Source organism: Stenotrophomonas sp. 86156_Sma (assembly GCF_056481625.1).
In genome coordinates this window covers 3,392,958-3,449,715 of the sequence record NZ_CM151157.1, presented here as the reverse complement: position 1 = coordinate 3,449,715, position 56,758 = coordinate 3,392,958, and the positions used below count along the sequence as shown (strand labels likewise).

The 56,758-nt window shown below is 67.3% G+C and carries 50 protein-coding genes and 2 tRNA genes (2 of these 52 only partly in view); 30 read left to right on the top strand and 22 right to left on the bottom strand.

The window, feature by feature from the left end; genetic code table 11:
* Both ACZK33_RS16000 and ACZK33_RS15995 read left to right on the top strand, forming a co-directional pair.
* Positions 1-1,055 carry the 3' portion of a formylglycine-generating enzyme family protein gene (locus tag ACZK33_RS16000; RefSeq protein ID WP_032130291.1) on the top strand. The gene continues 832 nt to the left of window position 1, outside the view, so 1,055 of the gene's 1,887 nt are visible here — the last part of the coding sequence; its start codon lies off the left edge, out of view; it ends in the stop codon at positions 1,053-1,055.
* An 89-nt stretch (positions 1,056-1,144) separates the two neighbouring features.
* The gene (locus ACZK33_RS15995; RefSeq protein ID WP_423173862.1) at positions 1,145-2,041 is read left to right on the top strand and encodes a M48 family metallopeptidase; all 897 of its coding nucleotides are present in this window, start codon (positions 1,145-1,147) and stop codon (positions 2,039-2,041) included.
* 790 nt (positions 2,042-2,831) lie between these two features.
* On the opposite strand, the gene xseA is transcribed toward ACZK33_RS15995, so the two are convergent.
* Both xseA and queG read right to left on the bottom strand, forming a co-directional pair.
* A complete protein-coding gene (gene xseA / locus ACZK33_RS15990; RefSeq protein ID WP_423173863.1) occupies positions 2,832-4,163 on the bottom strand; it encodes an exodeoxyribonuclease VII large subunit in 1,332 nt (443 codons plus the stop codon).
* Positions 4,164-4,207: 44 nt separating this feature from the next.
* Positions 4,208-5,278 carry a tRNA epoxyqueuosine(34) reductase QueG gene (queG, locus tag ACZK33_RS15985; RefSeq protein WP_107431255.1) on the bottom strand — a complete coding sequence of 357 codons (1,071 nt, stop codon included), beginning with the start codon at positions 5,276-5,278 and terminating at the stop codon, positions 4,208-4,210.
* 23 nt (positions 5,279-5,301) lie between these two features.
* On the opposite strand from queG, the gene ACZK33_RS15980 reads away from it, so the two are divergent.
* From ACZK33_RS15980 to ACZK33_RS15955, 6 genes are all read left to right on the top strand, one after another.
* The gene (locus ACZK33_RS15980; protein WP_423173864.1) at positions 5,302-6,786 is read left to right on the top strand and encodes an NAD(P)H-hydrate dehydratase; all 1,485 of its coding nucleotides are present in this window, start codon (positions 5,302-5,304) and stop codon (positions 6,784-6,786) included.
* A complete protein-coding gene (tsaE, locus tag ACZK33_RS15975; RefSeq protein WP_423173865.1) occupies positions 6,783-7,265 on the top strand; it encodes a tRNA (adenosine(37)-N6)-threonylcarbamoyltransferase complex ATPase subunit type 1 TsaE in 483 nt (160 codons plus the stop codon). Before ACZK33_RS15980 ends, tsaE begins: the two co-directional genes overlap by 4 nt.
* A gap of 82 nt (positions 7,266-7,347) precedes the next feature.
* Complete coding sequence (locus ACZK33_RS15970; RefSeq protein ID WP_032130507.1) at positions 7,348-8,910, top strand: N-acetylmuramoyl-L-alanine amidase; 1,563 nt, start codon at positions 7,348-7,350, stop codon at positions 8,908-8,910.
* 121 nt (positions 8,911-9,031) lie between these two features.
* The gene (gene mutL, locus ACZK33_RS15965; RefSeq protein WP_032130257.1) at positions 9,032-10,939 is read left to right on the top strand and encodes a DNA mismatch repair endonuclease MutL; all 1,908 of its coding nucleotides are present in this window, start codon (positions 9,032-9,034) and stop codon (positions 10,937-10,939) included.
* An 11-nt stretch (positions 10,940-10,950) separates the two neighbouring features.
* Positions 10,951-11,883: a DUF1684 domain-containing protein gene (locus ACZK33_RS15960; protein WP_071229702.1), complete on the top strand. Its 933-nt coding sequence runs from the start codon at positions 10,951-10,953 to the stop codon at positions 11,881-11,883.
* 1 nt (position 11,884) lies between these two features.
* Positions 11,885-12,838 carry a TraB/GumN family protein gene (locus tag ACZK33_RS15955; RefSeq protein WP_125895514.1) on the top strand — a complete coding sequence of 318 codons (954 nt, stop codon included), beginning with the start codon at positions 11,885-11,887 and terminating at the stop codon, positions 12,836-12,838.
* A 73-nt stretch (positions 12,839-12,911) separates the two neighbouring features.
* Here ACZK33_RS15955 and phaR read toward each other — a convergent pair whose 3' ends face one another.
* From phaR to gluQRS, 3 genes are all read right to left on the bottom strand, one after another.
* The gene (phaR, locus tag ACZK33_RS15950; protein WP_032130258.1) at positions 12,912-13,451 is read right to left on the bottom strand and encodes a polyhydroxyalkanoate synthesis repressor PhaR; all 540 of its coding nucleotides are present in this window, start codon (positions 13,449-13,451) and stop codon (positions 12,912-12,914) included.
* A gap of 183 nt (positions 13,452-13,634) precedes the next feature.
* A complete protein-coding gene (gene phbB, locus ACZK33_RS15945; RefSeq protein ID WP_049423910.1) occupies positions 13,635-14,375 on the bottom strand; it encodes an acetoacetyl-CoA reductase in 741 nt (246 codons plus the stop codon).
* Between the two features lie 17 nt (positions 14,376-14,392).
* On the bottom strand, positions 14,393-15,313 hold the full coding sequence (gluQRS, locus tag ACZK33_RS15940; protein ID WP_423173867.1) for a tRNA glutamyl-Q(34) synthetase GluQRS: 921 nt from the start codon (positions 15,311-15,313) through the stop codon (positions 14,393-14,395).
* Between the two features lie 93 nt (positions 15,314-15,406).
* On the opposite strand from gluQRS, the gene htpX reads away from it, so the two are divergent.
* On the top strand, positions 15,407-16,273 hold the full coding sequence (gene htpX / locus ACZK33_RS15935) for a protease HtpX (RefSeq protein ID WP_019336842.1): 867 nt from the start codon (positions 15,407-15,409) through the stop codon (positions 16,271-16,273).
* A 752-nt stretch (positions 16,274-17,025) separates the two neighbouring features.
* Here the strand turns inward: htpX and ACZK33_RS15930 are convergent.
* Entirely contained in the window at positions 17,026-17,853 is an 828-nt protein-coding gene (locus ACZK33_RS15930; protein WP_049401244.1) for an inositol monophosphatase family protein, read from the bottom strand.
* 120 nt (positions 17,854-17,973) lie between these two features.
* Between ACZK33_RS15930 and ACZK33_RS15925 the strand changes: the two genes are divergently transcribed.
* The 3 genes from ACZK33_RS15925 (at position 17,974) to ACZK33_RS15915 (ending at position 21,846) form a co-directional block, all read left to right on the top strand.
* On the top strand, positions 17,974-18,744 hold the full coding sequence (locus tag ACZK33_RS15925; RefSeq protein WP_423173868.1) for an RNA methyltransferase: 771 nt from the start codon (positions 17,974-17,976) through the stop codon (positions 18,742-18,744).
* A gap of 76 nt (positions 18,745-18,820) precedes the next feature.
* On the top strand, positions 18,821-19,723 hold the full coding sequence (locus tag ACZK33_RS15920) for a phosphate/phosphite/phosphonate ABC transporter substrate-binding protein (RefSeq protein WP_032952775.1): 903 nt from the start codon (positions 18,821-18,823) through the stop codon (positions 19,721-19,723).
* Positions 19,720-21,846, top strand: coding sequence for a putative bifunctional diguanylate cyclase/phosphodiesterase (locus tag ACZK33_RS15915; RefSeq protein ID WP_049460742.1), 2,127 nt, complete (start codon positions 19,720-19,722; stop codon positions 21,844-21,846). The genes ACZK33_RS15920 and ACZK33_RS15915 overlap by 4 nt, the downstream gene beginning before the upstream one ends.
* A gap of 73 nt (positions 21,847-21,919) precedes the next feature.
* Here ACZK33_RS15915 and epmB read toward each other — a convergent pair whose 3' ends face one another.
* Entirely contained in the window at positions 21,920-22,936 is a 1,017-nt protein-coding gene (epmB, locus tag ACZK33_RS15910) for an EF-P beta-lysylation protein EpmB (RefSeq protein ID WP_423173870.1), read from the bottom strand.
* 120 nt (positions 22,937-23,056) lie between these two features.
* Between epmB and efp the strand changes: the two genes are divergently transcribed.
* From efp to ACZK33_RS15885, 5 genes are all read left to right on the top strand, one after another.
* Entirely contained in the window at positions 23,057-23,623 is a 567-nt protein-coding gene (gene efp / locus ACZK33_RS15905) for an elongation factor P (RefSeq protein ID WP_005410381.1), read from the top strand.
* Positions 23,624-23,820: 197 nt separating this feature from the next.
* Complete coding sequence (locus ACZK33_RS15900) at positions 23,821-25,164, top strand: TRZ/ATZ family hydrolase (protein ID WP_014037873.1); 1,344 nt, start codon at positions 23,821-23,823, stop codon at positions 25,162-25,164.
* 24 nt (positions 25,165-25,188) lie between these two features.
* Positions 25,189-25,905, top strand: coding sequence for a bifunctional 2-polyprenyl-6-hydroxyphenol methylase/3-demethylubiquinol 3-O-methyltransferase UbiG (gene ubiG / locus ACZK33_RS15895; protein ID WP_014037872.1), 717 nt, complete (start codon positions 25,189-25,191; stop codon positions 25,903-25,905).
* Complete coding sequence (locus ACZK33_RS15890) at positions 25,902-26,597, top strand: phosphoglycolate phosphatase (RefSeq protein ID WP_110712927.1); 696 nt, start codon at positions 25,902-25,904, stop codon at positions 26,595-26,597. Before ubiG ends, ACZK33_RS15890 begins: the two co-directional genes overlap by 4 nt.
* Before the next feature lie 11 nt (positions 26,598-26,608).
* A complete protein-coding gene (locus tag ACZK33_RS15885; RefSeq protein WP_049460737.1) occupies positions 26,609-27,313 on the top strand; it encodes a squalene/phytoene synthase family protein in 705 nt (234 codons plus the stop codon).
* Between the two features lie 89 nt (positions 27,314-27,402).
* On the opposite strand, the gene ACZK33_RS15880 is transcribed toward ACZK33_RS15885, so the two are convergent.
* Genes ACZK33_RS15880 through yidD form a run of 3 tightly spaced genes read right to left on the bottom strand, consistent with a single transcriptional unit; the run spans position 27,403 to position 29,853 of the window.
* Positions 27,403-28,251 (bottom strand): M23 family metallopeptidase, encoded by an 849-nt coding sequence (locus ACZK33_RS15880; protein WP_180836676.1) that lies wholly within the window; start codon positions 28,249-28,251, stop codon positions 27,403-27,405.
* Positions 28,251-29,597, bottom strand: a complete 1,347-nt coding sequence (locus tag ACZK33_RS15875) for a dihydroorotase (RefSeq protein ID WP_423173871.1) — start codon at positions 29,595-29,597, stop codon at positions 28,251-28,253. The genes ACZK33_RS15880 and ACZK33_RS15875 overlap by 1 nt, the downstream gene beginning before the upstream one ends.
* Before the next feature lies 1 nt (position 29,598).
* Positions 29,599-29,853, bottom strand: coding sequence for a membrane protein insertion efficiency factor YidD (gene yidD, locus ACZK33_RS15870; RefSeq protein WP_014037867.1), 255 nt, complete (start codon positions 29,851-29,853; stop codon positions 29,599-29,601).
* 272 nt (positions 29,854-30,125) lie between these two features.
* On the opposite strand from yidD, the gene dksA reads away from it, so the two are divergent.
* Positions 30,126-31,355, top strand: a complete 1,230-nt coding sequence (gene dksA, locus ACZK33_RS15865) for an RNA polymerase-binding protein DksA (RefSeq protein ID WP_049401259.1) — start codon at positions 30,126-30,128, stop codon at positions 31,353-31,355.
* Between the two features lie 526 nt (positions 31,356-31,881).
* Entirely contained in the window at positions 31,882-32,826 is a 945-nt protein-coding gene (locus tag ACZK33_RS15860; RefSeq protein WP_478453434.1) for an IS481-like element ISStma3 family transposase, read from the top strand.
* A 203-nt stretch (positions 32,827-33,029) separates the two neighbouring features.
* Here ACZK33_RS15860 and ACZK33_RS15855 read toward each other — a convergent pair whose 3' ends face one another.
* Genes ACZK33_RS15855 through cysS form a run of 3 tightly spaced genes read right to left on the bottom strand, consistent with a single transcriptional unit; the run spans position 33,030 to position 36,195 of the window.
* Positions 33,030-34,277: an MFS transporter gene (locus ACZK33_RS15855; RefSeq protein WP_423175449.1), complete on the bottom strand. Its 1,248-nt coding sequence runs from the start codon at positions 34,275-34,277 to the stop codon at positions 33,030-33,032.
* Positions 34,274-34,726, bottom strand: a complete 453-nt coding sequence (locus ACZK33_RS15850) for a SufE family protein (protein WP_005410372.1) — start codon at positions 34,724-34,726, stop codon at positions 34,274-34,276. The genes ACZK33_RS15855 and ACZK33_RS15850 overlap by 4 nt, the downstream gene beginning before the upstream one ends.
* A 53-nt stretch (positions 34,727-34,779) precedes the next feature.
* Positions 34,780-36,195 carry a cysteine--tRNA ligase gene (cysS, locus tag ACZK33_RS15845; protein WP_277779338.1) on the bottom strand — a complete coding sequence of 472 codons (1,416 nt, stop codon included), beginning with the start codon at positions 36,193-36,195 and terminating at the stop codon, positions 34,780-34,782.
* A gap of 188 nt (positions 36,196-36,383) precedes the next feature.
* On the opposite strand from cysS, the gene ACZK33_RS15840 reads away from it, so the two are divergent.
* The 11 genes from ACZK33_RS15840 to ACZK33_RS15790 all read left to right on the top strand — a co-directional run bounded on the left by ACZK33_RS15840 (position 36,384) and on the right by ACZK33_RS15790 (position 47,814).
* Entirely contained in the window at positions 36,384-36,953 is a 570-nt protein-coding gene (locus ACZK33_RS15840) for a glycine zipper 2TM domain-containing protein (protein WP_032129397.1), read from the top strand.
* Positions 36,954-37,271: 318 nt separating this feature from the next.
* Positions 37,272-38,282, top strand: coding sequence for an N-acetylornithine carbamoyltransferase (locus tag ACZK33_RS15835; protein WP_423175451.1), 1,011 nt, complete (start codon positions 37,272-37,274; stop codon positions 38,280-38,282).
* A gap of 119 nt (positions 38,283-38,401) precedes the next feature.
* Entirely contained in the window at positions 38,402-39,598 is a 1,197-nt protein-coding gene (locus tag ACZK33_RS15830) for an argininosuccinate synthase (protein ID WP_049401153.1), read from the top strand.
* A gap of 151 nt (positions 39,599-39,749) precedes the next feature.
* The gene (locus ACZK33_RS15825) at positions 39,750-40,838 is read left to right on the top strand and encodes an acetylornithine deacetylase (RefSeq protein WP_032129400.1); all 1,089 of its coding nucleotides are present in this window, start codon (positions 39,750-39,752) and stop codon (positions 40,836-40,838) included.
* Between the two features lie 75 nt (positions 40,839-40,913).
* Positions 40,914-42,242: an acetylglutamate kinase gene (locus tag ACZK33_RS15820; RefSeq protein WP_423175453.1), complete on the top strand. Its 1,329-nt coding sequence runs from the start codon at positions 40,914-40,916 to the stop codon at positions 42,240-42,242.
* 3 nt (positions 42,243-42,245) lie between these two features.
* The gene (locus ACZK33_RS15815; protein ID WP_423175471.1) at positions 42,246-42,848 is read left to right on the top strand and encodes a GNAT family N-acetyltransferase; all 603 of its coding nucleotides are present in this window, start codon (positions 42,246-42,248) and stop codon (positions 42,846-42,848) included.
* The gene (gene argC, locus ACZK33_RS15810) at positions 42,845-43,798 is read left to right on the top strand and encodes an N-acetyl-gamma-glutamyl-phosphate reductase (RefSeq protein WP_032129402.1); all 954 of its coding nucleotides are present in this window, start codon (positions 42,845-42,847) and stop codon (positions 43,796-43,798) included. The genes ACZK33_RS15815 and argC overlap by 4 nt, the downstream gene beginning before the upstream one ends.
* Positions 43,799-43,818: 20 nt before the next feature.
* On the top strand, positions 43,819-45,114 hold the full coding sequence (gene argH / locus ACZK33_RS15805) for an argininosuccinate lyase (RefSeq protein ID WP_423175455.1): 1,296 nt from the start codon (positions 43,819-43,821) through the stop codon (positions 45,112-45,114).
* Positions 45,114-45,377, top strand: a complete 264-nt coding sequence (locus ACZK33_RS15800; protein ID WP_423175457.1) for a YciI family protein — start codon at positions 45,114-45,116, stop codon at positions 45,375-45,377. Before argH ends, ACZK33_RS15800 begins: the two co-directional genes overlap by 1 nt.
* Before the next feature lie 11 nt (positions 45,378-45,388).
* On the top strand, positions 45,389-46,546 hold the full coding sequence (gene proB, locus ACZK33_RS15795) for a glutamate 5-kinase (protein ID WP_423175459.1): 1,158 nt from the start codon (positions 45,389-45,391) through the stop codon (positions 46,544-46,546).
* Positions 46,543-47,814 (top strand): glutamate-5-semialdehyde dehydrogenase, encoded by a 1,272-nt coding sequence (locus ACZK33_RS15790; RefSeq protein ID WP_423175461.1) that lies wholly within the window; start codon positions 46,543-46,545, stop codon positions 47,812-47,814. Before proB ends, ACZK33_RS15790 begins: the two co-directional genes overlap by 4 nt.
* Positions 47,815-47,951: 137 nt before the next feature.
* Here the strand turns inward: ACZK33_RS15790 and pgaD are convergent, their stop codons facing one another.
* The 9 genes from pgaD to cydB all read right to left on the bottom strand — a co-directional run.
* Positions 47,952-48,422 (bottom strand): poly-beta-1,6-N-acetyl-D-glucosamine biosynthesis protein PgaD, encoded by a 471-nt coding sequence (gene pgaD / locus ACZK33_RS15785; RefSeq protein ID WP_032129407.1) that lies wholly within the window; start codon positions 48,420-48,422, stop codon positions 47,952-47,954.
* Positions 48,419-49,675, bottom strand: a complete 1,257-nt coding sequence (gene pgaC / locus ACZK33_RS15780) for a poly-beta-1,6-N-acetyl-D-glucosamine synthase (RefSeq protein ID WP_010486660.1) — start codon at positions 49,673-49,675, stop codon at positions 48,419-48,421. Before pgaC ends, pgaD begins: the two co-directional genes overlap by 4 nt.
* A gap of 1 nt (position 49,676) precedes the next feature.
* The gene (gene pgaB / locus ACZK33_RS15775) at positions 49,677-51,563 is read right to left on the bottom strand and encodes a poly-beta-1,6-N-acetyl-D-glucosamine N-deacetylase PgaB (RefSeq protein ID WP_032129408.1); all 1,887 of its coding nucleotides are present in this window, start codon (positions 51,561-51,563) and stop codon (positions 49,677-49,679) included.
* Between the two features lies 1 nt (position 51,564).
* Positions 51,565-53,592, bottom strand: coding sequence for a poly-beta-1,6 N-acetyl-D-glucosamine export porin PgaA (pgaA, locus tag ACZK33_RS15770; RefSeq protein ID WP_121505065.1), 2,028 nt, complete (start codon positions 53,590-53,592; stop codon positions 51,565-51,567).
* Between the two features lie 343 nt (positions 53,593-53,935).
* Positions 53,936-55,141, bottom strand: coding sequence for a CynX/NimT family MFS transporter (locus tag ACZK33_RS15765; protein WP_032129410.1), 1,206 nt, complete (start codon positions 55,139-55,141; stop codon positions 53,936-53,938).
* A 222-nt stretch (positions 55,142-55,363) separates the two neighbouring features.
* Positions 55,364-55,440: transfer RNA gene (locus ACZK33_RS15760), tRNA-Pro, on the bottom strand.
* A gap of 140 nt (positions 55,441-55,580) precedes the next feature.
* Positions 55,581-55,657: transfer RNA gene (locus ACZK33_RS15755), tRNA-Pro, on the bottom strand.
* A gap of 55 nt (positions 55,658-55,712) precedes the next feature.
* Positions 55,713-55,829 carry a cytochrome bd-I oxidase subunit CydX gene (gene cydX, locus ACZK33_RS15750; protein ID WP_005410354.1) on the bottom strand — a complete coding sequence of 39 codons (117 nt, stop codon included), beginning with the start codon at positions 55,827-55,829 and terminating at the stop codon, positions 55,713-55,715.
* 58 nt (positions 55,830-55,887) lie between these two features.
* Positions 55,888-56,758: the 3' portion of a cytochrome d ubiquinol oxidase subunit II gene (gene cydB, locus ACZK33_RS15745; protein WP_014037846.1), read on the bottom strand. The gene runs 281 nt beyond the window's last position; 871 of the gene's 1,152 nt are visible here — the last part of the coding sequence; the start codon falls outside the window, past its right edge; its stop codon occupies positions 55,888-55,890.

Genomic DNA, 56,758 nt, shown 5'->3' with positions numbered 1-56,758 from the left:
GTGCGGCGGCATTGCTGCAGCTGCGCGATGACGGCCTGCGCGACCTGTCCACGCCGCAGGGCCTGAAGCCGGCGCGCGAGAAACTGGCCGAGGCCCTGCGCATCGCCCTGCCGGGAGACGCGGTGGTGGCCCAGCTGCGTGAGCGTATCGACCTGGCCACCCACTACGGCAGCTTCCGCCCTGGACAGGTGTTCAGCGACGCCATGCGCGATGGCGGACGCGGGCCGCAGATGGTGGTGGTGCCGCATGGCGGTTTCCAGATGGGCGCCGGCGATGCCGAGCCGGGCTCGAGCGATGCCGAGCGACCATCGCACTATGTGCGCTTTGATCGAGGCTTTGCGATGGCGATCACCGAGGTCACGGTCAGCGATTTCCAGCGCTACGTGAAGGCGACCAATGCGCGCCCACGGGCGACGCGGCGCGGCCATTCGGTGGTCTATGACGAACGCAGCGGCAACTTCATCCGCCGCAGCGGCGTGGACTGGCGCTCGGATTACGACGGTGGCCGCGCGATGGCCAATTCGCCGGTGATGCACGTCAGCATCCGCGATGCCGAAAACTATGCGGCGTGGTTGTCCGAGCAGACCGGGCGCAGCTACCGGTTGCCCAGTGAAGCAGAGTTCGAGTACGCGCTGCGCGGTGGCAGCAGTGGTCGCTACCCCTGGGGGGATGCCGGCACGCCGCCGCCGGGCAGCGGCAATTTCACCGGCAGCAAGGACGTGTCGCCGTCCGGGCGGCATTGGCACAACGCCTTCATCGGCTATGGCGATGGCTGGTGGGGGCCGGCACCGGTAGGGAGTTTCCAGGCCAATGCCTTCGGCCTGCACGACATGGGCGGCAATCTCAGCGAATGGGTGGCCGATTGCTGGCATGCCAGCTACCGGCGCGCGCCCTCCGATGGCGCCGCCTGGTTCAACCCGGGCTGCCGCGCACGGGTGATCCGGGGCGGCAACTGGGCCAATGCGCCGGAGCAGACCCGTGCCGCCTGGCGGCAATCCCAGGACTCGGATACCACCAACGCGCGCATCGGCTTCCGCCTGGTACGCGGCATCTGATCGGCGGCCGGCTTCACCCGTTGCTGGCATCGGCGCACTAAGATTGCGCCGTGCCCGCCGGCCGGCGGGGCCCGCTGGAAGCCGACCCGATGCGCAATGATCCCTTCTCCCGCTCGCCGCAAGGCCCACAACGGCGCGGCCTGTTCGGCAACATCCGCTGGTGGGTGCTGTTGCTGGCCGCTGGCTATGCGGCCTTCTACTGGTTTTCCAACCGTACGGTGGATCCGTATACCGGCGAGAAGGTGATGATTGACAGCAGCCTGGATGCGCGGCAGGAGACCGCTTTGGGGCTGCAGGCCTACCAGCAGATCCTGTCGCAGGAACGGCCGATGGATCCCAATGCGCCGATCGCGCGCGATGTGCGTGACATCGCCCAGCGGCTGATTGCCAAGGTCGATGTGGTGGAGACCGCGCTGGCCCAGGAGCACGGCGTGCAGCCGGCGCATTTCGCGCGTGATTTCCAGTGGGAAGTGAACGTGATCCCGTCCGAGCAGGCCAATGCGTTCTGCCTGCCTGGCGGCAAGATGGCGGTCTACACCGGCCTGGTGCCGGTGGCACGAACCCGCGATGCGATGGCAGTGGTGATGGGCCATGAAATCGCCCATGCGCTGCTGCGCCACGGTGCACAGCGGATGGCCCAGCAGAAGCTGACCCAGATCGGGCAGGTGGCCGGCGCCGCCAGCGGCATGGATGCGCAGCAGCAACAGATGATGATGTCGGCGATGGGCTACGGTTACCTGCTGCCCTACGCGCGCAGCCACGAGACCCAGGCGGACGAGGTGGGGCTGATGCTGGCGGCGGCGGCCTGCTTCGATCCACGCGAGGCGGTGCCGCTGTGGCAGCGCATGGGCCAGGCCAGCGGTGGCCAGGCACCACCGGAGTTCTCCTCGACCCATCCCAACCCGGGTACCCGCATCCAGAACCTGCAGGCGCTGATGCCGAAGGCACTCGAGTACCGGCAGAAGTTCTGCGAGCAGGCAAAGTAAGGGGATGTTCGGCAGGGCTGCGCCCTGCACCTGCTACAAGCCAGAGCAACAGCAACAGCAACAGCGTGCATTCCGTGGGATGGCGGGGTGGGTCCGGTTGCGGGGGCCGCTGCAAGTCCCCCTCCGGGGCCCGGCCCAGCCGCTGGCGGCTGGGCGTTCGGGCGCTTGCGAAGCAGTGCTTCGCAAGCAGAGCGCCCTCACCCATGTAAGCTCGGTCGCCGCTTGCTCGTGTGCGCAGTCCTGCGCACACGGCAAGACCGGGGTTGGGCGTTGTGCCCAACCCGCCCGAGGCATGCCTCGGGCCCATGCGGCTCACGCCCCCGCAACCGGACCCACCCCGCCTTCGACAGATTCTCGCAATCTGTTCGCTCTTCTGTAGAGCCGAGCCATGCTCGGCTCAAATCGTTCCGATATCGAAATATTCGATTCCGATGGAGATTCATCCACGCATGCGTGGATCTACCGTGTCGACCAAGGTCGACAACTACCAACAGCCTCCGGAATCTGTCAGAGGCGGGGCGGTGTGGTTGTGCAGGACCGTTGGCGCCATGGATGGCGCCATCGAGCCCCCATGGGTGAGGGCGCTTCGTTTGCGAAGCACTGCTTCGCAAGCGCCCGAACGCACAGCCGCCAGCGGCTGGGCCGGACCGCGGAGCGGGGTTTACGGCGTGTCCTGCACAGCCACACCGCCCCGCCATCCCACGGAATACCAGCTTTGGCTGTTGCTTCGGCTGTTGCTGTTGCTTGAACGCTTCTGCAGGTGCAGGGCGCAGCCCTGCCGAACACCCCTTTACTTGACCTGCACCTCGATCACGCCGTCGCCAACACGGGCCTGCAGGGCGTCACCAGGCTGCACCTGGTCGACGTGCCGCACCAGGGCACCATCATCGCTGCGGGTCAGGATGCTGTAGCCACGCGCCACGGTTGCCAGCGGGCTGACCGCTTCCAGCGAACGCGCCAGCCCGCGCAGGCGCAGTGCATCGCGTTCCAGCAGGCGCTGCATCGCAATCTGCGGGCGCCCGCGCAGGGCTGCCAGGCGGCGCTGCATCGCGTCGAGCTGGCGTTGCGGATGGTGCCCGCGCAGCACCGCCGCCGCATGGCGCAGGCGTGTGGCACGGCGTTCCTGCTGCTGGTTGAACGCGGTATGCAGGCGCCGACCCAGATCGAGCTGGCGACGGCGCAGCAGGTCCAGCCGCGCCTGCGGGCTCTGTGCGTTCAGGCGCAGCAGGGCGCGGTCGGCGCGCTGCATCGCCTGCTGCATCGCATGCCGTTGCAGCTGCACCATGCGCGCCGCCGTGCGGCGCAGGCGCAGGGCCAGTTCGCGCTGGTCGGGTACCAGCAGTTCGGCCGCCACCGACGGCGTCGGTGCGCGCAGGTCGGCGGCAAAATCGCTGAGGCTGAAGTCGGTTTCGTGTCCCACCGCCGACACCACCGGGGTGCGGCTGGCGGCGATCGCTCGGGCCAGGGCTTCATCGTTGAAGGCCCACAGGTCTTCCAGCGAGCCGCCGCCGCGGGTCAGCAGGATCACGTCGTAGCGGCCACTGGCGTCGGCGGCCTGCAGCAGGCGGGTGATCTGCGCGGCGGCACTGCTGCCCTGGACCAGGGTCGGCAGCAGGTCCACTTCCAGCAGCGGGAAGCGGCGGCCGAGCACGCTCAGCACGTCGCGTACGGCGGCACCGGTGGGCGAGGTGATCACTGCCAGGCGCTGCACGTGCGCCGGCAGCGGCCGCTTGCGTGCGGGGTCGAACAGGCCCTCGGCCTCCAGGCGTGCCTTCAGCTCCTCGAAGGCGCGGCGCAGCGCGCCTTCGCCGGCTTCTTCCATGTGGTCCAGCACCATCTGGTACTCGCCACGAGCGTCGTACAGGGTCACCTTGCCGCGCACCAGCACGCGCATGCCTTCGCGCGGCACGAACTTCAGGTACTGCGCCTTCATCCGGAACATCGCTGCGCGCAGCTGCGCACGTGCGTCCTTCAGGGTGAAATACAGGTGCCCGGAGGCAGGGCGCGCCACGCTGCCCAGTTCGGCCTCGACCCAGATCGCCGGGAAGCTGCCTTCCAGCAGGTCGCGGGCCAGGGTATTGAGCTGGCTGGGGGTGAGGATGTCGTTGTTGCGTGGCTGCATGGGAACGGCGTGCTGCGGGCGGAACGGGGGCTCAGGATCGCACGTCAGCGCACCGTGTGCTGGCCCAGCGCCCACTGCACGTGTTCACGCACCAGCGGCGAGGGATCATCGATGCGGGTATGCAATGCGGCGAGCGCTTCGGCAGAGGACGGTGCGTTGCCCAGTGCCACGGCGATGTTGCGCAGCCAGCGTTCATGGCCACTGCGCCGGATCGGGCTGCCTTCGGTACGGCGCAGGAACTCGGCTTCATCCCAGGCGAACAGCTGGTCCAGCCGCGCGGTATCGAGGTTGTTGCGCGCGCGGAAATCGGCTTCGTCGGTACGCTTGGCGAACTTGTTCCAGGGGCAGACCAGCTGGCAGTCATCACAGCCGTAGATGCGGTTGCCGATCAACGGCCGCATCTCTTCGGGAATGGCGCCGTCGTGCTCGATGGTCAGGTAGGAGATACAGCGCCGCGCGTCCAGCCGCTGCGGGCCGGTGATGGCCTGGGTCGGGCAGACATCGATGCAGCGCGTGCAGGTACCGCAGTGTGCTGTGGCCGCTGCATCGATCGGCAGCGGGATATCGATGTAGATCTCGCCGATGAAGAACCAGGAGCCGCCATGGCGGTCGATCAGGCAGGTGTGCTTGCCGATCCAGCCCAGGCCGGCATTGCGCGCCAGTGCGCGTTCCAGCACGGGGGCGGAATCGACGAATACGCGGTAGCCCAGCGGTGCCACTTCATCGTTGATCTGCGTGGCCAGCTTCTGCAGGCGGTTACGCATCAGCTTGTGGTAGTCGCGACCCAAAGCGTAACGGGCCACGTAGGCGCGGCCCGGGTCGGCCAGGGTTGCCCAGGCTTCGGTGTCGTCCTTGTGGCTGTAGTCCATGCCCACCGAGATCACCCGCACGGTGCCGGGCAGCAGTTCGGCCGGGCGCGCGCGCAGGGTGCCGTGGCGTGCCATCCAGTCCATCGTGCCGTACAGGCCCTGGCCCAGCCAGTCGGCCAGGTGCGCTTCATCCTCGCCCAGCTCGATGCCGGCGATGCCACAGCGCTGGAAGCCATGCGCACGGGCGAGTTCGCGGATGCGCTGCACGGCCTGGGCCGGATCGACAGGGGCGGGGACGGGGGACATGTGCACCAGTATAAAATCCCCGCATGGCCAACCTTGCCGATCTGTTCGATTCCGCTGCCGCGCGTGCGCTTGATGCGCAGGCCTCGGCGCTGGCCGCCGAGGGCGGTTGGGGCCTGATGGCACAGGCCGGCCAGGCCGCCTGGCAGTGCCTGCTGCAGCATTGGCCGCAGGCGCAGCGGATCGGCGTGGTGGTTGGTGCGGGCAACAACGGCGGCGACGGCCATGTGCTGGCCCGCCATGCGCTGCAGGCCGGACGTGAGGTGAAGGTGATCGCCTTGCCGGGGAAGCCACCGTCAACCGCGCTGGCACAGCGTGCAGCATCGGAATTCACATCCGACGGCGGCACCCTCACCGATTTCGACGGCGCGCTTCCCGAGGCCGATATCTGGGTCGATGCACTGTTCGGGCTGGGCTTCGATCGCGTGCCGGAGGGCGTGGCGCGGGCGCTGATTGCCGCGCTCAACGCGCAGGCGGCACCGGTTCTGGCGCTGGACGTCCCCAGTGGCGTGGATGCCGACCGCGGCGCCGTACCGGGCGAGGCGGTGAGGGCGGCGCTGACCCTGCAGTTCATCGTGCCGCATCGCGGGCTGTACACCGGCGATGCGCTGGACCATTGCGGGCGGAAGGCGCTGGCGCCGCTGCAGCTACCCACGGCCGCATGGCAGGGCGTGTCACCCGCTGCGCAGCTCTGGACGCAGGTGCGCCTGCCAGCCCTGCTGCCGCCGCGCCGCACCAATACCCACAAGGGCGAATCCGGGCACGTGCTGTGCGTCGGCGGCAACCATGGCAGCGGCGGCGCCATCGCCATGGCGGCTGAAGCGGCGTTGCGCGCGGGTGCTGGATTGCTAAGCCTGGGCACCCGCCGCGACCACGTTGGCCCGTTGCTGGCTCGGCTGCCCGAGGCCATGACCCATGCACTGGAAGATGGTGACGCGCTGCCGGCACTGCTGGACAAGGCCAGGGTGGTGGCGATCGGCCCCGGTCTGGGCCAGGACGAATGGGCGCGTGCACTGTTTGCGCGGGTGCTGGCCAGCGCCAGGCCGCTGGTGGTCGATGCCGATGCACTGAACCTGCTGGCGCAGGATCCGCGCGCGCTGCCCGACGCCATCCTTACGCCACACCCGGGCGAGGCCGCGCGCCTGCTGGGTTGCAGCACGTCTGACATCCAGGCCGATCGCTTCACCTGCGCACAGGCACTGGCCGAGCGCTTCCACGCCGTGGTGGTGCTGAAGGGCGCCGGCAGCATCGTCGCAGCGCCGGGGCAACGGCCACGACTGATCGCGGCTGGCAATCCCGGCATGGCCGTGGGTGGCATGGGAGACCTGCTGACAGGCATCATCGCCAGCCTGCGTGGGCAAGGCCTGGCCGCCTTCGATGCCGCCGCCGCTGGTTCGCTGTTGCATGCGCTTGCCGGCGACGTTGCTGCCGCCGACGGCGCGCGCGGCCTGCTTCCAACTGATCTGCTGTCGCCGCTGCGGCGACTGGCCAACCCGGAACTCTCCCGATGATCGATTTCTTCCTTGCCGACAGCGATGCCACTGAACTGCTCGGGCAGTGGCTGGCCGCCACCCGACCGCCGCAGGCGCTGGTCGAACTGCGCGGCGACCTGGGCGCCGGCAAATCCACCACCGCCCGCGCACTGCTGCGCGCACTGGGCGTGCGGGGGGCGATCCGCAGCCCGACCTACACCCTGGTCGAGCGCTATCCGCTGGCCAGCGGTGGCGAGGCCTGGCATCTGGATCTGTACCGGATCGGCCAGGCCGGCGAGCTCGATTTTCTCGGACTGGACGAGGGCAGCGCGGTGTTGTGGCTGGTGGAATGGCCGGAACGCGGCGCTGGCGCGTTGCCGCCGACCGACCTGGTGGTGGCGCTGGAGATCGAGGGGCAGGGGCGTCGCGTCCGTCTCACTGGAGCCAGCGACGTCGGACATGAATGGCTGGAACGGCTCCCCCAAGGGGGCGACTTGCAGGCCATTTCTGTCGGCTGACGAGAACAAACACCGGCAGGTTACGGATTATTAAGGAAAAAGGTGTTGCATTCCGTTCAGCGCGGTGATTGAATCCTGAGCCATGCGCCCGGGGAACCGTCTCATTGCCATCTGTGCCGCCGTCGGACTGAGTCTGGCGAGCGTCAGTGCGTGGGCCGGTGAAGTCCGTCAGGTCCTGCTGAATACCGGCGCCACCGGCACCCGTGCCGAGATCTCGCTGGTCGGCAGTGGCGGTTACAAGACCTTGTCGCTGGCCGGACCGAACCGCCTGGTGGTCGATTTCCCGGACTCCAGCGCCATACGCAACCTGAAAATGCCGGCCGCGCAGGGCGTGGTCACGGCGGTGCGTACCGGACAGCCGGTGCCGGGGACCTTCCGTGTCGTTTTCGACCTTGCTGAATCGGTGGCGCCGTTCCGCCCACAGATGCAGCGCGAAGGCAATGAATCCAAGCTGGTGATCGAATGGCCGGGCGATGGCCCGGCCGTGGCCGCCAGCCGCCCGCCAGCGACGCCGGCGGTGCAGCCGCAGGCACCGGTCAACACGCCCGCACCGACGCCGGCCGAGAGCGCGCAGTCGCGCAACGACGCCGCGCGCGCCACCGCGCTGTTGACCGCGCAGGTACAGCAGCAGGCCAGCGCCGCCGCTGCCACACCGGCTACTCCGACCCCGGCCCCGTCCACTGCACCGGCCCAGGTCGCGGCAGCGGGCACGGCTGCCAGCAGCACGCCGTCCGCATCGCCGGCTGCCATCCTTGCCGGCCAGCGTACCGCTGCCGTGGTAACCACGCCGCCGGCCACAGCGCCTGCACCGGTTCCAACCACGGTGGTGCCACCGCGTCCGGCAATGCCCAGCGATGCCTCGCGCATCCGCATGCAGGCTGGCATGCGCCACCTGGTGGTGGCCATCGATCCAGGCCACGGCGGCCAGGACCCCGGTGCGATCGGCCCGACCGGCAAGCGCGAGAAGGATGTGACCCTGGCCGTAGCGCGTGAGCTGGCCCGTCAGGTCAACGCGACGCCGGGCCTGAAGGCCTACCTGACCCGCGACAGCGACGTGTTCATTCCGCTGCCGATGCGCGCGCAGAAGGCGCGTGCGAACAAGGCCGACATCTTCATTTCGATCCATGCCGATGCGGCGGAAAACCGTTCGGCCACGGGCTCATCGGTGTACGTGCTGTCGACCAAGGGCGCTTCTTCGCAGCGCGCCCGCTGGCTGGCGGACAAGGAAAACGCGGCCGACCTGGTCGGTGGCGTGCGCCTGCAGCAGACCGAAGGCACGCTCGCCAACGTGCTGCTGGATCTGGCCCAGAGCGGCTACATGAAGGCGTCCGAGGACGCGGCCGGCCATGTGCTGGGCGGCCTGAAGCGGATCGGCAACAACCACAAGCCGAACATCGAGCGCGCCAACTTCGCGGTGCTGCGTACTTCGGACATGCCGGCGATGCTGGTGGAAACCGCGTTCATTTCCAATCCGGATGAAGAGCGCCGCCTGATCGACCCGGCCTACCAGCGCAAGATCGCCGGTGCGGTGCTGGACGGCGTGCACACGTTCTTCAGCCGTCAGCCGCCGCCGGGCACGTTGTATGCCGCCCGGGCCCAGGCCGAGATCGACGCCGCCGGCACCATGGCCGGCGGCAGCAAGTAACCCGCCGAAGGCGGGTTACTGCTTTCTGTAGAGTCGAGCGGCGCTCGACCGGGCCTTCCCGGTAGCCCGTCAGTCGAGCATGGCTCGACTCTACCCTCGGCCGCTCCGTTATCATCCCCGCATGACGTCTGCTACCCATCCGCGCCCGATCCGGCCGTTGCCGGAGATCCTCATCAACCAGATCGCCGCTGGCGAAGTGGTCGAACGTCCCGCGTCGGTGGTCAAGGAGCTGGTCGAGAACGCGATCGATGCCGGCGCCAGCCGCGTTGATATCGATCTTGAGGAGGGCGGTGTCCGCCTGATCCGCATCCGTGACAACGGCAGTGGCATCGCACCGGAACAGTTGCCGCTGGCGGTGTCGCGCCACGCCACCAGCAAGATTGCCGATCTGGACGATCTTGAATCGGTGGCCACGCTCGGTTTCCGGGGTGAAGCGCTGCCGTCGATCGCCTCGGTCAGCCGCTTCACCCTGTCCTCGCGTCGCGCACATGACGAACACGGTTCGGCGCTGCAGATCGAAGGCGGCAAGATCGGCGAAGTGACGCCGCGCGCGCATGCGCCGGGCACCACGGTGGAAGTGCGCGAGCTGTTCTACAACGTACCGGCGCGGCGCAAGTTCCTGCGCGCCGAGCGCACCGAGCTGGGCCATATCGAAGAATGGCTGCGTTCGCTGGCGCTGGCGCGGCCGGATGTCGAACTGCGCGTCTCGCACAACGGCAAGGCCTCGCGTCGCTACAAGCCGGGCGATCTGTATTCCGATGCGCGATTGGCCGAAACGCTGGGCGAGGATTTCGCCAACCAGGCCGTTCGCGTCGACCACAGCGGTGCCGGCCTGCGCCTGCACGGCTGGATCGCGCAGCCGCATTATTCGCGCGCCAGCGCCGACCAGCAGTACCTGTACGTCAACGGCCGCTCGGTACGCGACCGCAGCGTCGCCCATGCGGTGAAGATGGCCTATGGCGATGTGCTGTATCACGGCCGCCAACCGGCCTACGTGCTGTTCCTGGAGCTTGACCCGACCCGCGTCGACGTCAACGTGCACCCGGCCAAGCACGAGGTGCGCTTCCGCGACTCGCGGCTGGTGCATGATTTTGTCTACCGCACGCTGAAGGATGCGCTGGCCGATACCCGCGCCGGCATGTCGGTGCAGGACATCGGCGCCGGCTCCGCGCATCCGGTGGATGCAGGCGCGGCACCGATGGTCTCCAGTGCGGGTGCCTCCGGTTTCGGTCTGGTACGCGGTGCCGCACCGGGTGCCGGTTCGAGTGGTGGCGGTGGTGGATTCTCGGGTTGGCGCCCGCAGCAACCGCTGGGATTGCAGGTGGCCGATGCACCGGCGGCTTATGCCGCGCTGTATGCCGCACCGGCCGGCGCCGAACGCGGTGCTGCGCTGCCGCCGATGCCGACCGAGAACGGGCTGCCGGTCACCAGTGCCGACGCTGGCGTGCCACCGCTGGGCTACGCGATCGCGCAGCTGCATGGCATCTACATCCTGGCCGAGAACGCCGAAGGCCTGATCGTGGTCGACATGCATGCGGCACACGAACGCATCGGTTACGAGCGGCTGAAGAACGCGCACGATGGCATCGGCCTGCAGTCGCAGCCGTTGCTGGTGCCGATCACGCTGGCGGTGGGCGAGCGCGAAGCCGACACCGCCGAGAATGAAAGTGAAACCCTGGCCGCACTCGGCTTCGAAGTGACCCGTGCCGGCCCCGGTGCGCTGCACGTGCGCAGTATTCCGGCGCTGCTGGCGCATGCCGAACCGGAAGGCCTGCTGCGCGACGTGCTGACCGACCTGCGCGAACACGGCCAGAGCCGGCGCGTGGCCAGTGCACGCGACGAACTGCTGTCGACCATGGCCTGCCATGGCGCGGTGCGCGCCAACCGGCGCCTGACCGTGCCGGAAATGAACGCGCTGCTGCGCGACATGGAAATCACCGAGCGGTCCGGCCAGTGCAACCACGGCCGGCCGACCTGGGCCCGTTTTTCGCTGGCGGAGATCGACCGCTGGTTCCTGCGCGGACGTTGAGGGGAGCATCGATGCGTTATCGGGGAATGGGCGGCCTGCTGGCCGCTTTGGTGTTGGCCGCCTGCAGCCCGGCGACGCCGCCGGCACCGGCCTCGGCCGCGGAGGATCCGTCCTATGCCGCCGAGCAGCAGCAGTGGCGGGTGGCACGCTATCAGGACCTGACCCGGCCCGATGGCTGGACCGCGCTGGTCGGCCTGCACTGGCTGCAGAACAAATCCCACTTCGTCGGCAGCGGCGCGACCAATGGCATCCGCCTGGCGGTTGGGCCGGACAAGCTGGGCCTGCTGCGCCGTGAAGGCAGCCAATGGTGGTTCACGCCCGAAGCCGGCGTGGATGTCAGCCATGATGGCCAGCCGGTGCGCGGCCGCATCCGCATCGACACCGACAAGGATCCCCAGCCGACGCTGCTGGCGTTCGATGGCGGCAAAGGCCAGCTCAGCATCATCCGCCGCGGTCCGCGCGATGCGCTGCGGGTCAAGCACGCCGATGCGCCGGCACGTCGCGATTTCGGTGGGCTGGAGTACTGGCCGGGCGGCCCGGACTGGCAGGTGCAGGCGCGCTTCATCGCGCACCCGCCGGGCAAGACCCTGCCCATCGTCGACATCACCGGCCTGACCACCGAAATGCCCAATGCCGGCGCGGTCGAGTTCCAGCGCGATGGCCGCAGCTGGCGGCTGGAGGCGATCGGTGCGCCGGGGCAGCCGCTGTTCCTGATCTTTGCCGATCGCACCAGTGGCCGCGGCAGCTATCCGGCCGGTCGCTACCTGGATACCGATGCCCCCGCTGCCGATGGCACCGTGCGCATCGATTTCAACCATGCCTACAACCCACCGTGTGCGTTCACCGCCTACGCGACCTGCCCGTTGGCGCCACCGGAAAACCGGTTGGACCTGCGTGTGGAAGCGGGCGAGAAGGCGTACCACCTGCCTGAAGGAGAAGGCTGATATGCCGATCAGATCCCTGTTGCGTGCCACCGTTCTGTTGGCGGCCTGTGCGCTGGCACCGCTGGTTGCAGCGCGTACCGTGCAAGCCGATACCGCTGGCGCAGCGGCGGCCAAGCCGCCGGTGCCGTTGCTGTGGAAAGTGACCGGCCCGGGTGACTCGCGCCTCTACCTGCTCGGTTCCTTCCACCTGCTGAAGCCGCAGGATTACCCGTTGTCGCCCGATGTTGAACAGGCGTTCGAGGCTTCGCAGCGGGTCGTGTTCGAACTGTCGCCGGAAGACATGCAGTCACCACAGCTGGCCAGCCGCATGGTGCAGGCGGCGGTGCGCACCGATGGCAGCGAGCTCAAGCGTGATCTGGATGCCGCGACCTGGCAGAAGCTGCAGGTGTTCGCCACCGAAAACAAGCTGCCGCTGGCGCAGATGCAGGGGATGAAGCCGTGGTTTGTCGGCCTGAGCATTTCGGTCGGGCAGATGCAGAAGCTGGGCCTGGACCCGGCACTGGGCCTGGACCGTCACTTCATGGAGCGTGCGCAGAAGACCGGGCGCAAGACTGCGGGACTGGAAGACATCGACACCCAGATCGGCATGCTCGACGGAATGACGCTGCAGGAACAGCGGCAGATGCTGGCCGAAGCGCTGGACCAGGCCGGCAAGGCCGACGAGCAGGCACGCCAGCTGCACGACGCCTGGCGCCGCGGTGACGAGCGCGTGCTGTGGACCCGGATGGCGGCGGAAATGCGCCAGCAGTATCCGCAGCTGTATCAGCGCATCAACACCGGCCGCAATGACGCCTGGGTGCCGAAACTGCTGCCGTACCTGCAGGCCGGGCAGGGCGGTACGCTGGTGGTGGTCGGCACGCTGCACCTGCTGGGCAGTGATGGCGTGGTCGAGAAGCTGAAGGCGAAGGGTTACAAGGTCGAGCGCGTATGCACGGGGTGCAAGGCGAAACGCTGACGTATCGTGGCGCGATGCCAAACAAAACGGCGCGCCAGGGGCGCGCCGCTTTCGTATCAGCCGATGCTGCAGCTCAGCGGCGGGTCTTGCCGCCGGTGCCGGTGCCCGGTTCGTTCGGCTTGTTGCCGGTACCTGCGCCGGTTCCCGTTCCGGTGCCGCCCGGACGCGGGCCACCGAAGCCGGTGCCCATGTTGCGCTGGAATTCCTGCCACAACTCCAGGTTGCGCTCGGTCAGCTGGTTCATCATCGCCCACGGGGTCTGCCCCAGCAGGTTGCCCATCTGCTGGCGGAACTGTTGCTGCTGGTCGAGGAAGACCTGCATGCTGCGCTCCAGGTAGTTGCCCATGAAGCCCTGCAGGGAATCGCCGTAGAAGCGGATCAGCTGGCTCAGCAGCTGGGTGGACAGCATCGGTTCGCCGTCCTGTTCCTGGTCGGCGATGATCTGCAGCAGGACCGATCGCGTGAGGTCGTCGCCGCTCTTGGCGTCGCGGACTTCGAAGTCTTCACCGTCCAGGATCAGCTGGCGCACGTCCTCGATGGTGATGTAGCTGGAGATCTCGGTGTCGTAGAGACGGCGGTTCGGATACTTCTTGATGATGCGGGTCGCAGCCATGAAGCGGTACTCGTCACAGTAGACGCGCAGCATGGCGCAGTGCAGCAGCCGTTGCAACCGCCTCAGCCCCCGCCAGGCTTGGCTTTCGGCGGCGATCATGTTGCGCAACAAGGGTTTGCGTGCTGCGCAGCATGACCATCGGCAGGGGCCGGCGGCGTTCGCCGCGATGGCCCGCTGCGCGGCTTACCAACCCATATGGTGGCCGCCGTTGATGTCCAGGTTGCTACCGGTGATCCACGAGGCTTCATCGGCGACCAGGAACGAGACGCCGTAGGCGATTTCCTCCGGCTTGCCCAGGCGTCCGGTGGGGATGTCGGCGATGATCTTGGCACGCACCTCCTCCGGCACCGCCATCACCATGTCGGTAGCGACGTAGCCGGGCGAAATGGTGTTGACGGTGATGCCAAAACCGGCGTTCTCGCGGGCCAGCGAGATGGTGAAGCCGTGCATGCCGGCCTTGGCCGCCGCGTAGTTGGCCTGACCGTACTGGCCCTTCAGGCCGTTGATCGAGCTGATCTGGATGACCCGGCCCCAGCCGCGGCGGCGCATGCCCTCGATGACCGGCCGGGTGACGTTGAACACCGAATTGAGATTGGTATTGATCACATCGTGCCACTGGTCCGCGCGCATGCGGTGGAAGGTGGTGTCGCGGGTGATGCCGGCGTTGTTGACCAGGATCTCGACCGGACCCAGTTCGGCCTCGACGGCGCGCACCAGCGCTTCGGCGCTGTCCGGATCGGAGACATCGCCCGGGAAGATCGACACGCTGTAGCCGCGTTCGGTCATCGCCTGCTGCCAGGCGCGGGCCTTGGCCTCGTCGCGGTAGTTGGTGGCGACCCGGTGGCCCTGGTCGGCCAGGCGTTGGCAGATGGCGGTACCGATGCCGCCGGTTCCGCCGGTGACCAGTGCGACGCGAGATGTCATGGAGTGCTGTCCGGGTATCAGGTGGGGGAAGGGTGATTCTGCAACATCGGCGCGCAAAGTGCGCCGGCCGGCAACAGGATGTCGCTACGCGGCAACCGCGCCGGGTCGAAGGCCTGTCGAGCGGTGGCCAGCAGCGCGTCCAGATCGTGTGCCTGCGCCAGCGCCTCAGGGGCTTGGCCGAGCAGCTGCCAGAGCTGGCGCAGCACCGGCAGCGGGCGTGCGCTGTCCACCGGCAGCGCCGCCAGTGACTTGGACAGCTTGTGGCCCGGCGTATCCAGCAGCAGCGGCAGGTGCCAGTAGCGCGGCACCGCCAGACCCAGCGCCTGCTGCAGCAGGATCTGCCGTGCGGTGGAGTCGAGCAGGTCGGCACCGCGCACCACTTCGGTCACCCCCTGCGCGGCGTCATCGACCACCACCGCCAGCTGGTAGGCCCAGCAGCCATCGGCGCGGCGCAGCACGAAGTCGCCGACCTCGGCATGCACGTCCTGCTGCTGCGGGCCGCGCAGGCCATCGTCGAAGTGCACAAGGCTGCCGGGCGGCACGCGGAAGCGGACGGCCGGGTCCGGTCGTGGTTGCCGGGCGACGCAGCGGTGATGGATGCCGCCGCTGGCGGCAAGGTCGCTGCGGCTGCAGTGGCAGACAAAGGCCTGGTCGCTGGCGAGCAGTTCATCCAGCGCGGCCTGGTAGGCCTCGCCGCGCGTGCTCTGCCAGAGTACCGGGCCATCGTGGACCAGGCCGAACGCGGCCAGCGCCTGCAGCTGTGATTCCGCTGCACCGGGCACGGTGCGCGGCGGGTCGACGTCTTCGACGCGCAGCCGCCACAGGCCGCCGTGATGGCGGGCAAGCAGCCAGCTGCCGAAGGCGGCGAGCAGGGATCCGGGGTGGAGCAGGCCGGTCGGCGAAGGGGCGAAGCGGCCGCAGGGAATGGGGGAGGTCATGCTGGCTGAATCGTCGGTCAGGTTGGCGCTTGAATTCAAGCTGACCGCACCGCAAATTGATCGATATCAACCCCTTCCGAGCCGGAATTTCCCATGTTCACCCGTATAGCCCTCTTCCTGGCCACGAACTTTGCCGTGCTGATCCTGGCCAGCATCGTGATGTCGCTGACGGGAACCGACCCCAGCAAGATGAGCGGCCTGCTGATCATGGCCGGCATCTTCGGTTTCGGTGGCTCCTTCATCTCGCTGCTGCTGTCCAAGTGGATGGCCAAGCGCTCCACCGGTGCGGTGGTCATCACCGAGCCGCGCAACCAGACCGAGCGCTGGCTGCTGGCCACCGTCGAGCGTCAGGCCAAGGCGGCCGGCATCGGCATGCCGGAAGTGGCCGTGTACGAAGGTCCGGAGATCAATGCCTTCGCCACCGGTGCCAACCGCAACAACGCGCTGGTGGCGGTGTCCACGGGCCTGCTGCACAACATGAGCGAAGACGAGGCCGAAGCGGTGCTGGGCCATGAAATCGCCCACGTCGCCAACGGTGACATGATCACCATGGCGCTGCTGCAGGGTGTGCTGAACACCTTCGTGATCGTGCTGGCCCGCGTGGTCGGCGGCATCATCGACAGCGCGCTGTCGGGCAACCGCGAAGGCGGCGGCCGCGGCTTCGCCTACTACATCATCGTGTTCGTGCTGGAGATGGTGTTCGGCCTGTTCGCCACCATGATCGCGATGTGGTTCTCGCGCCATCGCGAGTTCCGCGCCGACGCAGGCGGTGCCTCGCTGGCCGGCCGCCAGAAGATGATCGCCGCGCTGGAGCGCCTGCAGCTCAACCACGGCCAGAGCACGCTGCCGACGCAGATCGCGGCGTTCGGTATTGCCGGTTCGACGGCGAAGAAGCTGTTCATGAGCCACCCGCCGCTGGAAGAGCGCATCGCCGCGCTGCGGGCGTCGACGGTGGCGTAAGCTTCCGTACTTCCACGGTAGTGCAGGAACGCCTGGCCTCGCGCCGGGCGTTTTTGTTTGCGCGCCGACGCATTGGCGGCGCCGTCCATGACCCGGCGAGAGTCATTTCCGCGACCGCGGAGGGGTGTCACTTTCTTTGCTCGTGCAAAGAAAGTAACCAAAGAAACACGCCGCCGGGGCGCGAGCCGATGCTGCGCATCGGTTCCCTGCGCTTCTCGGCGAATCAGGGGGCGGCGCCGAACTCGCTTCGCTCAAACATCGGCGCCTCTTCGCCCCTGATTCCCCTGCGATGCTCGGCTCGCTCAAGGCGGACTCAAGGTCAAATGCCACAGCTGCACCCGGTAGATCCACGCCATGCATGGATGCTGTTGCCCTTGCCCTTGCCCTTGCCCTTGCCCTTGCCCTTGATCTTGACCTTCCAGTCCGCCTTCAAGCGAGCCGAGCACCGCAGGTCCGGCGAGGGCGAAGAGGTGCGGGTGTCTGAGCGCAGCGAGTTCCCGCACCGTCCCTCGACGGACCGAGGAGCGCAGGGTACCGATGCGCAGCGTCGGCTCGCGCCCCGGCGGCGTGTTTCTTTGGTTACTTTCTTGATGGCGCACGTCCATGTGCGCCACCCTACGGGCCGGCTACGCCGTTCCGGGCTGCTCCTGCAACTCGGTGCACGAGCAAAGAAAGTGACAAGCACGATCACCGCGGATACAAAAACGGCACCTTCGCAGGTGCCGTCTCCATGAACCGCGTTACGCGGAACCTCAGAACTTCGCGTCGAACTCCGCCGCGTAGCCGGTGTTCACCAGCACCTTCTGCAGCGACTCGGCCACCTTCAGGTTGCCGGCCACGATCTGGTGGGTCTCCGGACCGCGGTTGTCCATGCGGCCCAGGGTCGCGCCCTTGAAGTCGCAGACCTTGCCACCGGCCTCGCGGACCAGCAGCAGGCCAGCGGCGATGTCCCACGCCTTCACACCGGCTTCGAAGTAGGCGTCGGCGCGACCGCAGGCCACGTAGGCCAGGTCCAGTGCAGCCGAGCCGGTGCGGCGGATGTCTTCGCCGTGCACCAGCAGGGCGTCGACCGCCTTCAGCTGGGCGCTGGCACGGTTGCGCTCACGCGGCGCGAAGCCGGTGTGGATCATCGTGCCTTCCAGATCCTTGCGTTCGGCCACGCGGATGCGGCGGTCGTTCAGCACGGCGCCGGCGCCACGGCTGGCGGTGAACAGTTCATTGCGCAGCGGGTCGAAGATGACCGCATCGGTCGGCTCGCCGTTCTCGACCAGGGCGATCGACACGCAGTAGTGCGGCACGCCGCGCAGGTAGTTGCTGGTGCCGTCCAGCGGGTCGATGACCCACATGTGGCGACGCTCGCCCTGCACGCCACCTTCTTCGCCGAATACACCGTATTCGGGGTAGGCGCGCTTGAGTTCCTTGACGATGACCTTTTCCGCGTCCGCATCCACTTCGCTGGCGTAGTCCATCCGGCCCTTCTGCACCACGTTCAGTGCCTCGAGCTTGTTGATGTTGCGCAACAGGACGTTGCCGGCGAGGCGGGCGGCCTTGACCATGACGGTTACGGCGGGTTTCTGCATGGCGTGGGCTCCCGGAAAGGCAGAAGAGATGGACTGGCGGGGGAAAAGAGCGGGTCCGGCGCAGTGGCCGGCCGCACAGTTTACCATTGGTCATCGTCCAGCTCGACCTTTTCCCTGTTCATGTCCCAGTTTCCTGCCGCCACCCGCCTCCGATTCGTCCTGGTCGGTACCCAGCACCCCGGCAACATGGGCGCTGCCGCCCGCGCCCTGAAGACCATGGGCCTGGCTCGCCTGGTGCTGGTTGCCCCCGAAAAGCCGCTGGACGAGGAGGCCTTCCGCCGCTCGGCCGGTGCCGAAGACGTGCTGGGGGATGCCCCGGTGGTGGCCACCCTGGCCGAGGCGGTGGCCGATTGCCGCCTGGTGCTGGGCTGCACCGCCCGCGCACGCCGCGTCCAGCTGGAGGAGTACCTGCCGGCCGATGCCGCTGCCCGCGCGGTGGCCAAGGCCGGCGAGGGCGCCGAGGTGGCGCTGGTGTTCGGCCGTGAGCGCACCGGCCTGACCAACGAGGAACTGCAGCTCTGCCATGCAGCGGTGCACATCCCGTCCGACCCGGAGTTCAGCTCGCTCAACCTGGCTGCCGCCGTGCAGGTGCTGGCCTATGAAACGCGCATGCAGCTGCTGGGCGCGCAGCCGGCCACCGATGCCGAGCCCGGCTTCCGCGAACAGGCGGCCAGCCACGAGCAGATGGAGAGCTTCTTCGCCCAGCTTGGCGACACGCTGGAAGAGATCGATTTCCACAAGGGCCGCGCCCCGGAATCGGCGATGCGCAAGCTGCGCCGCCTGTTCCTGCGCAGTGAGCCGAGCGAGCAGGAAGTGCGCCTGCTGCGCGGCATCCTCGCCGACACCCAGCGCATGGCGCGACTGGCCCAGGCAGGCGGCAAGGACAGCTGACGACGTTCTCATTTTTTCGGGTAGTCTGTCCGGATACCCAGGGGGGATGAAGCCTGTGTCGGGTCTGCGAAAGGCAATGCAGGGGGGACTGCTGAGCCTGGCCATGGTCCTGCTGGCCGGGACGGTGCGTGCAGCACCGGACCCGGTGCTGGTGCTGGGCCGGATCAGCGATGATCCCAAGGCCCATTACGAGCAGCTGCAACCATTGCTGGACTACGTGGTGGCGCGCATGCACGACGTTGGCATCAAGGAGGGGAGGATCCTGATGGCACGCGACCCGCAGCAGATGGCCAGCTATCTGCGGCGGGGCAGGGTCGACTGGGTCACGGAAACCTCCGGTACGGCAGTGGCGCTGGGCCAGCGCAGTGGCGCCCGTCCACTGCTGCTGACCGAGCGCAACGGCGTGCGTGATTACCAGACGGTGTTCTTCGTGCGCCGCGACAGCCCGATCCAGCGCGTGCAGGATCTGCGGGGCCATCGCCTGGCCCTGCAGAACACGGCGTCCACCAGTGCCTATCTGGTGCCGGTGATGACGTTGCTGCAGGAGGGCCTGTCGCCCCAGATCCTGGCCGGTGCATGGGACATGCCGGGCCGGGACAGTGTGGGTTACGTATTTGCACGCAGCGAGCTGAACATCGCGACGTTCGTGCACAAGGGGGTGGTTGACGTGGGGGCGGTGAGCAGCGTGGACTGGAACGACGAGCGGCGGATGCCGGCAGCGTTCCGGCGCGACTTCCGCGAGCTGCTGCGCACCGAGCCCTACCCGCGTGCGGTGGAGATGGTCCGCGCCGACCTTGATCCACGCGTGCGCGATCGCCTGCAGGAAGTACTGCTGCAGGCAGCCAGCGACCCGCAGGCACAGGGGGCGCTGCATCGGTTTTTTGGCACTTCCGGGTTCCACCGCGTCGATGCGCATGCGCAGCAGCGGTTGGATGAATTGAAACAAGGATTGACGCGCGTGCGGATGGAAGTGGAATGAAGTGGCTTGGCTCTGGGATGCAGGCCCGGTTCCTGCTCGCGATGGGCGGGGCGATGGTCGTGGTGATCGCGATCCTTGCGGTGTTGTTGGGGCGGCAGGCCGCGATGCAGGGCGAGGTGCGCAACCTCAGCGGCGGCGTCATCCACGAATTGTTCGACCGCAGCGTGCGCAGTCGCGGCGAGGCGATGGCGCGTGAGCTGTCCGACGCGCTGGCCAACCCGTTGTACTACCGTGACCTGGACCAGGTGGGCGTACTGGTGCGCAGTACCGCGCGCCAGCCCGTGGTGCGCTATGTACTGGTGTTCGATGAACGCGGCCGGCTGGTACACGATGGCTCGGTCGAGGTGTCTGGATTCGGTCAGCCGATGGCCGATCCACTGGCACCCAAGGCCGCGGCCGCGCAGATGCTGGTCGTGCAGGAATCGCCGAAGGTGCTCGACAACGCCATGCCGATCATGATCGGCAACCAGCGCATTGGCGGCGTCCGGGTCGGCATGGCGCTGGATGAGGTGCAGCAGCGCGAGCAGGCGGCCAACGCCACCCTGGGCGAGCGCCTGCAGCAGGTTGGCAGCCGTCACCTGGGCTGGCTGCTGCTGATGCTGGGCCTGCTGGTGGTGATCGGCGTGGTGGTGATCCTGTACGTGCAGCGCACCCTGGTCGCGCCGATCCGTGATCTTGCCGTCGCCGCCCGCCGCATCGAGGCCGGTGACTACCAGACACCCCTGGCCGAGAACACCCGCGACGACGAGGTCGGCGAACTGGTCCGCGGTTTCGCCCGGATGCGCGATGCGATCGCACGCCATGACCGCGAAGTGCGGCGCATGGCCTATACCGACGCGCTGACCGGGCTGACCAACCGGCTGGCATTCCGCGAGGCGCTTGATCATCGGTTGATGGCGGCCCGTGCCGCCAATCACCGGCTGGGCCTGCTGTTCGCCGATATCGACGATTTCAAGCGGGTCAATGACACCCTTGGCCACGAGGCCGGCGATGAGGCATTGCTGCAGTTCGCCCAGCGTATCGGCCGTGCGGTCACCGAGGCCGGGGGCGATGAAGCCCTGCTGGCCCGCTTCGGCGGCGACGAGTTCGTGATCCTGGTCGGCGATGGTGATGTGGCCGCCAACGCGCGGTTGCTGGCCGAAGTGCTGGTGCGCGAGCTGGGCAAGCCGCTGGTGGTGCAGGGCAGGGAACTGTTCCTGGGCACCTCGATCGGCGTGACCCTGTTCCCCGACGATGCTGCCGATGCGACCACGCTGCTGAAGAACGGCGACATCGCCATGTACCAGGCGAAGATGGCCGGCAAGAACTGCTATCGCTATTACAGCCGGGCGATGGACCATGCGGTCGAGCGTCGCGTGCATATGGAACAGGAGCTGCGCGGCGCCTGGGAGCGCGGTGAGCTGCGCCTGGCCTACCAGCCGATCTTCCGCATGCGCGACCGCCGCATGGTCGGCGTTGAAGTACTGCTGCGCTGGCAGCATCCGACCCTGGGCACGATCCCGCCCTCGGTGTTCATCGAGGTGGCCGAGCAGAGTGGCCTGATCGAGATCATTGGCCCGAAGGTGCTGCGTGCGGCCTGCATGGAGGCCTCGCAGTGGCCGCGCGGGGCAGCGGGCGATGATCTGTTCGTGTCGGTCAACGTGTCACCGCGGCAGCTGCGTGGCGGCGAACTGCCGGCACTGGTCGCGCAGTGCCTGCATGAGTCCGGGCTGCCGGCGTCGCGCCTGCACCTGGAGCTGACCGAAACCGCCGTGATCGGCGACGAGATGGTTGCCGCGCAGCTGCTGGACAAGCTGCACCGCACCGGCGTGAAGGTGTGGCTGGACGATTTCGGTACGGGCTTCTCCGGGCTCAGTCATCTGCGCCAGGTGCCCGTGGACGGCGTGAAGATCGACAAGAGCTTCGTTGCCGACATGCAGCGCGATCCCGACGACCTTGCGCTGACCACGGCGATCATCGCCATGGCCCACGCGCTGGGCATCACCGTGGTGGCCGAGGGCATCGAGCAGCAGGCACAGTTCGAGCTGCTGGCGCAGCGCGGCTGCGACCTTGGCCAGGGCTACTGGCTGAGCCACCCGGTGACCGCCACCGAAGTGGTGCGGATGATCGAATCGGGCGTCTGACCCCCAAAAAGGGGACGGAGGGAATTAAGTCGCAAATGCATAAGCGACTTAATTCCCTCCGTCCCCTTTTTTGTTACACCGGGCGCTTGCTCGGGTCGCCGGGCAGTTCGCGCACCAGCTTGGGGATCAGGTAGCCGGACAGGCGTGCGGTCAGGCCGGCAATCAGCGCCTTGGCCTGGGTGTCGTCCACTTCGAAGTGGGCCACGCCCTCGACCCGGTCCAGCTGGTGCAGGTAATAGGGCAGCACGCCAGCAGCAAAGCTGCGCTCGCTCAGGTCCTGCAGGGCCTGCACGCTGTCGTTGACCCCGCGCAGCAACACCGCCTGGTTCAGCAGTTGCGCACCGGTGCCACGCAGGCGCGCCATGGCCGCGTCCACGCTGGCGTCGAATTCATTGGCATGGTTGGCGTGGACCACGATTGCCAGTGGCCAGGGCAGGCTGCCCAGCCAGGAGACCAGTTCATCGTCCACGCGTTCCGGCAGCACGATCGGCAGCCGGGTATGGATGCGCAGGCGGCGGATGTGCGGTATCTGGCGCAGGGCGTCGGTCAGTTCCACCAGTTTGTGCGTGGCCAGCGACAGCGGGTCACCGCCGGACAGGATCACCTCGTCGATGTCCGGATCGGCCGCGATGGCGGCTACGGCCTCCTGCCAGCCGCCCTTGGCGGCGTTCTCCGCGCCATAGTCGAAGTGGCGGCGGAAGCAGTAGCGGCAGTTGATCGCGCAGCTGCCGGTGGCGACCAGCAGGGCGCGGCCACGGTACTTCTGGATGACGCCGGTGGCCTTCTTGGCGGCGCCATCGCCCACCGCATCGAAGCTGAACCCGGGCGCCGGGCGCATTTCCTCGTCGATCGGCAGCACCTGGCGCAGCAACGGGTCGGCCGCATCGCCGGGGCGCATGCGGGCCACGAAGCCCTCCGGCACGCGCAGCGCGAACTGGGCCATGGCCGCCTCCGAGACACCCAGCGCGGCCGGGTCCAGCTGCAGCCGGGCCAGCAGGGCGTGCGGGTCGCGCAGCGCCTGGCGCCAGAGCTGCTGCCAGCGCGCGGGCGCACCTGGCGACTGGGGCCGTGGGAAGGCGGAAAGCTGCATGGAGAGGGGGCCTGCGGTTATCATGGGGGCAGAAAAACAGTCGCCCACCGGCATCCGGTGGGCTTTCCATTCTAACGGCTCGCCGCACCCGCGGCGTTTTTGCCACTCAGGAGTTTACGCATGGCCAGCTACGGCATGAACGACGTCAAGAACGGGATGAAGATCCTGGTCAACAACCAACCGGCCGTCATCATCGACACCGAATACGTCAAGCCGGGCAAGGGCCAGGCCTTCACCCGCGTGAAGTACCGCCTGATCAAGGACGGCCGTACCCAGGAAGTCACCATGAAGTCGACCGACTCGCTGGATGCAGCCGACGTCGTCGATACCGACATGAACTTCATGTACAGCGACGGCGAGTACTGGCACTTCATGGACCCGGAATCCTTCGAGCAGGTCCAGGCCACCAAGGCAGGCATGGGCGGCGCCGAGAAGTGGCTGAAGGGCGAAGAGTCCTGCGTGGTCACCCTGTGGAACGGTGAGCCGATCTTCGTGCAGCCGCCGAACTTCGTTGAACTGAAGATCACCGAAACCGATCCGGGCGTCCGTGGCGACACCTCGGGCGGCGGCGGCAAGCCGGCCACCCTGGAAACCGGCGCCGTGGTCCGCGTGCCGCTGTTCGTGAACCAGGACGAAGTGATCCGCGTCGACACCCGTTCGGGCGAATACTCCGCACGCGTCAAGTAATCCGGCGCAGCCGGATTACGGTAGTGCCGGCCGCTGGCCGGGTACGCGCCATCGCATCCGCGCTGGCGCTCCCATGATCTGCTTCGGCAGATCATGGGCCCCGCTTCACGAGTCTCCAGACCCCGCCGCTTCGCGGCAGCCCCTGACTCAGGGGCGTGTCCCCCAGAAGTATCTCGCCCCACAGCCAGTGAGCCCGCATGAGCGATAGCCCGCACCTCCCCGAAGCCTGCGACCTGCTCATCGAAGCCGGTTACGTCGTTCCGATCGAGCCGCACGCGGTGGTGCTGGAAGACCATGCCGTTGCCGTGCGTGGCAGTGAAATCGTGGCCATCCTGCCGCGTGCCGAGGCGCGCGCGCGGTTCCGCGCCACCCAGGTGGTGAGCCGCCCCGAGGCTGCCCTGATGCCGGGCCTGGTCAATGCGCACACGCACAACCCGATGACGCTGCTGCGCGGCGTCGCCGACGACCTGCCGCTGATGACCTGGCTGCAGCAGCACATCTGGCCGGTGGAAGCGGCGGTGATCGGCCCCGAATTCGTTGCCGACGGCACCACTCTGGCCATCGCCGAGATGCTGCGCGGCGGTACCACCTGTGCCAACGAGAACTACTTCTTCGGCGACGTGCAGGCCGCGGTCTACAAGAAGCACGGTTTCCGCGCGCTGGTGGGCGCGGTCATCATCGATTTCCCCACCGCCTGGGCCAAGACCGATGACGAATACTTCGCCAAGGCCGGTGAACTGCACGACCAGTGGCGCACCGATCCGCTGATCGGCACCGCGTTCGCGCCGCATGCGCCCTACACGGTCAACGATGCCAACTTCGAGCGGGTGCGGATGCTGTCCGACCAGCTCGACATGCAGGTGCACCTGCACACCCACGAGACCGCGCAGGAGATCAACGATTCGATCAAGCTGCACGGCCAGCGCCCGCTGGCGCGGCTGGATCGGCTCGGCCTGGTCAACGACCGCCTGATCGCGGTGCACATGACCCAGCTGACCGATGCGGAAATCCACCTGTGCGCCGAACGTGGCGTCAGCGTGGTGCACTGCCCGGAATCGAACCTGAAGCTGGCCTCCGGTTTCTGCCCGGCCTGCGCCCTGCAGCGCGCCGGCGTGAACCTGGCGATCGGCACCGATGGCTGCGCCAGCAACAACGACCTGGACATGTTCAGCGAGAACCGCACCGCGGCGATCCTGGCCAAGGCCGTGGCCGACGATGCGACCGCGCTCGATGCGGCGACCACGCTGCGCGCCTCCACCCTGGGTGGCGCCCGCGCACTGGGCTTCGGCGACCGCATCGGTTCCATCGAAGTCGGCAAGCAGGCCGATCTGGTCTGCGTCGACCTGTCCGCGCTGGAAACCCAGCCGCTGCACAACGTCCTGTCGCAGCTGGTGTACGCCACCGGCCGCCAGCAGGTCAGCGACGTCTGGATTGCCGGCAAGCCGAAGCTGGTGCAGCGCGAGCTGGTCGGCATGGACCTGCCGGGCATCATCGCCAACGCGCGCCAGTGGCGCGAGCGCATCCGTCATATCCGCGCCTGAACCCCGGCGCCGCAAGGACCCCTCATGACTGCCCCCCACGCTTCCTCCAATTTCGATCAGGCCGAGCTGGACAAGTTCGCCGCGCTGGCCAACCGCTGGTGGGACGCTGACGGCCCGCAGAAGCCGCTGCATGCGCTGAACCCGGTGCGCCTGCAGTACGTGGCCGATCGCGTGCCGCTGCGCGGTGCGCGCGTGCTCGACATCGGTTGTGGTGGCGGCCTGTTGAGTGAAGCGCTGGCCCAGGCCGGTGCTGACGTCACCGCCATCGACCTGGCCCCGGAGCTGGTCAAGGTCGCGCGCCTGCATGCGCTGGAAAGCGGCGCCAAGGTCGATTACCGGGTGCAGGCTGCCGAAGATCTGGCCGCCGAGCAGCCGGGCAGCTTCGATGTGGTCACCTGCATGGAAATGCTCGAGCACGTGCCCGACCCGGGCGCGATCATCGAGGCCTGCAAGCGCCTGCTGAAGCCGGGCGGCCACCTGTTCCTGTCGACCATCAACCGCACCGCCGCCGCCTTCGCGGTGGCGATCGTCGGCGCCGAGTACGTGGCGCGGCTGCTGCCCAAGGGCACGCACCACTACCAGGAATTCATCAAGCCTGCCGAGCTGGCGCGCTGGCTGCGCGAGGCCGACATGCAGCTGGTGGATGTCAGCGGCATGGCCTACGAGCCGTGGCGCAACCATGCCCGCCTGAGCAGCCGTACCGACATCAACTACCTGGCCTACGCGGTCAAGCCGGCATGACCGCGGCCCGCTTCCCGCGCGCGGTGCTGTTCGACCTGGATGGCACGCTGCTGGACAGCGCACCGGACTTTGTCGCCACCTGCGACGCCATGCTGGCCGAGCGTGGACGCGCACCCATCGATCCGGCCGCGCTGCGCCCGGTGGTGTCGAAGGGCTCGCGGGCGATGGTCTCGGCTGCGTTCCCGGAACTGGACGTTGCCGCACGTGACGCGCTGATCCCGGAATTCCTGCAGCGCTACGAAGCATTGATCGGCCAGCACGCAGTGCTGTTCGATGGCGTGGCCGGCATGCTCGCCGCGTTGGACGATGCCGGTACGGTGTGGGGCATTGTCACCAACAAGCCTGAATACCTGGCGCGCTTGATCCTGCCGCAGCACGGCTGGCAGCAGCGCTGTGCGGTACTGGTCGGTGGTGACAGCCTGGCCGAACGCAAGCCGCATCCGCTGCCGTTGCTGCACGCCGCGCAGGCCATCGGCATTGCCGCCGAAGACTGCGTGTACGTGGGTGACGACGAGCGCGACATCATCGCCGCGCGTGCCGCGGCCATGCCGTCGGTGGCGGCGTTGTGGGGCTACCGCCTGCACAGCGACGATCCGCTGGCCTGGCAGGCCGACGTGCTGGTCGAGAACGCCGAACTTCTGCAACTGGCCAGCCTCTGGCCGACCCGGCCGGCAGCCCCGGCCCAGCCGTAAGGAATCACGTAGTGAGCAGTACCGCGCTGGACAGTTTCCTCGACAAGTGGCGCAGCCGTTGGCCGGAATGGTCGGTGGCCGCCCCGTTCGTGGCCGAATCGCAACGCGAGCTTGCGGTGGCGTGGTTCGCGCTGCTGCAGGAATTCGACGACATGCTCAACACCAGCGGCGACCCGTTGCCGGCCGACGCCAAGCTGGCATGGTGGGGCGAGGAGCTGCGCAGCTGGGCCGCGCATCGTTCGCGCCATCCGCTGGGCCGCCTGCTGGAGCCGGTGCGTGCGCCGTGGGCGCAGCTGGCCGAAGCACTTCCGGATCTGGTTGAAGCGCGCACGGTCGCGCTGGATGCGGCCGGCGCCGAGCGCGCGCTGGCGAACTACGCAGAGGCCGTGGCCGCGGTGGAGGCAGCCCTGTTCGCGGACAAGCCGCGAACTGGCGCCGGTCGTGCGGTGCAGCTGCAGACCCTGGCCCAGCGCCTGCAGGATGCCGGCGTAGCCGGTGTGCCGCGCAGCCTGCTGGACGGTGATGCCAGCACGGCCGCACAGCGCTGGGCGCAGCATCTGTTGAAGGGCTGGGGCAGCCGCGTGCCCGGCCCGCGCCCGCGCCGCGTGTGGTCCAGCCTGGCGCGTGCACGCGTTGCCGCGCAGGCGGCAGGCAAGCCGATCGAAGCCACGCCGGTACGCACGCTGCTGCGCGTGTGGTGGGCCGCGCGCGGCTGATGCCGCTGCGCTCGCCGGGCATGGCCCGGCGCTACCGGGCGCGGTAATCGGGTAGCGCCGGGCCATGCCCGGCGGCCGTTCGTCGCGCGTTACTTCCGTTCCAGCACCAGTAACGGATCGATACGGGTATCGAACCAGTTCATGCCCCAGTGCAGGTGCGGGCCGGTGGCACGACCGGTGGCGCCGACCGCAGCGATCACCTGGCCCTGTTCCACACGGTCGCCAACTTTTACGTCGATGCGCGACAGGTGCAGGAAGTTGGAGCTGACACCGAAACCGTGGTCGAGCAGCAGCGTGCCGCCGGTCAGGTAGAGGTCGGGGCCGGCGAAGGTGACGATGCCGGCCGCCGGCGCTTTCACCGGCGTGCCGGTCGGTACCGCGATGTCCATGCCGGAATGACCTGCGCCGGGCTGTCCGTTGTACACGCGTGCGTTGCCGAAGCGGCCGCTGATGCGGCCCTGCACCGGCCAGATGAAGGTCTGGGTGAAGTCGGTACGGTCGTCATCACGGGCACGCGCGGCGGTCACCTGTGCTTGTTCGCGCTTGATCCGCTCGGCAATCGCCGGCGGCGGGTTGACCGTCTTCGGCGGCACGCCGTTGACCCGCTCGGTGGGCCAGTCGCGCGGGGTCACCGCAATGGTCGCGGTCTCGCTGCCACCATCAGGGCGTTGCACCTGCACGTGCAGCGGACCCTTCTCGTCGCGGCCGATGCCGAACACCACGCTGCCATAGCCGCTCACCCGCAGTTGGCGGCCGGCGTACTGCGCGCGGCTGCCGGCAGGTACCTTGCCGATCACCAGTGCGCCCTGCGATGCGCTGGCCGGGAACACCACCCGGCTGTCGATCAGGCTGCCGATGCCGTCCTGTGCCTGCGCCGACGGTGCGGTGAACAGGGGTGCGGCCAGCAGCAGCGCCCCGATCAGAAGTGCGGAGCGCATCAGCGGTCGTAGGTCATGCGCTGGCCGGCCGGCTCGCCCACCAGTTTGCTGCCGTCCCACACCAGTTGGCCATTGACCCAGGTGGAGGCCACGCGCGAACGGAAGGTCGTGCCTTCAAACGGCGACCAGCCGCACTTGGACAGCACGTCCTCGCGCTTGACCGTGAACGGCACGTCCTCGACCAGCACCAGGTCGGCGAAGTAACCCTCGCGCAGGAAGCCACGTTCTTCCACGTCGAACAGCTGTGCCGGCGCATGCGCGAACTTCTGCACCACCTGCTCGCGGGTCAGCTTGCCTTCGTGCACCCGTTCCAGCGCGGCCACCAGCGCGTACTGCACCAGCGGCAGGCCCGACGGCGCCTGTGCGTAGGGCTTCTGCTTCTCTTCCCAGGTGTGCGGCGCGTGGTCGGTGGCCAGCACGTCCAGCACGTCGTCGGCCAGCGCGGCGGTGATCGCCTCGCGGTCGGACACTTCCTTGATCGCCGGGTTGCACTTGATCAGGTTGCCCTTGGTCGCATAGTCCGGGCGCGCGAAGTGCAGGAAGTGCACGCAGGTTTCGGCGGTGATCTGCTTGCGGCTGCCGTCGGCGCGGATCAGCGGGCCCTTCTCGAACAGCGCCAACTCGTCGGCGGTGGAGATATGCAGCACATGCAGGCGGGTGCCGTGCTTGCGCGCCAGCGACATCGCCAGGCGGGTCGACTTGATGCAGGCCTCGCGCGAGCGGATGTCCGGGTGCATGTCCGGGGGCAGCGCATCGCCGTACTTCTCCTGGAAGGCCTTCAGGTTGGCATCGATCATCGGCGTGTCTTCGCAGTGCGTGATGATCGGGGTCGGGCATTCGCGGAAGATCGCGTCCAGCGTTTCCGGGTTGTCGACCAGCATGTTGCCGGTCGAAGCACCCATGAACACCTTCACGCCCGGGGCCTTCTTCGGGTCCAGGGCACGGATGGCGTCCAGGTTGTCATTGCTGGCGCCGTGGTAGAAGCCGTAGTTGGCCCAGGCGCGGCCGCGCGCCAGTTGGTACTTGGCTTCCAGGATGGTCGAATCCAGTGTCGGCGGATTGGTGTTGGGCATGTCCATGAAGCTGGTCAGGCCACCGGCCACCGCAGCCGCCGATTCGCTGGCGATGTCGCCCTTGTGGGTCAGGCCCGGTTCGCGGAAGTGCACCTGGTCGTCGATCATGCCCGGAAGCAACCAGCGTCCGGCTGCGTCCACCACCTGCTCGCCGTCGCGCGGCGCCAACCCGTTGCCGATCTGCGCGATGCGGCCGTTCTCGATGCGCAGGTCGCCGTCGAAGGTGCGGCCTTCATTGACCATGCGGGCGTTGGTGATGAGGGTGGAGGACATGTCAGTGTTTTCCTGTGCAACGGCAAGAGGGGGCGTTGGGGGACTCGGGCACGGGGTCGAAGCCGCCGGGATGGAACGGGTGGCAGCGGCCCAGCCGGCGCGCAGCCAGCCAGCTTCCGCGCAGCGGGCCGTGCCGCGAGATGGCGTCCATCGCGTATTCAGAACAGCTCGGCACGAAACGGCAGCGAGGCCCCAGCAGGGGGCTGATGAAGCGCTTGTAGAAGCGCAGCAGGGCAATGAGCAGGCGCGAGATCACCCAGTCATCTTATGCCAGTTGGCATGAAGGCCGCATTTGTGCAGGATGGGCCGTTGGTCGCATGTCGCCGATGGCCTGCGACCGGTACCAGTACCTTCGGGTGCTGGCCAGGTTCCGTACCGCGCAAGGCGGTCCGTGTTCGTCGGACTGCCTCCAAGGGCGCCTTGACTCCAGGACTGAATGGAGCAGGGGGTCGAGGTTGCTGCTGCGGGTCGGGTAGGCTATAAAGGCCCGCTTTCCCGGGCCCCGGGGAATCCAAGGAAGAGCGTTTCGTGGCTGCTAAAAAAACTGCAAAGAAGGCCGCAACGGCCGCCAAGAAAACCGCCAAGCCTGTTGTGAAGAAGTTGGCGGCAAAGCCCGTTGCCAAGAAACCGGCCAGCAAGCCGGCGACCAAGGCAGCGTCCTCGCAACCGGCGGCCAGGAAGGCCACCGCAAAGAAAACGCCGGTCAAGGCAACCAAGCCGGTGGCGAAGAAGGCTGCTGCGCCCGCCAAGGCCAAGCCTGCCGCTGCCAGCAAGAAGGCGCCGGTGGTGAAGAAAGCCGCCAGCAAGGCCGCGCCGGTGAAGAAGGCCGCCGCCAAGCCGGTGGCGAAGAAGGCAGCAGCCAAGCCGGCGCCGAAGGCGGTGGTGAAGAAGGCTGCGGCCAAGCCGGTCGCCAAACCTGCAGCGAAGAAGGTTGCTGCGGCTAAACCGGTGGCCACGCCTGCCGCTGTAAAGAAAGTCACCAAGAATGTTGCCGCGCCGGCCGCAAAGCCGACCCCGGCCCCCGTAGTGAAGTCCGCACCGAAGCCTGCCCCCAAGCCGGCTCCGGCCAAGCCTGTCCCGGCCAAGACCGTGGCAGTGGCAGCAGCCCAACCGGCCCCCAAGCCGGCCCCGGCCGCCGCTCCTGCTGCTTCGAAGGCCCCGCAATCCAAGAATCCCGTGCCCGTTTCGAAATCGCCTGCCAAAACCGCCGTGAAATCCGATTCCGCCCCGAAGACCGTGTCGCGCCCTGTCGGCAAGGTTGCCGTGGCCGTCGCCGCCCGCTCGGCGGCACCGGCCCCGCGCAGCAAGTACAAGGTGGTCGAGTACAAGACCGACGAGGCCACCGGCCGCCCGATCCTGCCGGCTGGCTACAAGCCGTCCTCGGAAGAGGAATACATGAGCCCGCTGCAGCAGGAGTATTTCCGTCAGCGCCTGCAGAACTGGCGCGCGGACCTGGTGGAAGAGTCCAAGCAGACCATCGAGAACCTGCGCGAGGAAGTGCGTGACATCGGCGACGAAGCCGAGCGCGCGACCCGCGAGACCGAGAACTCGCTGGAACTGCGTACCCGTGATCGCTACCGCAAGCTGATCGGCAAGATCGACAGCACCCTGAAGCGCCTGGAAGCCGGCGACTACGGTTACTGCGTCGACACCGGCGAAGAAATCGGCCTGGAGCGCCTGGAAGCGCGCCTCACCGCCGAACGCACCATCGACGCCCAGGAGCGCTGGGAGCACCTGCAGAAGCAGCAGGGCGACTGATTCCTGATCGTTGTCTGGTCATGCGAAAAACCCGGCCTCGGCCGGGTTTTTTGTTGGGTGTGGTTGGCTGTGTAGAACGGCGCCTTCCGGGTATCGTAGGGAGCCTGCGGGTGGGGCCGGGCAGGACACGCTGCAAGTACATCCCTGTAAGCTCGGCCGCGGCATCCATGCCGCGGACGGTCCTGCCCGGCCCCACCCGCAGGCTCTCTACGGTTTCCTGCGTGCGCGGTTGCTGTAAAGCCGAGCTCATGCCCGGCTCGGGCCGAAGGCGGAGGGCAAGGAAGAGCAAAAGCAAAAGCAAAAGCAGCCAAGCATGGCTTGGCTCTACCAAGGGCGGTCATGCGTGCGCTCGCGGCTGTTGGGGTCCGCCTTGTAGCGAGCCGAGCACCGCAGGGGAATCAGGGGCGAAGAGGCGGCTCTATCCTGTAGAGCCGACTGCTAGTTGTGATCTCTCTGTAGGTTGTTCATCCGGGACATCTTTGGAAAATGGTGGTTACCACACCGTTCCAGCCCCCAAAGAGCCCGGATGAACAATCATAAAAATGCCCGTTTGACGCCGTTTAGTCGAGCGCTTCTGGTCCGCCGTATCCTCCACGAGGGCCTACGCCCGGAAGAAGCAGCTCAAGCGTGTGGCGTAAGTGTGCGTACGGCCTACAAGTGGCTGGCCCGATTCCGCCAGTTCGGGGCACCGGGCCTGGAAAACCGCAGCTCACGGCCTCACCAGACGCCGCATGCCACACCTGCTCCGGTAGTCGAGCAAATCAAGGAGCACCGCCGTAAGCGGCAGACCTACCTGACCATCTCCAAGGCGCTGGGGGTCGGCCACAGTACGATTTCAAGGCTGATGCGCGCCCACGGCCTCAATCGGTTGTGTCGGCTTGATCCGCCCAAGGAGGTCATCCGATACGAATACGATCAGCCCGGAGGGCTGCTGCACTTGGACATCAAGAAGCTGGGCAACTTCCAGCGGCCAGGGCACAGAACCGATGCCAAGCGCAGGGGAAACGCCGCCGGCGGTGGCTGGGGCTACGTCCACGTGGCCATCGACGATCACTCCCGGGTCGCCTTCAGCAGCATCCACCCCAACGAACAGGGCGAAACCGCCTGTCAGGCGTTGCTGGGCGCTCTGGAGTACTACGCCAGCCTGGGAATCACCTTCAAGCGGATCCTGACCGACAACGGTGCGTGCTATCGCTCCACTGCATTTGCCAAGCTGCTCAAATCCCTTGGGATCAAGCACATCAGAACCAAGCCCTACACGCCGCGGACCAATGGCAAAGCCGAGCGCTTCATCCAGACCAGCCTGCGCGAGTGGGCTTACGCCTGCGAGTACGCATCCTCGGACCAGCGCAATTCCGTGTTGAACCAATGGCTGCACTACTACAACTGGCACCGTCCCCATATGGCGATCGGCGGCCAGCCACCTATCTCAAGAGTGCCGCTGAACAACGTAGTGGGTTTACACAGCTAGTCGGCTGGCTCTCCGCGCCGTCTCCTGATTCACCGAGGAGCACAGGGCACCGGCGCGCAGCGCCGGCTCGCGGATGGCGGCGCGTTTCTTTTGGTTACTTTTCTTTTCGCGCGAAAAGAAAAGTGACACCCCACAGCGGTCACGGAAAGAGCCCGCCGGGCATGGCCCGGCGCTACCGGCGCGTGGGCGCGCGGAAATCCGCTCTATTGCAGGTCGCGAAGATTCAGTTTCCGCAACGTCGGGTTCTTCCACGCCGTGATCCCGGCCACGCTCAGCACCGCGAACCCACCCAGCACCACTGCCGGCACCAGGCCGAGCAGCTTTGCCATCGTGCCGGCATAGAACGCGCCCAGTTCGTTGGACGAACTGATGAAGATGCCGTTGATCGACGACACCCGGCCGCGCATTTCTTCCGGCGTGGCCAGCTGCAGGATGGTCGAGCGGATCACCACCGAGACGCCGTCGAAGGCCCCGTAGAACAGCAGGATCAGCGCGGACAGCCAGAAGTGCTGCGACAGCCCGAAGCCGATCACGCACAGGCCGAAGCCGGCCACCGCGAACAGCAGCACGCGGCCGGCATTACGGTGCAGCGGGTGGCGCGCCAGCCACAGGCCAACGCAGACCGAGCCCAGCGCCGGCATTGCGCGCAGGATGCCCAGGCCTTCCGGACCGTGGTGCAGGATCTCGTGCAGGAACGCCGGCAGCATCGCCACCACGCCGCCCAGCAGCACCGAGAACATGTCCAGCGCCATTGCCCCGACCATGATCCGGTTGCCGACCACGAAGCGCGCGCCTTCAGCGATGCTCTTGAAGATCGGGGCGGCCGGACCGGTATGCACCGGTTCTTCCACCTTCAGCGTGGCCAGGCAGGCCATCGCCACCAGCGCGAAGCCCGTGGCCACCGCGTAGGACAGGCCTTTGCCGCCGAAGCCGACCAGCACGCCGCCCACTGCCGGACCGGCCACCATGCCGGCCTGGAACACCACGGCGCCGAGGCCAGCGCCACGTGCGAACTGGTCACGGGCCAGCACGCGGGCGAACAGTGCGTTGTAGATCGGCGACAGGAAGGCGCGGACCATGCCGGTCAGCGCAATGGCCGCATAGATCGGCCACACGCCTTCGAACGGCAGCCAGCCCTTGGCCACGCCGGTCAACACCAGCGCGGTGGCGATCAACCCGGAGCAGGCGACCATGCCGAGCCGGCGGCGCGGCAGGTGGTCGACCAGATAACCGGCGAACGGTGCGACGCAGAAGAACGGCAGCACCTCGGCCAGGCCAACCAGGCCCAGCGAGAACGGATTGCGGGTGACTTCGTAGATGTGCCAGCCGACGGTGACCGCGACCACCTGGTAGGACAGCATCGCGAAGATGCGGTAGGCCAGCAGCTTGGCGAAACCGGGCCGGGACAGCAGCCCCAGCGCGGTGTCTTCGGCCGTGGCGGGTTCGCTCACGACGGGTCGCGCTGCAGCTGGGCCTGCGCGGTCTCGCGGATGAAGGCCAGCATCGCCGCCACGCCGTTGCTGCGGGTGGGCGAGAGGTGGCGGGCCAGGCCGATGTCCTGGATGTAGCTGGGCTCGGTATCCAGGATCTCCTGCGCCGAGCGCCCGGAGTACACGCGCAGGGCCAGGAAGATCAGGCCGGAAACGATGGCCGAATCACTGATGGCGTGGAAGCGCAGCGACTGCGCATTGCCTTCCGGCACGATCCAGACCATCGACTGGCAGCCGAGCAGGCGGTGCTCTTCGGTCTTCCATTCGTCCGGGAAGGCGGGCAGCTTACGGCCGAGGTCGATCAGATACTGGTAGCGCTCGGACCAGTCGCCGAAGAAGCCGAATTCCTCGGCGATGGCGGTCTGGGCCTCGGCGGCGGTGGGTTCAAGCGGGAACGGAGAGTCGGTCACAACAGTCTCTACAGTGGAGCGTGGCCGGCGGACCGGCCACGGGGCAGGGTGGGTCAGCCGCGCTTGCGTGACCAGCGCACGCCCTGCGGGGTGTCTTCCAGCACGATGCCTTCGGCGGCCAGCTGGTCGCGGATGGCGTCGGAACGGGCGAAGTCGCGTGCCTGCTTGGCGGCGGCACGCTCGTCGATCAGGCCCTGGATGCGGGCATCTTCGCCATCATCGCTGGCCGCGGTGCCGAACCACTGCGCTGGATCGGCCTGCAGCAGGCCCAGGGCCAGGCCGGCACCGAGCAGTTCGCCCTTCAGGCGGCTTAGCTGTGCCAGCTTTTCACCCTCGCGGGGATAGTCCGGGCCGCCCGCCGGGGCACCTGCGTGCCTTAGCTTTCGAGCCGATTCAGCGAGTATTGCCAGCACTTTCGGAGTGTTGAGGTCGTCATTGAGCGCGTCCTCGACTGCTTGCGGGATCACTGGGGTGGCGTCGACATTGGCAAATTCCCTGATAGCTCGGTAGAGGCCATCCAGGGTGCGCACCGACTGCTCGATGAGGCCATCGGACCAGTCCAGCGGCTGCCGGTAGTGGGCCGACAGCAGGGCCAGGCGCAGCGCTTCCGGCGGGTGCTGGCGGACCAGGTCGTGCACGCGTTCGATGTTTCCCAGCGACTTGCTCATCTTGGCGCCGCCGAAGTTGAGCATGCCGTTGTGCAGCCAGAAGCGGGCGAAGATCTTGCCGCCGTGGGCGCATTCGCTCTGCGCAAGCTCGTTCTCGTGGTGCGGGAACTGCAGGTCGACGCCGCCGGCATGGATGTCGATGGTCTCGCCCAGGTGGGCGGCGGCCATCGCCGAGCATTCGATATGCCAGCCCGGGCGGCCACGGCCCCAGGGAGACTCCCAGCCAGGGAGGTCGTCGCTGGACGGCTTCCACAGCACGAAATCGCCTGGGTCGCGCTTGTACGGGGCCACGTCGACGCGGGCGCCGGCCAGCATCTCTTCCGGGTCGCGGCGCGAGAGCTTGCCGTAGCCTTCGAAGCTGGCCACCGCGAACAGCACGTGGCCTTCGGCGGCGTAGGCATGACCATTGGCGATCAGCTGCTCGATCATGGTGATGATCTGCGGGATGTGCGCGGTCACTTCCGGCTCGATGTCCGGCGGCACCACGCCCAGCGCGGCCATGTCTTCACGGTAGGCGGCGGCGAACCTGTCGGTGATGGTGCTGATCGGCACGCCCTGCTCACGCGCGGCGTTGTTGATCTTGTCGTCCACGTCGGTGATGTTGCGCGCGTAGCGCAGGCCACCGAAACGGCGCCGCAGCAGATCGGCCAGCACCCCGAACACCACTGGGCCACGGGCGTTGCCGATGTGCACGTAGTTGTAGACCGTCGGGCCGCACACATACAGGGTCGGACAGGCCGGGTCGAGCGGGGTGAACGGTTCGAGCTGGCGAGTCAGGTTGTTGTGCAGGCGCAGGGTCATGGGGCTGTGGCTGGGGGACAAGCCTGTGATTTTAGAACGTGTCGGCCCCCTTTGGGGGCACCGCCTGCCACCGGTGGACGCCGGGTCCAACCAGGGTGGGGTGGGCAGGAGCAGCGTGGACGGGTAATGTTCAGCCCCTTGCGCTCGCCACTGCCTACACTATTGCCGTGTCCTTGCTCCCTTCGCCAATGAAATCCACCGCGTTGCTGACCCTGGCCTGCCTGTCGGCGCTGGCCGCCGTGGCCCAGGCGCAGGAGGCCGAGCCCCGCAACCGGGTGGTGATCGTGGAGAACGTGAAGTTCGACTACGCGCAGGTACTGAACGTCGAACCCGTGTTCCAGACCCTGCGCGCGACCCGTACCGAAGAACACTGCGAGCCGGTCTCGACCCGGACCCTGGCGCCGGTCAATGTCACTGGTGAGGAGCCGGTCGAGGACAAGGGCCGGATCAGCCGCTTCTGGGACTCGGTACGCTCGATGTTCAAGCGCAGCGATGAAGAGGTCTCCGAGGATACCGCCGCCGAGTCACCGGCTCCGGCGCCGGCACCGGCCAACAATGGTCCGATGCTGACCCGCGACTGTCGCATCGTGCCGGTGGGACGTGAATTCCGCCGGCCCATCGCCTACGACGTGGACTACGTCTACAAGGGCACCAAGTACCGCTCGCGGCTGCCGGAAGACCCCGGCAACCGGCTCAAGATCCGGGTGTCGATCACCCCCTGGGTCGGCCCCGAGCAGGGCGCCGCCGGCAATCCATGATTCTGCGACCCCGGCCCCTTGCGTCGGCCCCGGCCGCATGCAAAGATGGCCGACCATGAAGCTCACCGACTTCCAGCACGACAGCAGCGCAGCCCGACAGGCGTCGGGCATGACCTCGCGTGCGCGTCGACCGGAACCCCACATCCTCGCTGGGTAACCGGAGCTTTTTGCTGTTCGTCCGAAAAAAACCCAGCCCGCCGGCTGGGTTTTTTCGTTTCCGCGTCATGAAAGCTGCAACTGCAACCTTTTCGTTCCACCTTTGCTTCCTGTTTTCCCTTCCACCGCGTCGAACCCGGCGCCGCCACGCAAGGAAAGATGATGTCCCCCAAGCACTTCCTGAACACCCAGGACTGGAGCCGCAGCGAGCTCGACGCGCTGCTGACCCAGGCCGCGCTGTTCAAGCGCAACAAGCTCGGCGACCAGCTCAAGGGCAAGTCGATCGCGCTGGTGTTCTTCAATCCGTCCATGCGCACCCGCACCAGCTTTGAACTGGGTGCGTTCCAGCTGGGTGCCCACGCGGTGGTGCTGCAGCCGGGCAAGGATGCGTGGCCGATCGAGTTCAACCTCGGCACGGTGATGGACGGCGATACCGAAGAGCACATCGCTGAAGTGGCCAAGGTGCTGGGCCGTTACTGCGACATCATCGCTGTGCGCGCATTCCCCAAGTTCATCGACTGGGCCTACGACCGCCAGGACATCGTCCTCAACAGCTTCGCCAAGTACTCGACGGTGCCGGTCATCAACATGGAGACCATCACCCACCCGTGCCAGGAGCTGGCCCACATCATGGCCCTGCAGGAGCACTTCGGCACCCAGGACCTGCGCGGCAAGAAGTACGTGCTGACCTGGACCTACCACCCCAAGCCGCTGAACACCGCAGTCGCCAATTCGGCACTGACCATCGCCACCCGCATGGGCATGGACGTGACCCTGCTGTGCCCGACCGCCGACTACATCCTCGACGACCGCTACATGGGCTGGGCCGAGCAGAACGTGGCCGAGAGCGGCGGCTCGCTGAAGATCAGCCATGACATCGACAGCGCCTACGCCGGTGCCGACGTGGTCTACGCCAAGAGCTGGGGCGCGCTGCCGTTCTTCGGCAACTGGGAACCGGAAAAGCCGATCCGCGACCAGTTCAAGCACTTCATCGTGGACGAGCGGAAGATGGCGCTGACCAACAACGGTGTCTTCAGCCACTGCCTGCCGCTGCGCCGCAACGTGAAGGCCACCGATGCGGTGATGGATTCGCCGCAGTGCATCGCCATCAACGAAGCCGAGAACCGCCTGCATGTGCAGAAGGCGATCATGGCGGCGGTTGCCGGGCGCTGAATCAAACAAGGGGTAGAGCCGACCGTGGGTCGGCTGCTCCCGCAGCGGCGCATCCAACATTTCAGCCGACCAGCGGTCGGCTCTACCGAATTCCCATCCCCCAAGTGGACCTGATCCCCATGAGCAACAAAGATGTCGTTCTCGCCTTCTCCGGCGGCCTGGATACCAGCTTCTGCGTGCCGTACCTGCAGGAGCGGGGCTACAACGTGCACACCGTGTTCGCCGATACCGGCGGCGTGGATGATGAAGAGCGTGATTTCATCGAGAAGCGCGCCGCCGAGCTGGGCGTGGCCAGCCACGTCACCGTCAACGGTGGCCCGGCCATCTGGGAAGGCTTCGTCAAGCCGTTCGTGTGGGCCGGTGAGGGCTACCAGGGCCAGTACCCGCTGCTGGTCTCGGACCGCTACCTGATCGTCGATGCCGCGCTGAAGCGTGCCGCCGAACTGGGCACCAACATCATCGCCCACGGCTGCACTGGCATGGGTAACGACCAGGTCCGCTTCGACCTGGCGGTGAAGGCCCTGGGTGACTACCAGATCATCGCGCCGATCCGCGAGATCCAGAAGGAACACACCCAGACCCGCGCCTACGAGCAGAAGTACCTGGAAGAGCGTGGCTTCGGCGTGCGCGCCAAGCAGCAGGCCTACACCATCAACGAGAACCTGCTGGGCCTGACCATGTCCGGCGGCGAGATCGACCGTTGGGAAGCGCCGGGCGAGGGCGCCCGTGGCTGGTGCGCACCGCGCAGCGAGTGGCCGGAGCAGGCGCTGAACGTGACCCTGAAGTTCGTCGAGGGCGAAGCCGTCGAACTGAACGGCAAGGCGTTGCCGGGCGACCAGATCCTGGCCCAGCTCAACAAGCTGTTCGCCCCGTACGGCGTTGGCCGCGGTGTCTACACCGGCGACACCGTGATCGGCCTGAAGGGTCGCATCGTGTTCGAGGCCCCGGGCCTGGTGTCGCTGCTGGCCGCGCACCGCGCGCTGGAAGATGCCGTGCTGACCAAGCAACAGAACCGCTTCAAGCCGGACGTGGCGCGCAAGTGGGTGGAGCTGGTCTACGAAGGCTTCTACCACGACCCGCTGAAGACCGACATCGAGGCCTTCCTGAAGTCCTCGCAGGCCAAGGTCAACGGCGAAGTGGTGCTGGAAACCCGCGGCGGCCGCGTCGATGCAGTGGCGGTGAAGTCGCCGCACCTGCTCAACACCAAGGGCGCCACCTACGCGCAGTCGGCCGACTGGGGCGTGGAGGAGGCCGAGGGCTTCATCAAGCTGTTCGGCATGAGCTCCACTGTCTATGCGCAGGTCAATCGTGGTTGACCTGTGACGGGGTGCCGGCCGCTGGCCGGCGCCTCGCAACGTCGATGGAGGGTAGTGCCGGCCGCTGGCCGGCTCGTGGCACGGCTGGATCATTGCGGAGCCGGCCAGCGGCCGGCACTACCGATTTCGAACCCTACGGATATTCAGACACATGCTTGAACAGACGCTCGATCACCTGCAGGCCCTGGTGTCCTTCGACACCCGCAACCCGCCGCGTGCGATCACCACCGGTGGCATCTTCGATTACCTGCGCGCGAACCTGCCCGGCTTCAACGTCGAGGTGATCGACCACGGTGCCGGTGCGGTCAGCCTGTACGCCGTGCGTGGTACGCCGAAGTACCTGTTCAACGTGCATCTGGACACCGTGCCGGATTCGCCGCACTGGAGTGCCGACCCGCACGTGATGCGGCGTCTGGACGACCGTGTGGTCGGCCTGGGCGTGTGTGACATCAAGGGCGCCGCCGCTGCACTGGTGGCCGCGGCCAACGCCAGTGATGGCGATGCCGCGTTCCTGTTCTCCAGCGACGAAGAAGCCAACGATCCGCGCTGCATCGCCGCGTTCCTGGCCCGTGGCCTGCCATATGAAGCGGTGCTGGTGGCGGAGCCGACCATGAGCGAAGCGGTGCTGGCGCACCGTGGCATCAGTTCGGTGCTGATGCAGTTCGCCGGCCGCGCCGGGCACGCGTCGGGCAAGCAGGATGCGGCCGCCAGTGCGCTGCATCAGGCCATGCGCTGGGGCAACCGCGCATTGGACCATGTGGAATCGCTGGCCTCGGCGCGCTTCGGCGGGCTGACCGGCCTGCGCTTCAACATCGGTCGCGTCGAAGGTGGCATCAAGGCCAACATGATCGCGCCGGCCGCCGAAGTGCGGTTCGGGTTCCGTCCGCTGCCGTCGATGGACATCGATGGCCTGTTGGCGACCTTCGCCGGTTTTGCCGAACCGGAAGCGGCACTGTTCACCGAAACCTTCCGTGGCCCCAGCCTGCCGGCCGGTGACATCGCCGAGGCCGAGAACCGCCGCCTGCTGGCACGCGACGTGGCCGATGCGCTGGAACTGCCGATCGGCAACGCGGTGGACTTCTGGACAGAGGCCTCGCTGTTCTCGGCCGGCGGCTACACCACGCTGGTGTTCGGCCCGGGTGACATCGCCCAGGCCCACACCGCCGATGAGTTCGTGACGCTGGAGCAGCTGCAGCGCTACACCGACGCCGTGCACCGCATCATCGCCGCCGGCGCCTGATCGACCCCACAACGCCGCCCGGCCCTGGCCGGGTGGAACTGCAACGCGGCGACCGCCGCCTGTGACGAAACCGAAATGTCTCCTGCCCTCCAGCCCCACCGCCAGACCCGCCAGACCATCGTGCGCCTGCTTTCCAGCATGGCCAGCGCGAAGGAGATCAGCCAGTACCTCAAGCGCTTCTCGCAGCTGGACGCCAAGCGCTTTGCCGTGGTCAAGGTCGGCGGCGCGGTGCTGCGCGACGATCTCGACGCGCTGACCTCTTCGCTGTCGTTCCTGCAGGAAGTCGGCCTGACCCCGATCGTGCTGCACGGCGCCGGCCCGCAGCTGGATGCCGAACTGTCGGCCGCCGGCATCGAAAAGCAGACCGTCAACGGTCTGCGCGTGACCTCGCCGGAGGCACTGGCGATCGTGCGCCGGGTGTTCCAGCAGTCCAACCTGCGCCTGGTCGAAGCCCTGCAGCAGAACGGCGCGCGTGCCACCTCGATCACCGGTGGCGTGTTCGAGGCGGAGTACCTGGACGTGGACACCTACGGCCTGGTCGGTGAAGTGAAGCGGGTCAACCTGGCGCCGATCGAGGCCAGCCTGCGCGCCGGTTCTATCCCGGTCATCACCAGCCTGGGCGAAACCGCGGGTGGCCAGATCCTCAACGTCAACGCCGACTTCGCCGCCAACGAGCTGGTGCAGGAGCTGCAGCCGTACAAGATCATTTTCCTGACCGGCACCGGCGGCCTGCTGGACGAGCAGGGCAGCGTGATCGATTCGATCAACCTGTCCACCGAGTACGACCACCTGATCGCGCAGCCGTGGATCCACGGTGGCATGAAGGTGAAGATCGAACAGATCAAGGATCTGCTCGACCGCCTGCCGCTGGAATCGTCGGTGTCCATCACGCGCCCGGCCGATCTGGCCAAGGAACTGTTCACCCACAAAGGCTCGGGCACGCTGGTGCGCAAGGGCGAGAAAGTGCTGCGCGCCACCGCCTGGAACGAGCTGGACCTGCCGCGCCTGAAGGGCCTGATCGAATCCAGCTTCGGCCGCACCCTGGTGCCGGAGTACTTCGAAAAGACGAAGCTGCTGCGCGCCTATGTCAGCGAGAACTACCGCACCGCGGTGATCCTCACTGACGAAGCCGAGGGCGTGTACCTGGACAAGTTCGCCGTGCTCGATGATGCACAGGGTGAAGGCCTCGGCCGCGCGGTGTGGAACGTGATGCGGGATGAAACGCCGCAGCTGTTCTGGCGTTCGCGCAATGGCAACCCGATCAATCACTTCTACTATGCTGAATCCGATGGCTGCTACAAGCAGGGCCATTGGAAGGTGTTCTGGTACGGCGCCGATGGCATCGACCGGATCAGCACCTATGTCGACCACTGCGCCCAGCGCGCACCGAGCCTGCAGGGCTGAATGATGGACCATTCCGATCACTGGACTACGATTCCCACCCTGCGCGGCCAGCACGTGACACTGCAGCCGCTGCAGCCCGAGCATGTGCCTGGCCTGCGCGCCGCCGTGGAGGGCAGCGGCCTGGACCAGCTCTGGTACACCCAGGTGCCTTCGCCGGAGCGGGTCGAGCACTATGTGCAGGCCGCGCTGCAGGCGCAGGCGGAAGGCAAGGTGCTGCCGTTCGTGATCCTCGATGCGGAGGGTGACATCGTGGGTACCACCCGCTTCTACGACCTGGATGCCGGCGTGCCCAAGCTCAGCCTGGGTTACACCTGGTATGCACCGCGCGTGCAGCGTACCGGCGTTAATACCGAAACCAAGCTGTTGCTGCTGCAGCACGCCTTCGAAACCATGGGCTGCATCAGCCTGGTGCTGGAAACCAGCTGGTTCAACTTCACCTCGCGCACCGCCATCGCCCGCCTCGGCGCCAAGCAGGACGGCGTGCTGCGCAACCACAAGCGGCATGCCGACGGCACGCCGCGCGACACGGTCATCTTCTCCATCATCGATACGGAATGGCAGGGCGTGAAGCGCCACCTGCAGCACCGCCTGGACAGCCACGCATGAACGATTCGACTTTCACCCTGGGCATCGTCGGCGCCCGTGGCCATACCGGCGCCGAGCTGATCAAGCTGGTGGCCGCACACCCGCGGCTGAAGCTGGCCTTCGTGTCCTCGCGCGAACGCGCCGGGCAGCGCCTGTCCGACCACCATCCGGAATTCCAGGGCGAGCTGCAGTACGAGAACCTGGACGCCGACGCGGTGGCCGCCAAGGGCGTGGACGCGGTGATCCTGGCCCTGCCCAACGGCCTGGCCGCACCGTTCGTGGCCGCACTGGAAGCGGCGAAGCCGGACACCGTCATCGTCGACCTGTCGGCCGACTACCGCTTCGACAACAGCTGGTACTACGGCCTGCCGGAGCTGACCCGAGGCCGCTACAACGGCCAGAAGCACATCAGCAACCCGGGCTGCTATGCCACGGCGATGCAGCTGGCGGTGCATCCGCTGCTGGACCTGCTGGCCGGCCCGCCGCAGTGCTTCGGTGTGTCCGGCTATTCCGGCGCCGGCACCACGCCGTCGGACAAGAACAACGTCGAACTGCTCGCCGACAACCTGATGCCGTATGCGCTGACCAACCACGTGCACGAGCGTGAAGTGTCGGTCCAGCTGGGCGTGGCGGTTGAATTCATGCCGCATGTCGCGCCGCATTTCCGCGGCATCACGCTCACCGCCAACCTGTGGCTGAACCGCGTGCAGACCCGCGAACAGATCGTCGAGCGCTTCCAGCAGGCCTACGCGGGCGAACCGCTGATCGAGGTAGTGGATGAAGCGCCGTGGGTCAGCCGCATCGCCGGCCGCCACGGTGCGCAGGTCGGTGGCTTCACCCTGGCCCCGGGCGGCAAGCGGGTGGTGGTGGTGGCGACCCTGGACAACCTGCTGAAGGGCGCGGCCACCCAGGCCATGCAGAACCTCAACCTCGCGCTGGGCATCGACGAACTGACGTCGATCCCGCACTGAACACGCATTCCGGAGCCCCCATGGCAGACCTTCTTTGGCAGAAGCTCGGCGTCGCTGTCGACGCCCAGATCCAGACCTTCCTCGCCGGCGACGACGTGATCCTCGACCGCGAGTTCTTCCTGCATGACATCGCTGCCAGCGCCGCGCATGCGCAGGGCCTGCAGCACATCGGCATCCTCAGCGCCGACGAGCTGGCCGGCCTGCTGCGCGAGCTCGACGTGCTGGCGCAGGACTTCCGCGAAGGCCGCTTCGTGCTGGATACGCAGTACGAAGACGGTCACTCGGCAATCGAAGCACGTTTGACCGAACGCCTCGGCGATGCCGGCCGCAAGATCCACACTGGCCGCAGCCGCAATGACCAGATCCTGGTCGCCACCCGCCTGTGGCTGAAGGAGAAGCTGCTGCGCGTGGCCCAGCTCAGCGCCGACGTGGCCAAGGTCGCGCTGGACCGCGCGCAGGCCGAGAAGGACCTGCCGATTCCCGGCTACACCCATATCCAGCGTGCCGTGGTGTCCTCGGCCGGCATGTGGTGGGCCGGTTGGGCCGAGGCTTTCATCGACAACGCCATCCGTGCCCGCGACACCCATGCACTGGTCGATGCCAATCCGCTCGGCACGGCCGCTGGTTACGGCGTGAACCTGCCGCTGGATCGCGAGCACACCACGGCGGCGCTGGGCTTCGCGCGCATGCAGGTCTCGCCGATCTACGCGCAGCTGTCGCGCGGCAAGTTCGAGCTGGCCGCACTGGAAGCCCTCGGCGGTGCCACGCTGGACCTGCGCCGCATTGCCTGGGACCTGTCGCTGTTCACCAGTGCCGAGTTCGGCTTCGTCGCGCTGCCGGCGCAGTACACCACCGGCAGTTCGATCATGCCCAACAAGCGCAATCCGGATGTGATCGAGCTGATGCGCGCCACCCACGCCAGCGTCGCCGCCGCGCGCACCGAGATTGAGCAGCTGCTGTCGCTGCCGTCGGGCTATCACCGCGACCTGCAGTCGTCCAAGGGCGCCATCTTCCATGGCTTCGGCCGTGGCCTGGCCGCGCTGGAGCTGCTGCCGGCGCTGCTGGCCAACCTGGAATGGCGCGACGACAGGCTGCGTGCGGCGATCGATTCGGGCATGTATGCCACCGACGTGGCGGTGGAAGCGGCCGTGGCTGGCGTGCCGTTCCGCGAGGCCTACAAGGCCGCCGCGGCAGGCGCCGACAGTGCAGGGCAGGGACGCACGCCGGAAGGCAGCCTGGCCGCACGCGTGTCGCCGGGTTCGGCCGCTGATCTGCGCCTGGATGAACTGCGTGCACGCTGGCAGGCGTTGTCCTGATGGCGGGCACCGTCTACCTGGTGATGGCGATGCGCCGGCCGGACTTCACTGCCGCGGCGGTGCAGCCGCACCGTGATTTCCTCGATGCGTTGCAGGCGCAGGGCAAGCTGCAGCTGACCGGCGGTTTTGCCGATGGCAGCGGTGGCGCCTATGTGCTGTGCAACGTGGACAGCCTGGCGCAGGCGCAGGCCATCGTCGCCACCGATCCGCTGGTGACGATGCAGGCCTCCGCGCTGACCGTGCACGAATGGAACACCCGCTGAGAGCCTGACCGATGATCCAGCACGCTGCCCACGTCGCCTCGCCGTTCCTGGAACAGGCGCTGCCGCCGTGGCGGCGTGCAGTGCTGAAGGTCGGCAGCAGCCTGCTGGCGGCCGATGGGGGCGGCCTGTCGCCACGCCACGCGCTGGGCCTGGCCCAGTTTGTTTCCGCCAACGTCCTGGCCGGGCGCGAGGTGGTGATCGTCTCCTCCGGTGCGGTTGCGGCGGGGCGCGCGATCCTGCCGCGGGCCGATGAACCCGGTGCGGCGATGGCGGCGCGGCAGGCCCTGGCCGCGCTCGGCCAGGCGCAGCTGATCGGGCTCTGGCAGCGCTTCTTCGAGCGCCCCGTGGCGCAGGTGCTGCTGACCCACGACGACCTGCGCAACCGCCGCCGCTACCTCAACGCACGCGCCACGCTCAATGAGTTGCTGCGGCTGGGCGCGTTGCCGGTGGTCAACGAGAACGACACCGTGTCGGTGGACGAACTCAAGCTCGGCGACAACGACAACCTGGCCGCCACCGTGGCCGCGCTGGTCGATGCCGATGCACTGTTCATCGCCACCGATATCGACGGCCTGTACAGCGCCGACCCGCGCACCGCGGCCGATGCGCGGCCGTTGCACGACGTGCCGGAACTGAGTGACGAGGTGCTGGCGATGGCCGGTGGCACCGGCTCGCGCGCCGGTACCGGCGGCATGCGCACCAAGCTGGAAGCGGCGGCGAAGGCCGGTCGCCTCGGCATCGAAACCTATCTGTTCAATGGCCGCAGCGGTGACGTGGTGCGCGCGCTGGCCCAGGACCGCCTGTTCGGTACCCGTATCCACGCCGCGCGCAGTCGTGAGGCGGCCCGCAAGCACTGGCTGCGGCACGCGCCGCTGGTCGAGGGTGCGATCGTGATCGATGCCGGCGCGGCGCAGGCCATGCGTGAGAAGGGCGCCTCGCTGCTGCCCGGTGGCATCACAGGTGCGGAGGGCGTGTTCCGCCGTGGCGACATGGTGCAGGTGTGCTGGAACGCGCCACAGGGCCGTGTCTGCGTGGCGCGCGGCGTCAGCCAGTACGCCGCCGATGATGTGCGCCGGATCGCCGGTCGCCATTCGCGCGACATCGAGGCCGTGCTGGGCTACAACTACGGTGGCAGTGTCGTCCATCGCGACGATCTGGTGCTGCCATGACCGGTTTGAAGGACACCCCGATGAGCGAAATCGAAGCGCAGGCGCGTGCCTGCCGTGACGCGGCCCAGATCGTTGCCGGCCTCGACAGTGCGGCGCGCCGCACGCTGCTGCTGGCAATGGCCCAGGCACTGGAAGTGAATGCCGGGCTGATCCTGGCCGGCAATGCGCGTGACCTCGCCGCCGCGCGCGACAAGGGCGTTGGCAGTGCCATGCTCGACCGCCTGGCGCTGGATCCGGCACGCCTGTTCGCGATGGCCGAAGCCGTGCGTGAGGTCGCTGCGCTGCCCGATCCGGTCGGCCAGGTCACCCGCGACGATGTGCGTCCAAACGGCATCCGGGTGCAGAAGGTGCGCGTTCCGCTGGGGGTGATCGCGATGATCTACGAGGCGCGCCCGAACGTGACCGCCGAAGCGGCCGCCCTGTGCCTGAAGGCCGGCAATGGCGTGATCCTGCGCGGTGGTTCCGAGGCGATCCACTCCAACACCGCCATCGCCCAGGCGCTGTCCGGCGCATTGAAGGCCAACGGCGTCCCGCCGGCTGCGGTGACCGTGCTGACCGACCTGCGCCGCGAAGCGATGCTGGAACTGCTGCAGTTGCATGAGCTGATCGACCTGGCCATTCCGCGTGGCGGCGAAGGCCTGATCCGCTTCGTCGCCGAGCATGCGCGGGTGCCGGTGATCAAGCATTACAAGGGCGTGTGCCATCTGTTCGTGGATGCCAGCGCCGACCTCGGCAAGGCCATTGACCTGCTGGTGGATGGCAAGTGCAGCCGCCCTGCAGCCTGCAACTCGCTGGAAACGCTGCTGGTGCACCGCGAGGTGGCCGAAGCGTTCCTGCCGCGCGTGGCGCAGGCGCTCGGCGAGCGCGGCGTGCAGCTGCGCGCCGATGCGCAGGCGCAGCCGCTGCTGCCGGGCAGCATGTTGGCCACTGAAGACGACTATGCCGCCGAGTTCCTTGATCTGGTGCTGGCGGTACGCGTGGTTGACGATCTCGACGCTGCCATTGCGCACATCCGTGCCTACACCTCCGACCATACCGAAGTGATCGCCACCGAAGACGCAGGCAACGCCGAGCGCTTCGTCACTGCGCTGCGCTCGGCGGTGGTGATGGTCAATGCGTCCTCGCGTTTCTCCGACGGCGGCCAGCTGGGCCTGGGCAGCGAGATCGGCATCTCCACCACGCGCCTGCACGCGTACGGCCCGATGGGGCTGGAGGCACTCACCGTCGAACGATTTGTCGTGCGCGGTGAAGGGCAGACCCGCACGTAGATCCACGCCATGCATGGATGCTCTTCGCGGTAGCCCCCGGTGCCGACCAAGGTCGGCACCCACCAGAGAGAACGCCGACCAAGGTCGGCATCTACCAAAGCAAGTGCCGACCAGGGTCGGCACCCAGGGCAATCGAGTTACACCACCTCGCGGCGGATGCCGATCGGCCGCGCGTGATCATCCATGTGCAGCGTGGCGGCCTTGCAGCCCAGCAGGCGCTCGGCCAGCCCGGTGCTGGCCCCCAGGTCGGCGGCCACTTCGTTGAGGCTGGCCAGCGGCCGCGGCAGGCGCCGGTCGTGGCCGCGGAAGCGCGCGCGGTTGTACTCGGCCCAGCCGATCAGCAGTACGCTGGCGCACAGCAGCATCAGCGGCAACGCCACCAGCACATAGGGGTCGAACTGGCTTTGCCGTTCGTACAGCTGCTGCCAGGCCAGCTGGCCGCCGACCAGCCACGACACCAGGGTGACCAGTGGGGCCCACAGGTAGAAGTAGAACCCCCAGAACGCGAGGGTGACGAAGCCCCAGGCGGTGCGCTGGAAGCGTGGTTGGCGATGCGGCTTGCGGATCATCCGCGAGTCGAAGCGGTTGGACGGGCGTTGTGCGTTCATCGGATCCCCCGATCGGGACTGGTCCAGGTGGCGCGCTTGCTGCGACGGCGCAGCAGGGTTTTCGGCAACGCCACCAGGGTGGTGGAAAGGCTGATCAACCAGTACGCCATCGGGTACCAGATGACCCAGAAGTAGTTGCGTCCAATCTGTGTTTCGTAACGACGGTCGATGATCAGGCTGCTGGCGAACTGCAGCAGGCAGACCAGGGCCAGGATCACGCCATGCCACTCCGGCAGCAGGCTGGCGATATGCAGTTGCGGGGGCAGTTCGATGAACTTGCCCAGCGCCCACAGCACCACGATGAACAACATGGTGTAGGCCCAGATCACGCTGAGCACGTACTCCAGCAGTACGCCCCACATGCGCCGCTCCTTCCAGTGCAGCAGCGAGCGGGCGTGGCGCAGCATCACCTCCACGCCGCCCTGGGCCCAGCGCAGCCGCTGCCGCCACAGTCCCTTCAGGGTTTCCGGCATCAGGATGAAGCATAGTGCGTTGGGTTCGTAGCGGATGTCCCAGTGCGCGCGCTGCAGGCGCCAGCTGATGTCGATGTCTTCGGTCACCATGTCATCGGACCACCAGCCGACCTGGTGCAGGGCGGTGCGGCGGAAGCCGGCGATCACGCCGGAGATGGTGAAGATGCGCCCGTACACCCGCTGCGCGCGCTTGATCATGCCGATGATCGAGGAGAACTCGGCCACCTGCAGGCGTCCGAGCAGGGTGGAGCGGTTGCGGATGCGCGGGTTGCCGGTGACCGCGCCGACCCGGTTGCCGCTGACCAGGTGCCAGATCATCCAGTGCAGCGCGTGTTCTTCCAGCATCGCGTCGCCGTCGATGCACACCAGGTATTCCGAGCGTGCGGCGAGCGCCCCCATGCGCAGCGCATTGGCCTTGCCGAGGTTGCGGTCCAGGTGCAGCACGCGCAGCCGTGGGTGCTTTGCCGCCAGGGCGTCCAGCCGCGCACCCGTGTCGTCGCTGCTGCCATCGTCGATGGCGATCACCTCATAGTCGGCCGGGTAGCGCTGTGCCAGCGCCGCGCCGAGTGTGTCGTCGAGGTTTGCCGACTCGTTGTGGCAGGGAATCAGCAGGCTCGCGAACGGTGGATCGACCATCAGCGGCGGGTCGTTGCGTGGGCGCGAATGGCGTTCGCGCCGGAAGTAGTAATACAGGCCGCCCGACATCCAGAAGAATGCCATCACCATCGGGTAGTAGAAGGCGAACTGGAACAGGACCTGCAGCAACGGATGCATGTCCATGTCACTTCTCCGGGTACGGGAAGTTGCCGGCGGACATTGCCGCGCGGGCATCGCGGGTGGAGGGCTGGTCGGCGATGAAGTCGTCCGGGTACCAGGCGAAGTGGTGCACGCCCTGCGCCTGCAGCTGGCGGATCTGCGCGCGCAGGCGCTCGGCAGGAATCGGTTGCCCGCTGCGCCAATCGACGGTCTGCAGTTCGAACAGGGTGTGCTGCAGCTGTGGGTCATGTGCACGCACCGCGGCCAGCAGCTGGTCGAGCCAGCGTTCCGGATGCTTGCTGCCTTCCATCCACGGCATCGCCATCAGTGCGGTCTGGTCGTAGGCCTTGTTGAACAGGTCCAGGCGCTGCGCGAACCAGGCTTCGCTCTGCGGGCGCAGCACCGGCTCCGCGTACAGGTTGCGCACCGTGGCCAGCTTCGGCCGCCAGCGCTGCGCGCTGTTGCGCAGCGCCAGGGTGAAGTCGATCAACGCCTGCGTGCGTGCGCTGCCCCCATCGCCGGCCGCCAGCGTGGGCAGCTCGGTATCGCGCAGGTACCCATCGTCATGGAACAGCAGGCCCTCGAAGTAGGAGTTGACCGCCAGATCCTCGTAGAGGTCGAGCATGACCTGGCGCGCCTGGGGATTGGTGAAGTCCAGCCGGTACATGCCATCGGCATCGCCGTTGCGGATCGCCAGCGCCTTGCGCTGCACCGGGTCGGGCAGCTCGAAGCCGAGTACCGGCAGCCATGCGTAGACCTTCACCCCCGCACGCGATTTCAGCTGCCAGGCGACGCGACTGAACAGGTCCGCGCGCATCGGCATGTGGCGGTTGGGGAAGTACAGTGCATCGGCGGTGTTGTTGCCGTCCGGGTCGGCGAACGCCTGCAGGTAGACGTGCGTCGGTGCGATGCGCTTGACCCGCTCGATCAGTGCATCCAGATTGCGCGCCTGCTGTGCGGGCTCGGGGTCGTAGACATCATCCAGGTCGATCTGCAGGGCACGGATGCCATCGAGCGCGACGTCGCGGCGCAGCTCGTAGGCCAGCCCTTCCACGGTCGGGTTGTCGCTTACCAGGAAGCGCGCCAGGCCATGCAGGTCGCTGGCCACCGGCGTGCTGCGGCCCTCCAGATCGAAGGACACCGGCATGCCCAGCTGCTCGGCAATGTCGTTGCTCAACTGGTTGTAGGCCGCGTATGGCCATACGATGGCGCGCGGGCGCACGCCCAGATGCTGCTCGATGCGCTGCACGCTGCGCGAGAGATCGGCGCGCAGGCGTTGCGCGTACTGCGCCTCGCTCTCATAGCTGCGCGTGGCGGGGTTGTAAACGCGGGTCACGACAGCCGGGGTGGAGTTCCCCTGTGGGTTGGCGAGCACCCCGTGGTGCAGGTCGTCGGTATGGCTGGCCACTTCGATCAGGCCGCTGTCGTGCATCTGCTTCAGCTGTGCCCAGGTGATGAAGTCGTCGCGGCCGAACGGCCGGTAGCCATAGTCGATGGTGCGGCCAGGTGCCATGTCCACATAGTCGGTGATCACCGCCACCAGCGCCGGATAGCGGTAAGCCTGCAGCAACGGGAAGGCCTTGTCGTAGACGCTGCGCAGGCCGTCATCGAAGGTCAGCAGTACCGGTTTCGGTGGCAGCGTGGCGCGTCCCCGGGAGGCGTCGATCACCTGCGACAGCGACACCGGGTGGTAACCGTGTGCCCCCAGCCAGTCCAGATGGGCGGCGAAGTTCTGCGTGCTCACCGCATAGGTATCGGCATCCCCCTTGGCTGCGACCTGGTCGCGGATGTCGTGGTAGCTGAGGATCAGCAGGCCGTTGTCGATCGCATCGAGATGCAGGGCCTGCTGCGCGAAGGCCGGCGGCGCAGCCGACAGCAGCAGGAGCACGATCAGGCGCAGGATGCGGGTCATGTCAGTCTCCCCAGCGCAGTGCGGCTTCGAAGCCGATATGGCGTTCGCGATGGCCGTCGTAGACCGGCCGCGACCAGCGCACGCCATACTCGAACACGCGGCCCTGGCCCAGCTGCCACTCGTGCATGTATGACACCGACGGCACCAGTGCACTGCCGAAGCCGTCCTGCCAGTAATCGCCCAGCGAGACGGTCAGCCGGTGGCGGAAGTGGCGTTCGTAGTGGCGCCACAACTGCTGGTCGATGCGCAGGCCGATCTCGACCATGCGATCACGCTTCGGGTTGAAGTAGGGAGCATCATCGCGGCTGCCGCGACTGGTGTAGGCACTGCCCAGGCCATCGATCAGCCACCGTGGGCGTGTCAGCAGCCGCTGCTCGACGCTGGTGCTGAACAGTTCGCGATGGTTGCCATCGTCGTAGCGGAAGCGGCTGGCGCCGAACATCCAGTGCGTGCGTTCGCTGCGCCGGTAGTCGACCTGCGCGCTGACGCTGTCGGCAGTGATGCCGGCCACGCGCGCCTGCATTGATGCATCCGGATCATTGCGTGCGGCGGTCAGTCCGGCATGCCAGTGGTCGTTGAACTGCCAGCCCGCGCCGACGCGCAGGCCGGTATCACCGATGTGGTCGTTGGCACGCAGCACCGCAGCTTCCGCATCCAGACGGCCGAATCGGTAGCGTACGCCCGCGCCCAGCCACAGCGGGTCGATGCGCTGGTCCTGGAAATCGACCGAGCGCCGGTCAGCGAAGGCGAACAGCCGCCAGCGATCGTCGAGTACGGGTGTCTGGACTTCCATGCCATAGCGGCGGTCGTCGTTGCCCAGTGGCGAGGTGCCACCACCGCCGGAACTGCGTCCGATGTCGGTCCATGCCTTCAGCTGCCAACCGCGGTGCGCGCGCCAGGCCTGGTCCATGCGTTCGACGGCGGGCTGGGTGGGGTAGCGCGCGACCAGATCGTCGTGCAGCGGTCGCGCCAGGTCATCGCGCTGCAGGGCGACGTAGGCTTCCTGCATGCCCAGCCGTGGCTCGATGTCGCGCGGGTCCAGCGCATGCGCCATCTGTTGCCGTTGCAGCGCCCTGCGTGGCCAGCCGCGCATCATGTACACGCTGCCCAGCGCGCTCTGCAGGCCGCCGTTGCCCGGTGCGATGTCGACCATCGATTCCAGATCGCGCTGCGCGGTGGGCAGGTCACCGCTGTAGGCGCGCACCATCGCCAGGTTGAGGTCGGCTTCGTAGCGCGACCAGTTTGGATACGGCGACTTGCCGTTGCTCCAGCGCCAGGCAGGTTCCTTGTCGCGCCACGCCTGCAGCAGGTCGACGGCCTTTTCCTGCTGCTCGCTTTCCAGGTAGGCGTAAGCCAGTTCCGAATGCGAGGCGTCGCGCGTCGGATCGCCTGCGACGGCCGCCTGCAGCACCGGAATGGCTTCTTCCGGATGCAGCGTGCCCATCAGCGAATCGCCGACCGCAGGCAGAACATAGTCGGGCAGGGCATGGCCTTCAGCCTGCAGTGCGCGGGCTTCCTCTCGCACCTGCGCATGGCGGCCCAGCCGGTTGAGCAGGATCAGCCGGTCCATGCGGATGCGCAATGGCGCCTGCACAGGTGGGGTGCCTTCGCTGCCCAGATAGCGCTGCATGCGCGCCAGGGTCGATTCGGCTTCTTCCAGCCGGCTGTCTTCGCTGCTGCTGTAGGCCAGGCTCCAGACCACCAGCTTGGCCAGGTAGTCGCCTTCGATGCGTTGCTTCTGAGCAGCGTCGAACAGTTGCGGGCGCTGCTGGTACAGCTCCCAGGCGCGCCAGGCATTGCCGATGTCGCCCAGGGTCAGGACGCGCAGCTTGAACAGCAGGTCGTCGTTGGGCTGCTGCTGGCTGGCGCGCTCGATCGCGCCGAGCGCATCCAGCCAACGGGCCTGGTCGCGGTAGCGGCCGATCTCGGCCAGGGCCGCCTCGCGGTCAGGCGGGGCAGCGCTGCTGGCCCAGGCCAGGGCGGTACAGGCAAGGCCGACGCAGAGCGCCAGCCGGCGGTGGACAACCATTGGGGACCCCCTTGGCTTCCGAACCAGACAACCTGAAAAATGTGACGCACATCACATGCCAGATTTTGGGATGGCCGTGGCCTGCGTCACTCCCCTCGCGAACTCCCATCCAGCAGGGATGGGCGAAACCAGGACAGCGACCTGCAATGTCTTGTCTGAAACGAGAGTCCCCCGCACACCGAGTGGTGGCCTGGGCGGCGCTGCCGCCCCCATGCCCGATGCCGGCACGCGGCAAGGATGGGCATTCGTGGGCACTATCCGCCCGGAATTGTCAGCCCGGCGTCAAAATGCGCAGACGGGCTGACGAGCGGTAGGTGGGGCCGGTTGCGAGGCCCCACGTGGCTTACCAGAGGTCTTCCAGCTTGCGCGGCTTGCAGGCCACCCAGGAGGCGCACAGCATCAGGGTGGCGCAGCCGAACAGGAAGCTGAATGGGATCGTCCAGCCGTCGCTGACGGTGTGCAGCCAGCCGACCAGGAACGGCCCCAGGCAGCTGAAGCTGTAGCCCACGCCCTGCATGAACCCGGAGAGCGCGGCCGAGCCGGTGGGGGTGCGGGTGCGCAGGTTGATCAGGGTCAGCGCCAGCGGGAAGGTGGACGGACCGACGCCGAGCAGGCAGGCCCACAGCAGCGGCGCCTTCATCGGGGCCACAAGCAGGCCGGTGAAGGCGATCACGAACGAGAAGAAACCGATCAGCACCAGCGGGAACGGGTTCTGCAGGCGCACCGCCATCGACGGAATGACCAGCGACGGCAGCAGGCCCAGTGCCGAGAACACGGCGACCATCACGCCGCCGAACGCGGGCGTGCCACCGGCCTCGACCACGATGCGCGGCAGCCAGGTGAACATCGAATAGGTCATCAGCGAGGTCATGCCGAACATGAGCGTCATGCTCCAGCCCAGCGACGTGCGCCAGACCTTGCCGTGCGGCTGTGCGGTGGGATCGGTGGCGTCGGCCTGCGGCTTCGGTGCGCGCCTGGCCAGCAGCAGCCACGGCAGGGCGGCGGCCAGCGCCAGCAGCGCCCACATGCCCAGCGACACGCGCCAGCCCGCAGCATTCGCCACCGGCACTGCCAGCAGCGCCGGCAGCATCGTGCCCAGCTGCAGCACGCTGATGTACAGCGTGCTCATGGTGCCAACCTTGTTGGCGAAATAGCGCTTCACCAGCGGCGGCACCACCACGTTGCCGATGCCCATGCCGGCCAGTGCAACCACCGAACCGAGCAGCAGCGTGCCGACGTTGCCGGCGCTGGAACGCAGCAGCAGGCCGGCCATCGCCATCACCATCGCCAGCAGCGTGGTGCGTTCCAGGCCCAGGCGCCGCGCCAATGCCGGCGTGGCCACGCCGAACAGCGCGAACGAGGCGGTCGGCAGCATGCCCAGCACGCCGGTCATGGTGGTGCCGAAGCCGAACTGCTGGCCGAGCACGTCCAGCAGCGGGGTGATCGAGGTGACCGCAGTGCGCAGGTTGACCGCTGCCAGCAGGATCGCGGCAAACGCGAGGACACGGCCGTGCAGCAGCGACGGCGAATCGGAAGGGGAGGAACTCATCGGTGGTCCTTGCAGGTGTCGCACGCCGCAGCAACGGCATGCAGCGCCGGCATCGGTCTACGCCGAAGCGGCAGGTGGGGGTGGGGGCTGCAGGAGGGCCGGCAGCGCGGCCATTGTACGTGCGCTGCGCGGCAAGGTCCCGTCACGCGGGCGGCCTGGCGCTTGATACAAAAAAACCCGGAGGACAGTGATGTCTTCCAGGCTTCTTGGTGACCACCGAAGTGGTCGGGGAGACAGGATTCGAACCTGCGACCTCTACGTCCCGAACGTAGCGCTCTACCAGACTGAGCTACACCCCGAAGGGAGCCGCCTATTCTAGCGATTCACCCCGATGGCGGCAAGGGGTGAATGCTGTTTTCTTCACACTGCCGAAGCAGTGCCACTTCAGGGAACAAAAAAGCCTGGACGACTTCACCAGGCTTCAATGCGACCACTTGAGTGGTCGGGGAGACAGGATTCGAACCTGCGACCTCTACGTCCCGAACGTAGCGCTCTACCAGACTGAGCTACACCCCGAAGGAGCCGCCTAAGATACCGTGTGAAGGCCAAGGCGGCAAGGTTTTTTTACAGCTCAGCGACGATTTTCTTTCTCGATACGGTTCTGCTCGCGGGCTTCGAACCACATGCCATTGAGGATGGCCACCGTCGAGGCGAGGCCGGCGCCGAGAATCCAGGCGAAATACCACATGATCAGTCTCCTTCATTCCGGGTAGGTGCCGACCGTTGGTCGGCACACGTGCAGGCGATCAATACGCGTTCGGGTTGTTGCCCATCTCTTCGGTGGTGGTCTTGCCCTTCAGCACGCGGTACACCCAGGTGGTGTAACCGATGATGATCGGCAGGAACACCGCCGTGGCCAGCAGCATGATCCACAGGGTCAGGTGGCTGGACGAGGCATCCCACACGGTCAGGCTGGAGGTGGGCTGGCTCGAGGACGGTAGCAGGAACGGGAAGATGGCGAAGCCGACGGTCAGGATGATGCCGGCGATGGCCGCACCGGAGGCGATGAAGGCCAGGCCGCCGCGACGGGCACGCAGCAGCACCGCACTGGCCAGCAGGCCGGCCAGGCCGAGCAGCGGGGCCAGGATCGTGGCCGGCATCGTGCTGTAGTTGCGCATCCAGCCACCGGCGGCGCCGAGTTCGGCGGTCTTCAGCAGCGGATTGGTGGCGCCATCGGTGACCACCTGCGAGGTGATCTGGTAACCCGGCAGGCCGAAGGCCACCCAGGCGCCACCGACGGCGAACAGCACGAAGGCGATGATCGCGGCGATGCTGCCGAAGCGGGCCGCACGCTCGGCCACCGGGCCATCGGTCTTCAGCACCAGCATGGCGGCACCGTGGGCGACCAGCATCGACACGCTGAGCAGGCCGGCCAGCAGTGCGAAGGGCATCAGCAGGCCGAAGAACGAGCCGGTGTAGAAGATGCGCATGCTGTCATCGAAGTGGAACGGCACGCCCAACACCACGTTGCCCACTGCCACGCCCATGATCAGCGCCGGGATGAAGCCGCCGATGAACAGCGCCCAGTCCCAGGTGTTGCGCCAGCGTTCGCTGGGCATCTTGCTGCGGAACTTGAAGCCGACCGGACGCAGGATCAGGGCGAACAGGATCACGAAC

Bases quoted from the DNA above. Each gene is read 5' to 3' on its own strand.
- ACZK33_RS15995 (WP_423173862.1), top strand. From the start codon at position 1,145: ATGCGCAATGATCCCTTCTCCCGCTCGCCGCAAGGCCCACAACGGCGC.
- xseA (WP_423173863.1), bottom strand. From the start codon at position 4,163: ATGCAGCCACGCAACAACGACATCCTCACCCCCAGCCAGCTCAATACC.
- queG (WP_107431255.1), bottom strand. From the start codon at position 5,278: ATGTCCCCCGTCCCCGCCCCTGTCGATCCGGCCCAGGCCGTGCAGCGC.
- ACZK33_RS15980 (WP_423173864.1), top strand. From the start codon at position 5,302: ATGGCCAACCTTGCCGATCTGTTCGATTCCGCTGCCGCGCGTGCGCTT.
- tsaE (WP_423173865.1), top strand. From the start codon at position 6,783: ATGATCGATTTCTTCCTTGCCGACAGCGATGCCACTGAACTGCTCGGG.
- ACZK33_RS15970 (WP_032130507.1), top strand. From the start codon at position 7,348: ATGCGCCCGGGGAACCGTCTCATTGCCATCTGTGCCGCCGTCGGACTG.
- mutL (WP_032130257.1), top strand. From the start codon at position 9,032: ATGACGTCTGCTACCCATCCGCGCCCGATCCGGCCGTTGCCGGAGATC.
- ACZK33_RS15960 (WP_071229702.1), top strand. From the start codon at position 10,951: ATGCGTTATCGGGGAATGGGCGGCCTGCTGGCCGCTTTGGTGTTGGCC.
- ACZK33_RS15955 (WP_125895514.1), top strand. From the start codon at position 11,885: ATGCCGATCAGATCCCTGTTGCGTGCCACCGTTCTGTTGGCGGCCTGT.
- phaR (WP_032130258.1), bottom strand. From the start codon at position 13,451: ATGGCTGCGACCCGCATCATCAAGAAGTATCCGAACCGCCGTCTCTAC.
- phbB (WP_049423910.1), bottom strand. From the start codon at position 14,375: ATGACATCTCGCGTCGCACTGGTCACCGGCGGAACCGGCGGCATCGGT.
- gluQRS (WP_423173867.1), bottom strand. From the start codon at position 15,313: ATGACCTCCCCCATTCCCTGCGGCCGCTTCGCCCCTTCGCCGACCGGC.
- htpX (WP_019336842.1), top strand. From the start codon at position 15,407: ATGTTCACCCGTATAGCCCTCTTCCTGGCCACGAACTTTGCCGTGCTG.
- ACZK33_RS15930 (WP_049401244.1), bottom strand. From the start codon at position 17,853: ATGCAGAAACCCGCCGTAACCGTCATGGTCAAGGCCGCCCGCCTCGCC.
- ACZK33_RS15925 (WP_423173868.1), top strand. From the start codon at position 17,974: ATGTCCCAGTTTCCTGCCGCCACCCGCCTCCGATTCGTCCTGGTCGGT.
- ACZK33_RS15920 (WP_032952775.1), top strand. From the start codon at position 18,821: ATGCAGGGGGGACTGCTGAGCCTGGCCATGGTCCTGCTGGCCGGGACG.
- ACZK33_RS15915 (WP_049460742.1), top strand. From the start codon at position 19,720: ATGAAGTGGCTTGGCTCTGGGATGCAGGCCCGGTTCCTGCTCGCGATG.
- epmB (WP_423173870.1), bottom strand. From the start codon at position 22,936: ATGCAGCTTTCCGCCTTCCCACGGCCCCAGTCGCCAGGTGCGCCCGCG.
- efp (WP_005410381.1), top strand. From the start codon at position 23,057: ATGGCCAGCTACGGCATGAACGACGTCAAGAACGGGATGAAGATCCTG.
- ACZK33_RS15900 (WP_014037873.1), top strand. From the start codon at position 23,821: ATGAGCGATAGCCCGCACCTCCCCGAAGCCTGCGACCTGCTCATCGAA.
- ubiG (WP_014037872.1), top strand. From the start codon at position 25,189: ATGACTGCCCCCCACGCTTCCTCCAATTTCGATCAGGCCGAGCTGGAC.
- ACZK33_RS15890 (WP_110712927.1), top strand. From the start codon at position 25,902: ATGACCGCGGCCCGCTTCCCGCGCGCGGTGCTGTTCGACCTGGATGGC.
- ACZK33_RS15880 (WP_180836676.1), bottom strand. From the start codon at position 28,251: ATGCGCTCCGCACTTCTGATCGGGGCGCTGCTGCTGGCCGCACCCCTG.
- ACZK33_RS15875 (WP_423173871.1), bottom strand. From the start codon at position 29,597: ATGTCCTCCACCCTCATCACCAACGCCCGCATGGTCAATGAAGGCCGC.
- ACZK33_RS15860 (WP_478453434.1), top strand. From the start codon at position 31,882: ATGAACAATCATAAAAATGCCCGTTTGACGCCGTTTAGTCGAGCGCTT.
- cysS (WP_277779338.1), bottom strand. From the start codon at position 36,195: ATGACCCTGCGCCTGCACAACAACCTGACTCGCCAGCTCGAACCGTTC.
- ACZK33_RS15840 (WP_032129397.1), top strand. From the start codon at position 36,384: ATGAAATCCACCGCGTTGCTGACCCTGGCCTGCCTGTCGGCGCTGGCC.
- ACZK33_RS15835 (WP_423175451.1), top strand. From the start codon at position 37,272: ATGTCCCCCAAGCACTTCCTGAACACCCAGGACTGGAGCCGCAGCGAG.
- ACZK33_RS15830 (WP_049401153.1), top strand. From the start codon at position 38,402: ATGAGCAACAAAGATGTCGTTCTCGCCTTCTCCGGCGGCCTGGATACC.
- ACZK33_RS15825 (WP_032129400.1), top strand. From the start codon at position 39,750: ATGCTTGAACAGACGCTCGATCACCTGCAGGCCCTGGTGTCCTTCGAC.
- ACZK33_RS15820 (WP_423175453.1), top strand. From the start codon at position 40,914: ATGTCTCCTGCCCTCCAGCCCCACCGCCAGACCCGCCAGACCATCGTG.
- ACZK33_RS15815 (WP_423175471.1), top strand. From the start codon at position 42,246: ATGGACCATTCCGATCACTGGACTACGATTCCCACCCTGCGCGGCCAG.
- argC (WP_032129402.1), top strand. From the start codon at position 42,845: ATGAACGATTCGACTTTCACCCTGGGCATCGTCGGCGCCCGTGGCCAT.
- argH (WP_423175455.1), top strand. From the start codon at position 43,819: ATGGCAGACCTTCTTTGGCAGAAGCTCGGCGTCGCTGTCGACGCCCAG.
- ACZK33_RS15800 (WP_423175457.1), top strand. From the start codon at position 45,114: ATGGCGGGCACCGTCTACCTGGTGATGGCGATGCGCCGGCCGGACTTC.
- proB (WP_423175459.1), top strand. From the start codon at position 45,389: ATGATCCAGCACGCTGCCCACGTCGCCTCGCCGTTCCTGGAACAGGCG.
- ACZK33_RS15790 (WP_423175461.1), top strand. From the start codon at position 46,543: ATGACCGGTTTGAAGGACACCCCGATGAGCGAAATCGAAGCGCAGGCG.
- pgaD (WP_032129407.1), bottom strand. From the start codon at position 48,422: ATGAACGCACAACGCCCGTCCAACCGCTTCGACTCGCGGATGATCCGC.
- pgaC (WP_010486660.1), bottom strand. From the start codon at position 49,675: ATGGACATGCATCCGTTGCTGCAGGTCCTGTTCCAGTTCGCCTTCTAC.
- pgaB (WP_032129408.1), bottom strand. From the start codon at position 51,563: ATGACCCGCATCCTGCGCCTGATCGTGCTCCTGCTGCTGTCGGCTGCG.
- pgaA (WP_121505065.1), bottom strand. From the start codon at position 53,592: ATGGTTGTCCACCGCCGGCTGGCGCTCTGCGTCGGCCTTGCCTGTACC.
- ACZK33_RS15765 (WP_032129410.1), bottom strand. From the start codon at position 55,141: ATGAGTTCCTCCCCTTCCGATTCGCCGTCGCTGCTGCACGGCCGTGTC.
- cydX (WP_005410354.1), bottom strand. From the start codon at position 55,829: ATGTGGTATTTCGCCTGGATTCTCGGCGCCGGCCTCGCCTCGACGGTG.